The sequence below is a fragment of the Verrucomicrobiota bacterium genome, from assembly GCA_037139415.1.
Classification (GTDB): Bacteria; Verrucomicrobiota; Verrucomicrobiia; order Limisphaerales; family Fontisphaeraceae; genus JBAXGN01.
Genome location: JBAXGN010000035.1, coordinates 1 through 48,498 on the forward strand (window position 1 = coordinate 1; position 48,498 = coordinate 48,498).

Annotated in this window: 44 protein-coding genes; 16 read left to right on the plus strand and 28 right to left on the minus strand. The window is 56.1% G+C overall.

From position 1 onward, the window contains the following. Together WCO56_08215 and WCO56_08220 are read right to left on the minus strand one after the other, a co-directional pair. Positions 1–373: choice-of-anchor tandem repeat GloVer-containing protein (locus WCO56_08215; GenBank protein ID MEI7729543.1), on the minus strand; the 373-nt coding region annotated here is incomplete at its 3' end. A gap of 522 nt (positions 374–895) precedes the next feature. After that, complete coding sequence (locus tag WCO56_08220; GenBank protein ID MEI7729544.1) at positions 896–1,969, minus strand: TIGR04053 family radical SAM/SPASM domain-containing protein; 1,074 nt, start codon at positions 1,967–1,969, stop codon at positions 896–898. A gap of 219 nt (positions 1,970–2,188) precedes the next feature. Between WCO56_08220 and WCO56_08225 the strand changes: the two genes are divergently transcribed. Next, positions 2,189–3,877 carry a hypothetical protein gene (locus WCO56_08225; GenBank protein ID MEI7729545.1) on the plus strand — a complete coding sequence of 563 codons (1,689 nt, stop codon included), beginning with the start codon at positions 2,189–2,191 and terminating at the stop codon, positions 3,875–3,877. Positions 3,878–4,117: 240 nt separating this feature from the next. On the opposite strand, the gene WCO56_08230 is transcribed toward WCO56_08225, so the two are convergent. Then, on the minus strand, positions 4,118–4,537 hold the full coding sequence (locus WCO56_08230) for a hypothetical protein (protein ID MEI7729546.1): 420 nt from the start codon (positions 4,535–4,537) through the stop codon (positions 4,118–4,120). Between the two features lie 223 nt (positions 4,538–4,760). Here WCO56_08230 and WCO56_08235 point away from each other — a divergent pair, with 223 nt between their 5' ends. Further along, positions 4,761–5,330, plus strand: a complete 570-nt coding sequence (locus WCO56_08235) for a HEAT repeat domain-containing protein (protein MEI7729547.1) — start codon at positions 4,761–4,763, stop codon at positions 5,328–5,330. Positions 5,331–5,624: 294 nt separating this feature from the next. On the opposite strand, the gene WCO56_08240 is transcribed toward WCO56_08235, so the two are convergent. After that, positions 5,625–5,789: a hypothetical protein gene (locus tag WCO56_08240; protein MEI7729548.1), complete on the minus strand. Its 165-nt coding sequence runs from the start codon at positions 5,787–5,789 to the stop codon at positions 5,625–5,627. Positions 5,790–5,944: 155 nt separating this feature from the next. Then, a complete protein-coding gene (locus tag WCO56_08245; protein ID MEI7729549.1) occupies positions 5,945–6,385 on the minus strand; it encodes a hypothetical protein in 441 nt (146 codons plus the stop codon). A 186-nt stretch (positions 6,386–6,571) separates the two neighbouring features. On the opposite strand from WCO56_08245, the gene WCO56_08250 reads away from it, so the two are divergent. Beyond that, on the plus strand, positions 6,572–7,951 hold the full coding sequence (locus tag WCO56_08250) for a PQQ-binding-like beta-propeller repeat protein (protein MEI7729550.1): 1,380 nt from the start codon (positions 6,572–6,574) through the stop codon (positions 7,949–7,951). Between the two features lie 30 nt (positions 7,952–7,981). On the opposite strand, the gene WCO56_08255 is transcribed toward WCO56_08250, so the two are convergent. From WCO56_08255 to WCO56_08270, 4 genes are all read right to left on the minus strand, one after another. After that, a complete protein-coding gene (locus WCO56_08255) occupies positions 7,982–8,599 on the minus strand; it encodes an FAD-dependent oxidoreductase (GenBank protein MEI7729551.1) in 618 nt (205 codons plus the stop codon). Beyond that, a complete protein-coding gene (locus WCO56_08260; protein ID MEI7729552.1) occupies positions 8,596–8,733 on the minus strand; it encodes a hypothetical protein in 138 nt (45 codons plus the stop codon). Before WCO56_08260 ends, WCO56_08255 begins: the two co-directional genes overlap by 4 nt. 343 nt (positions 8,734–9,076) lie before the next feature. Further along, positions 9,077–9,781 carry a DUF1080 domain-containing protein gene (locus tag WCO56_08265; GenBank protein MEI7729553.1) on the minus strand — a complete coding sequence of 235 codons (705 nt, stop codon included), beginning with the start codon at positions 9,779–9,781 and terminating at the stop codon, positions 9,077–9,079. Positions 9,782–9,820: 39 nt separating this feature from the next. Continuing rightward, positions 9,821–11,197 carry a Gfo/Idh/MocA family oxidoreductase gene (locus WCO56_08270; protein ID MEI7729554.1) on the minus strand — a complete coding sequence of 459 codons (1,377 nt, stop codon included), beginning with the start codon at positions 11,195–11,197 and terminating at the stop codon, positions 9,821–9,823. A gap of 433 nt (positions 11,198–11,630) precedes the next feature. On the opposite strand from WCO56_08270, the gene WCO56_08275 reads away from it, so the two are divergent. The 6 genes from WCO56_08275 to WCO56_08300 all read left to right on the plus strand — a co-directional run bounded on the left by WCO56_08275 (position 11,631) and on the right by WCO56_08300 (position 18,483). Further along, positions 11,631–13,109, plus strand: coding sequence for a right-handed parallel beta-helix repeat-containing protein (locus WCO56_08275; GenBank protein MEI7729555.1), 1,479 nt, complete (start codon positions 11,631–11,633; stop codon positions 13,107–13,109). A gap of 124 nt (positions 13,110–13,233) precedes the next feature. Further along, on the plus strand, positions 13,234–13,509 hold the full coding sequence (locus tag WCO56_08280) for a hypothetical protein (protein MEI7729556.1): 276 nt from the start codon (positions 13,234–13,236) through the stop codon (positions 13,507–13,509). Positions 13,510–13,622: 113 nt separating this feature from the next. After that, a complete protein-coding gene (locus WCO56_08285; GenBank protein MEI7729557.1) occupies positions 13,623–13,997 on the plus strand; it encodes a GntR family transcriptional regulator in 375 nt (124 codons plus the stop codon). A gap of 4 nt (positions 13,998–14,001) precedes the next feature. After that, on the plus strand, positions 14,002–14,889 hold the full coding sequence (locus tag WCO56_08290; protein MEI7729558.1) for an ABC transporter ATP-binding protein: 888 nt from the start codon (positions 14,002–14,004) through the stop codon (positions 14,887–14,889). Continuing rightward, positions 14,886–16,238 carry a hypothetical protein gene (locus WCO56_08295; protein MEI7729559.1) on the plus strand — a complete coding sequence of 451 codons (1,353 nt, stop codon included), beginning with the start codon at positions 14,886–14,888 and terminating at the stop codon, positions 16,236–16,238. Before WCO56_08290 ends, WCO56_08295 begins: the two co-directional genes overlap by 4 nt. 727 nt (positions 16,239–16,965) lie before the next feature. Further along, positions 16,966–18,483, plus strand: a complete 1,518-nt coding sequence (locus tag WCO56_08300) for a hypothetical protein (protein ID MEI7729560.1) — start codon at positions 16,966–16,968, stop codon at positions 18,481–18,483. A 76-nt stretch (positions 18,484–18,559) separates the two neighbouring features. Here the strand turns inward: WCO56_08300 and WCO56_08305 are convergent, their stop codons facing one another. From WCO56_08305 to WCO56_08320, 4 genes are all read right to left on the minus strand, one after another. After that, positions 18,560–19,861, minus strand: coding sequence for a sialidase family protein (locus WCO56_08305; GenBank protein MEI7729561.1), 1,302 nt, complete (start codon positions 19,859–19,861; stop codon positions 18,560–18,562). Further along, complete coding sequence (locus tag WCO56_08310; GenBank protein MEI7729562.1) at positions 19,858–20,331, minus strand: hypothetical protein; 474 nt, start codon at positions 20,329–20,331, stop codon at positions 19,858–19,860. Before WCO56_08310 ends, WCO56_08305 begins: the two co-directional genes overlap by 4 nt. Beyond that, the gene (locus tag WCO56_08315; GenBank protein MEI7729563.1) at positions 20,249–21,193 is read right to left on the minus strand and encodes a chondroitinase-B domain-containing protein; all 945 of its coding nucleotides are present in this window, start codon (positions 21,191–21,193) and stop codon (positions 20,249–20,251) included. Before WCO56_08315 ends, WCO56_08310 begins: the two co-directional genes overlap by 83 nt. 196 nt (positions 21,194–21,389) lie before the next feature. Continuing rightward, positions 21,390–21,515: a hypothetical protein gene (locus WCO56_08320; GenBank protein ID MEI7729564.1), complete on the minus strand. Its 126-nt coding sequence runs from the start codon at positions 21,513–21,515 to the stop codon at positions 21,390–21,392. A gap of 205 nt (positions 21,516–21,720) precedes the next feature. Between WCO56_08320 and WCO56_08325 the strand changes: the two genes are divergently transcribed. Continuing rightward, positions 21,721–22,782, plus strand: a complete 1,062-nt coding sequence (locus WCO56_08325) for an IS110 family transposase (GenBank protein MEI7729565.1) — start codon at positions 21,721–21,723, stop codon at positions 22,780–22,782. Here the strand turns inward: WCO56_08325 and WCO56_08330 are convergent. Next, a complete protein-coding gene (locus WCO56_08330; protein ID MEI7729566.1) occupies positions 22,731–23,936 on the minus strand; it encodes a hypothetical protein in 1,206 nt (401 codons plus the stop codon). The two genes, WCO56_08325 and WCO56_08330, sit on opposite strands and share 52 nt — an antisense overlap. A gap of 650 nt (positions 23,937–24,586) precedes the next feature. Between WCO56_08330 and WCO56_08335 the strand changes: the two genes are divergently transcribed. After that, on the plus strand, positions 24,587–24,919 hold the full coding sequence (locus tag WCO56_08335; protein MEI7729567.1) for a hypothetical protein: 333 nt from the start codon (positions 24,587–24,589) through the stop codon (positions 24,917–24,919). Next, a complete protein-coding gene (locus WCO56_08340; protein ID MEI7729568.1) occupies positions 24,916–26,754 on the plus strand; it encodes a hypothetical protein in 1,839 nt (612 codons plus the stop codon). The genes WCO56_08335 and WCO56_08340 overlap by 4 nt, the downstream gene beginning before the upstream one ends. A gap of 112 nt (positions 26,755–26,866) precedes the next feature. Here the strand turns inward: WCO56_08340 and WCO56_08345 are convergent, their stop codons facing one another. From WCO56_08345 to WCO56_08365, 5 genes are all read right to left on the minus strand, one after another. Continuing rightward, positions 26,867–27,754: a hypothetical protein gene (locus WCO56_08345; protein ID MEI7729569.1), complete on the minus strand. Its 888-nt coding sequence runs from the start codon at positions 27,752–27,754 to the stop codon at positions 26,867–26,869. Between the two features lie 182 nt (positions 27,755–27,936). Then, on the minus strand, positions 27,937–29,826 hold the full coding sequence (locus WCO56_08350) for a response regulator (GenBank protein ID MEI7729570.1): 1,890 nt from the start codon (positions 29,824–29,826) through the stop codon (positions 27,937–27,939). A 406-nt stretch (positions 29,827–30,232) separates the two neighbouring features. Beyond that, positions 30,233–31,135: a LytTR family DNA-binding domain-containing protein gene (locus tag WCO56_08355; GenBank protein ID MEI7729571.1), complete on the minus strand. Its 903-nt coding sequence runs from the start codon at positions 31,133–31,135 to the stop codon at positions 30,233–30,235. 506 nt (positions 31,136–31,641) lie between these two features. Next, positions 31,642–32,439 carry a PIG-L family deacetylase gene (locus WCO56_08360; GenBank protein MEI7729572.1) on the minus strand — a complete coding sequence of 266 codons (798 nt, stop codon included), beginning with the start codon at positions 32,437–32,439 and terminating at the stop codon, positions 31,642–31,644. Positions 32,440–32,488: 49 nt separating this feature from the next. Next, entirely contained in the window at positions 32,489–33,652 is a 1,164-nt protein-coding gene (locus WCO56_08365; protein MEI7729573.1) for a glycine cleavage T C-terminal barrel domain-containing protein, read from the minus strand. Between the two features lie 59 nt (positions 33,653–33,711). On the opposite strand from WCO56_08365, the gene WCO56_08370 reads away from it, so the two are divergent. After that, positions 33,712–34,749, plus strand: a complete 1,038-nt coding sequence (locus WCO56_08370) for a PmoA family protein (GenBank protein ID MEI7729574.1) — start codon at positions 33,712–33,714, stop codon at positions 34,747–34,749. A 160-nt stretch (positions 34,750–34,909) separates the two neighbouring features. Here WCO56_08370 and WCO56_08375 read toward each other — a convergent pair whose 3' ends face one another. Next, complete coding sequence (locus WCO56_08375; protein MEI7729575.1) at positions 34,910–35,230, minus strand: RNA-binding protein; 321 nt, start codon at positions 35,228–35,230, stop codon at positions 34,910–34,912. A gap of 244 nt (positions 35,231–35,474) precedes the next feature. On the opposite strand from WCO56_08375, the gene trmB reads away from it, so the two are divergent. Beyond that, positions 35,475–36,083: a tRNA (guanosine(46)-N7)-methyltransferase TrmB gene (gene trmB, locus WCO56_08380; GenBank protein MEI7729576.1), complete on the plus strand. Its 609-nt coding sequence runs from the start codon at positions 35,475–35,477 to the stop codon at positions 36,081–36,083. Positions 36,084–36,086: 3 nt separating this feature from the next. Here the strand turns inward: trmB and WCO56_08385 are convergent, their stop codons facing one another. The 8 genes from WCO56_08385 to WCO56_08420 form a co-directional block, all read right to left on the minus strand. Further along, a complete protein-coding gene (locus WCO56_08385) occupies positions 36,087–37,040 on the minus strand; it encodes a sugar phosphate isomerase/epimerase family protein (GenBank protein ID MEI7729577.1) in 954 nt (317 codons plus the stop codon). 7 nt (positions 37,041–37,047) lie between these two features. Continuing rightward, the gene (gene rseP / locus WCO56_08390) at positions 37,048–38,457 is read right to left on the minus strand and encodes an RIP metalloprotease RseP (GenBank protein ID MEI7729578.1); all 1,410 of its coding nucleotides are present in this window, start codon (positions 38,455–38,457) and stop codon (positions 37,048–37,050) included. Positions 38,458–38,596: 139 nt separating this feature from the next. Then, positions 38,597–38,968, minus strand: coding sequence for a 50S ribosomal protein L19 (gene rplS / locus WCO56_08395; GenBank protein MEI7729579.1), 372 nt, complete (start codon positions 38,966–38,968; stop codon positions 38,597–38,599). Between the two features lie 3 nt (positions 38,969–38,971). After that, positions 38,972–39,718, minus strand: coding sequence for a tRNA (guanosine(37)-N1)-methyltransferase TrmD (gene trmD / locus WCO56_08400; GenBank protein ID MEI7729580.1), 747 nt, complete (start codon positions 39,716–39,718; stop codon positions 38,972–38,974). 31 nt (positions 39,719–39,749) lie between these two features. Further along, the gene (locus WCO56_08405; protein MEI7729581.1) at positions 39,750–40,001 is read right to left on the minus strand and encodes a KH domain-containing protein; all 252 of its coding nucleotides are present in this window, start codon (positions 39,999–40,001) and stop codon (positions 39,750–39,752) included. Positions 40,002–40,021: 20 nt separating this feature from the next. Further along, complete coding sequence (gene rpsP, locus WCO56_08410; protein ID MEI7729582.1) at positions 40,022–40,273, minus strand: 30S ribosomal protein S16; 252 nt, start codon at positions 40,271–40,273, stop codon at positions 40,022–40,024. Positions 40,274–40,438: 165 nt separating this feature from the next. Continuing rightward, positions 40,439–41,590: an aminotransferase class V-fold PLP-dependent enzyme gene (locus WCO56_08415; protein ID MEI7729583.1), complete on the minus strand. Its 1,152-nt coding sequence runs from the start codon at positions 41,588–41,590 to the stop codon at positions 40,439–40,441. A 571-nt stretch (positions 41,591–42,161) separates the two neighbouring features. Then, the gene (locus WCO56_08420; protein MEI7729584.1) at positions 42,162–42,512 is read right to left on the minus strand and encodes a hypothetical protein; all 351 of its coding nucleotides are present in this window, start codon (positions 42,510–42,512) and stop codon (positions 42,162–42,164) included. A gap of 680 nt (positions 42,513–43,192) precedes the next feature. Here WCO56_08420 and WCO56_08425 point away from each other — a divergent pair. Beyond that, on the plus strand, positions 43,193–44,473 hold the full coding sequence (locus tag WCO56_08425) for an ATP-binding protein (GenBank protein ID MEI7729585.1): 1,281 nt from the start codon (positions 43,193–43,195) through the stop codon (positions 44,471–44,473). Positions 44,474–45,097: 624 nt separating this feature from the next. Continuing rightward, on the plus strand, positions 45,098–48,498 hold a 3,401-nt coding region (locus WCO56_08430), incomplete at its 3' end, for an immunoglobulin domain-containing protein (GenBank protein ID MEI7729586.1).

Consider the following 48,498-nt stretch of genomic DNA (forward strand, 5'->3'; position numbering starts at 1 on the left):
CTTTATTCAAAAACCTGCAAAAAATCCGCATTGTTAAGTCCGACAGGCTGCTAGTTGTTCCGTAGAGTGTGCCGCCCGAAAGCGTCAGGCCAGCAACCGGATTCGCTCCGTCAAAAGAGTTCGTAAACCATTTCAATACGGCGTAACCACTTCCATCGGGTTGCATTTTGAATACAGTGCCCTGAACATTGTCTTTGCCGCTGGAAGTTGTGCCATAAAGCGTGCCATCCGGTCCCTGCACAAGCTGTGCATGAGGAAAAAATCCAGTAATGTTGGTTGGCTCGTCGAAGTTCTTGAGGACCGTAAAGGTCTGGGCGTGGGTTTGATTCACCATGAGCATCAACGCCAGCACACTCGAAATCAATAGTGACAAGACTTTGCTTTCTCGTGTTACGAAGCACCCCATTTCCTCCCAGGACGCAAGAGCAGGAAGGGAGCATTGTTTGTGGCCCAATTTCATGTTGTCATGCTGAACTTTCGCCAAGGAATTGTCAAGGATGAGGTGAAGCCCAATTGGGGCGTGGTTTCGACAGAATCACCAGTCTGCAGGGGCGTAGCCGGGTAAGACCATCCGCAGCAGCTTGACAGCAGTTGGCTTGGGTGGCACCTGAAACTTGCTCCCCCCTCAATCGTTACTCACGTTTTTGTAGTCAGGCATGGGATACTCGTTGGCGAACGGTTCGTAGTTCAGCGACCCAAGAGACGGGCACTGGGACAAAGGGTAGCGCGCCCGACTAGTCCAGTGACAACGCACACGCTCAAGTCATCGCAGAAAAATAACTGCCTGAAATTGTTTTTAGCTATAGCATCCACGGTTACTGAACTGGTCACGAAGCGGTCATTTCCGTTGGCATTGCAACTCTGCGTCTTGCCGTCAAACCCGAAATCCAGCATCTCAGCCTGGCTGCGCCGCCGCCGGAGGTTCGTAGGCGCACGCGGGTTCCTCGGCCAGGTAATCACCCGTCACCGCATAGGCTCGGGCTCGGGAACCGCCGCTGCAGGCGTCGCGAAACTCGCACCGGCCGCATTTGCCCTTCAGCAGGTTGAACTGGCGAAGCTCGCGGAACACCGGGTGATTCCGGTAAATCTCGACCACGGATTTATCCCGCACGTTGCCGCATTCCAGCGGCAGGAAACCGCTGGGACACACGTTCCCGGCGTAATCCACGAAGCAGAACCCGTGCCCCGAATTCACCGGCGGCCCCGAGATCATCATCCGGCCGCGCATCCGCCCAGCCTCCGGGTCGGTCGCCGCCCGCTGCGCCATGTACCGGCGCAGATGTTGGCCTTCGGTGACCTTGATCACAAACGGCGCGCGCTTCGATAACTGGTAGATCTTTTCAAACAGGCGCTCAAATTCCGCTGCCGTGCAACCCCGTAACGCCGAACCGCGCCCCGTGGGCACCAGGAAGAACACTTCCCAGAATACCACCCCCAGTTTTTCCACCAGCGCCGCCAGGGCGTCAAAATCATTCACGTTCCACGAGCCGAAAACCGTGTTGGCCTGCAGGTTCACCCCGGCCTCGCGAATCCAACCCGCCGCCTCGATCATCTTGGCATACGTCCCTGGCACTCCGCGAAAGGCGTCGTGCTTGGCGGCCGTTTCCGCATCCACGCTCACCGCCAGTTGATGGACGCCCGCCGCCTTCAGGGACAACACGCGTTCCCGGGTCAGGCGCGGCGTGCAGGCGGGGATGGTGCCGACCGTCAGTTGGCGGGATTTGGCATGGGCCACCAGTTCCTCCAGGTCGTCCCGCTGAAGCGGATCGCCTCCGGTGAACACGATCAGCGGCGTGCCCATGCTGGCGACGTCGTCAATGAGTTTCCGGCCTTCGGCCAGGGTGAGTTCCGCCGGGTCGCGTTGGTCAATCGCTGAGGCGCGGCAATGCTGGCAGGCGAGTTCGCAGGAGCGGGTGATTTCCCAGATCACGAGCAACGGGGCCTGCTGATAATCAATTTTCCAGTTCATTCTAATGCGCAAGGAGAGTGGCAATCCCGCCCGAGCAGGTCAATCCTTTCCTCTCGCCTCCAATCCGGTTGCGCGGCTGCCGACCCACCCGCTGGCCCCAAACTGATAGATTTGGAATACGTCATTCACTGCCACGATGCGCTACTAAATTGTACCGGTGGTTTTCGGCTTGATTAAGTTTTGGTAAAATCGGAGGTACTTGGGCATAATGCGGCTCGCATGACGACCCATCCACATCTCTGGGCCATATTATTGGTTTGGTTTGCCGCGCTGTGGCAGTTCCTGCTGGCACAAGCGCAACGCCACTTGTTTCTTGTCCTGACGTTGGTTTTGGGAGTACCGCCCGCCTTTGCGCAACCTAAGGAACGCTGGGTGTACGCGCCGGCAAATTACCAGGTCAACGAACAGGCTGACCGCATCATCGCCTTGCTGAACCGCGCGAAGGTGGCGGGTTACACGCATTTCCTGATCACGGATTCGAAATTCTCTCGCGTGCCGACCCTGCCACGCCATTACTTTGCCAACGTCTCCCGCGTGCGCGCCGCCGCGAAGGAAGCCGGCATCGAACTGGTGCCTGCGCTCTTCGGAGTTGGCTACTCGAACGATCTGCTCTCCAACGATCCGAATCTGGCCGAGGGTCTGCCCGTGAAGGACGCGCTATTCATCGTCAAAGATTCCTTCGCTCGCTTTATGCCCGATCCGGAAGTGGCCTTGAAGGACACCGCCCTTGCCAACCGCAAGGCGTGGGGTTTCATTGATGACAACCTCGTTTCCGAGCATGGCACCTTGTGCTCCCGCCCCACCGACAAGAACGCCCGCCTGAGTCAGCGGTTGAAAGTGCAGCCGTTCCGGCAATATCACGTCTCGGTGTGGATCAAGAGCAGCGGTTTCAAGGGCGGCCAGGCGGAAATCAAGGCCATCGCGGGTAAGGGTGTGCAGCTCAGCTACACCCTGCTTCACGAAGCGCCCACCCAGGACTGGCGTCAGCATCACATTACCTTCAACTCGCTCGAACATACCGAGGTGCAGCTTTACTTTGGTGTCTGGGGCGGTCATCAGGGGACTTTGTGGTGGCGCGAGCCGCGCCTCGAGGAGTGCGGGCTGGTCAATGTGCTCCGCCGCCCGGGCGCGTCGTTGGTGGTCAAGACCGAGTCTGGACGCGAGCTGAAGGAAGGCGCTGATTTCGACGCCGTCAGCGATCCGAAGCTGGGAACTGTTCCGTACGCCGGCGAATATGAGCCGTGGCACGACGCGCCGTCGCTGCGTGTGCGTGGTTTGGCGGATGGCACCCGGCTGCGCGTTTCCTTCTTCCATCCGCACCTCCTCAACGAAGGTCAGGTCTGCGCCTGCGTGAGCGAGCCGGCATTTACCACGTTGCTCAAGCGCCAGGCGGGCGACGTCCACGGCCTCTGGTCTGCGGCCGGATACATGATGAGCCACGACGAATGGCGCCTGATGAATTGGGACGACGCGTGTCAGTCACGCCATCTTTCACCCGGAAAGATCGCCGCGGACAATGTCCGCGTTTGTACCGACATGTTACGCGCCACCGCGCCTAGTGCCAGGGTGTTCGTCTGGAGCGACATGTTCGATCCATTTCACAACGCGACGCGGAATTACTACCTGGTAAACGGCGATCTGACCGGCTCGTGGGAGGGGCTCGACCGGGACGTGATTGTGGTGAATTGGAATTCGAATAAAGCTGCGGATAGCCTTAAATTTTTCAGCGGCCGCGGCCATCGCCAATTGATCGCGGGCTACTATGATGGCCCGCTCGCACGAACGCGCCAGTGGCTCGACCAAGCCAAGGGCGTTCCCGGCCTTATCGGGGTGATGTACACGACGTGGCACGCGAACTACACCCAACTGGAATCCTTCGCGAAGATGCTCGTTGAAGCCGGGTTTTAATAGTGTTTTTTCGAGGTGCCCGTGGTAGCAGGGAGTTATTGAAGATGCTTAGTGTGCTTGAACCCTTCGGAGCAATGGTCTCACGCTTGGCAATGCCCATGCGCTGCTGCGCCCAGAGCGGTGTGAGGGTGGCCAGCGCCAGGAAGCCCGTGCAGAAACTGATGGCAAGAATTTGCTTTTGGGCACTGTTCATGCCTTCTCTTGTCGTGATGAGGTAAAAGCAATTGCTGATCGGTTCAATCAGTACCACTCGCCTTTCATTTTGGAAAAGTCGATGGCCGACCGGTCTGTGAGGCGTACCGCTTTGCCTTCGCCGTGAGGCGTTTTCCATGACCATCCTGCCGGTTGATACCAGATATGAACGTCAATGACCGCGTCTGCACCAAGTTCCCTTGCTTTGTTGGCCATGCGTTTTAAAACGGCGTCCTTGGGTGAGGAGACCACCATTCCGACGTCAATTTGGCCAAGGCGATCACGCTGAATTGAGTTTTCGAGTGAGGCTTCCGTCACAAATACTTTATTGGTATGCGCGGCATACGTAGTGGGGGATTGATACTTGACATAAACTTTATTGAGAATTCGCATTGGACTGTGGGTGGAACATCCTGTCGCCAGCACCAACACTGCGCTCAAAGTCACCATTATCTTCGTTAATTGCATATGTAGTTCCTTTTGGTTCCGACTGTTATTTATTGTTTTCAATGACTTGGCCGAATTTATTTTTCGGGCCATTTAAACCCTTCCTACAGCACCTGTCGCAATGCTAGTTAAAGAGTCTTGCATGGATGGCAGACTAATGTCTATGCAAGCTCTAGTCAAACAATCAATGACCAACCTTTAAAACCGCGTGACAATTCAAGCCCTTTATGACATGTCCATGGCTATGAAAATAATGCGTGCTCGTGGTTTCTTAAATATCATAACGGTGTTGGTTCTTGGCCTGACTCTGCCCGTGCTGGCCAAGGATCAGACTGAGGAACAGTTGATTCTGGAACTGGCTTCTCCCAACGAAAATAAAATTGTGGACGCTTTGTTCCAGTTGGAGAAGAAATATCCGGCTGGTACCAACGCGATCCCCATCATGAAAAAGTTTCTGGCGGACCCCCGTGCGAAGGTGCGCCGCAAAGCCGCCCGAGTTCTGGGCGCGCTCCATACCGAGGTGAACGCCGAGGATCTCAAGTCCATCGGCGCGCTGTTAAAGGCATCCGATATGCATGAGATTGTCGATGGGTTGAAGGCGTTGCGTGGATTGAAAGCGCAGGCGACCGTGCCGGAGATTACACCGCTCCTGAAACACCCTCATCCGAACGTGGTGCGCGACGCTTGCCGGACCCTTGCTGTGCTGGGCAACAAGGATCTCATTCCCCTGATCGAACCACTGACGAGCCACAAGAATAAGACGATTCAAACCGATGCCCGGGAAACGATTCATGATTTGAACACGAAGCAGTGATCGCCACCCCGGCGATCTGGATGTTCTTGAATTTGGTTTTTAGCCATCGCACCCTCTGCCGCCGGACTGGGCGCGCTGCGGTTAGGGGGGCGTTGTTTTTGGCCCGCGATACCGGGGAAGGTGCCTGCGCTGAATCTGGTTGGGGAGTTAAGGGGGAACGAACCAAGCTGAGCCACGCCGGAACGAAAACCGTTGTCCGCGAAGCGGAACTGCCAGCGCCAACCGGCGTTGGCTCCGGCAACTTTTTAGGCATATTGTCAACCCTATTTTTTCAAGAACGCATCTAGCATAGCTTTATGCGTCCTTAATTCTCTCCTGTGATTTTTGTTTTCCGTAAACTAGCCATTTATCAATGGCTTCTTTCAACGTCTTATCGGCAACCTTGTCTGCTGTCAGGTAGCCTTTCTTCCTGAACTCAGCGACGATCTTGTTATACTTTTTTTGCGTTTTGGCGTCCATATTTGTAAGTTTGTGTGTGTGACCAATATGCCTAACCGTATTATTGAACGAACTTTTCGTTCGTTGTTCTCGGTGGCCAGTTGGTTTTCATTTGCCGCCCATCATCAAAAAGGCCCCGCCGGTCAATTGCAAAACCGGTGTGATCGCGCAGCTCATCATCGGCTCAATCCGTTTGTTGGGCTCTTTGGCCTCTTGAATTCAGTCATGCGTGACCACATCCTGTCGATCCAGTCCGAAAGCATGGGGAAACGCGGTCCCTTCTGGCTGGTAAAATACTGAATGTCGGGCCATGAAAGACACCGCGCCATGACAAACATCCACGGAATGCCAGTAGCCATAATGGCTGCCAGCATGACCGGAATGATCGGGAGCACCATCATCAGAACAACGAGGCGATCCATGATGCCCTCGGGCCTCGCATTCATGTCGAGCTTTAGTCCGTGCTCAAGAAACCAAATGTAACCCATCCCTGCGAAGTAGATCGCTGGCAGCACCACAAGGAAGAAAGTTCCCAGTACAGTTACCTGTGTTCGTAATCGTGGTTTGTACTCGCCAATAGGTTTGGGCTCAACAGTATTATCGAACGCCCTTTTCATTCGTGGTTTTCGGCTGCCAGTTTTTTGTCATGGTGCTGACAATCTCCAGAAAGGCACCGGTGGTCAACGCGAAAAAGTCGTTGCTGGAAAACCTTTCAGCCAGGGATGATGGTTTGGCCTGGCGGGGGGAAGGGTTTCTCTTTTCGCAAGGTTGACAGCGGCGGGTGGGCACGGCATCTTGACGCCATGATTCATCACAACATTATGCTCGCTGCCTGCCGCCAAACGGTGGCTGGCCTTCATTATACGCTGTCTTATACGCTGTCTGGGGCACGCTGCGTGGCCGCGGGGTTGACGCTCGCCATCGGGTTGCTTTCCGCCCGTGCGGATTGGCCGCAGTTCCGCGGGCCAACGAACGACGGCCACGTCTCCGCCCCCGGCGCCAAGCCGATCGGTCTGCCCTTGCAGTGGAGCGAGACGGAAAACCTCAAGTGGAAGACGCCCATCACCGAGTTCGGCTGGTCCACGCCGGCCATCCTCAATGGCCAGATATGGATCACCATGGCGACGCTTCAGGGTAATGATTTCTTTGTGCTCCGACTTGACCCCGAAACAGGCAAGATTTGTTTTACGGAGAAACTGTTTCACTGCGATAACCCGGAGCCGCTGAGCAACGCGACCGGTGTGAATTGTTATGCCACTCCCTCGGTCACTCTGGAGCCAGGCCGCGCTTATGTGCATTTTGGCACCTTCGGCACGGCGTGCTTGGACACCAAAACCGACCAAGTCATCTGGAAACGATCTGACGTGAACTGCCGCCACTACCGCGGGCCCTCTTCCTCGCCGGTGTTGTTTGGGAACCTGGTGATCCTGACGTTGGACGGCGTGGATGTGCAGTACGTCACCGCACTCGACAAGCAGACGGGCAAGACCGTCTGGAAGACCGATCGTTCCTTCCGCTGGGACGACCAAAGCGACCCCACCGCCTCCACAATGATCCGTGACGGAGATCGGCACAAGGCGCACAGCACACCGCTGATTGTCAATGTCAACGGCCAATACCAGATGCTGAGCACCGCCGCGCGGTCAGCCTACGCGTACGATCCCCAAACCGGAAAAGAGCTTTGGCGCATCCATCACGATTGCTGGTCCGCCGCCCCCATGCCGGTGTATGGCGAGGGATTGGCCTTTCTCATCACCGGCTCGGGCAAGACCCAATTGCTGGGCGTCCGCGTGAACGGCCAGGGGGATGTGACCGACACGCACGTGACGTGGCACTTCGATACGAGCGTTGCGCGCACGGCGTCACCTATTCTGGTGGACGGGCTGCTCTACATGGTTGCGGATGACGGCGTAATCATCTGCCTCGAAGCCGCCACCGGAACCCAAGTCTGGAGGCAACGGCTCCCCGGCAAATACGCGGCCTCGCCCATTTGCGGCGATGGACGGCTTTATTTCTGCAGCCAGCAGGGCGTGACCACGGTGGTGAAGCCCGGTCGGACGTTTGAATCGCTGGCCACCAACACGCTGGCGGGCAGCTTCATGGCCTCGCCCGCAGTGTCGGGCAAAGCGCTTTACTTGCGCACCAAAACCCACCTTTACCGGGTGGAATCCGCCGGTAAATAGCCATCACATCCCTGGTTTCCAGCCTTCACCCTAATTCTTGTTGGGTTTGGCGGCGCGCTTCTCAGCCAGGAAAACCAGGATGCCGTCGCGACGCAGAATTTCCTGCTTCAGTTCGGCAATGGGCACCCGGCGCACTTCGACTTGGCGGCGAATGGCCAGCTCGGCGGCGATGCCCGCCGCTTCTCCCAAAGCCATAAAGGTCGGCTCCACGCGAATGCTCTGGTAGCCAACATGACTGGCCGAGCAGGCCACCGGTACGAGCAACCCATTAATCTGCTTGGGCACCATGATTCGGTAGGGAAGCTGGAGCGCCGGATGGTTGACGTAAAAGTAACCCTCCCGCACTCCCGGATGCGCCGGATCGAACTTATGCACCGCATGCGAATCCCAGGCAAAGACGGCCACCGCTACCGCGTCAGGTTTGGCTGGCGGCAGACCCGTGGCGGGATCGGGATCAGCATCCCGCTGGGTGAAGTTGTATTCACCCACGATGCGCCGACCCTGGCGGACGTACAGGTAATGGGGACGGTTGCGATGATCCATGAATTCGTCTTTGCAGAAACCGTACTGCGCGGTCTCTTGACGGAGTGATTCCGGGACTTCTGCGTCGGTTTGCAGGAACCAGAGCAGACCCTCATGGTAACCTATGCCCCTGAACGTGCTGCCGCCACCGCAGCGGCGATGCCGCCTGGCGTGGCGCCCAACACCACATCCGTTTTCAACTCCTTCGCGGCGACCGGCGCTGCGGCCAGTCCCATCAAGATAATCCCTCGTGCGAACATATAGTGTACCCGGAGCATAATTCAAGCGAACGGCCCAGCGGAAGAATTTTTACTGTTTATCTTCACCAGTGCGCAACATCGGCAGACTGAATTGATAGGAATTTGGTTTTTTGGCACATTGGATGCCTTCACTTGTCGCGTAGCGGCTTATTGGGGACCTGTGCCACATTTGATGCGGGTAACTCACAATTCAAAAAAGGGTATGGTTTGGTATGGAACACTTGGGTGCCTGCCCGATCAGGCCAAGTGTGTAGGTGCCACCGGCTGGGCATAGGGGAATGGCTTTGAGATAAGCGTGCTTGCCAAAGGCCAGGAGCCTGAACCTGTGTCGTGCAGGCAACGGTTACAAGGGGCGAATCCACACGTTGCGGAAGCGTACGGGATTGCCGTGATCCTGGAGGTAGAGCGGCCCTTTCTCCGCGTAACCTTTGAGCGGTGCCGACGTCGTGGGTTGTTCCCCGACGGGGATATGATCCTGAATCAGCACCCCATTGTGCAGGACGGTGAATGAGCCGGGTTGCACTTGGCCATCCTCCAGTTTTTTGGGCGCGTGAAAGATAATGTCATAAGTCTGCCACTCGCCGGGCTTGCGGCAGACATTGACCAAGGGCGCGTTATGCCCGTAAAACGCACCGCACTGGCCATTCGGATACGTCTTGTTTTCGTAACAGTCGAGCACCTGAATTTCATACCGTCCCATTAGATAAACGCCGCTGTTGCCGCGCCCCTGCCCATTGCCTTTCACCACGGACGGCGACGCCCACTCCACGTGCAACTGGCAGTTGGTGAATTCCTCCTTGGAGAAAATGCCGCCTCCCGTCGTGGTTTCCATCACGCCATTTTCGAGCTTCCATTTGGGCTCGGGGCTGCGCTCGCCGCGAAACTTGGATAGGTCTTTGCCGTCAAACAGCACCACGGCATCCGACGGCGGACCGCCCACGGGGCCGGGGTCCACCACCGGCGGTTCCTGGTCTTTCTTGGGCACGTCTGCCGCCGTGAGGCTGAGGAATCCCGCGAGCAGCAGGCCAGTCAAGGTCATGAGTTTCATGGTTCGGGTTGTTGAGGTGGCTGTTTTCATAATGAACTTTTACAGGCTCCAACCCTTGCGATAAGGGGGATTCACGTAATCATTGGCCGCTTGAAGGTTGGTGATGCGCGCCTTGTTGTCGTTCCACTCGATCGTCTGGCCGGGGAAACGAAGCGCGATGGCCCCAAGCAGCGCCGCCTGGGTGAGCGGACCGCCGTAGCCGAAATTGGACCCGGCCTGGCGGCCTGTGCGAATGGCTTCGATCCAATCCCAGGCGTGGTTTTTGACCCGCAGTATTTTCTCCGCCGGCGCGTTCTTGCCGGCGTGTTGTTCCATGAGTTTTTCCGGCACAAGCCGGCAGCCGCCGCCGCCATGCGAGCCGTGCACAATCATCCCCTTGTCGCCAAAAAGAATGGCCCCCGTGCCCGGCACTTTGTCGTCAGCCGCGAATTCCTGCGGTTTGGGAATCCGGTGGTCGCCATCGTGCCAGACCAATTTGACGGGGCCGCGTTCCTTGCGAGCGGGAAACCCGAAGGTGATCTTCGTCCCGGGAGGATAAGTCAGACCCTGTTTCTCCACCTCATACCCGGACACTTCGGCCAGCACCGTCGAAGGTGCGTCCAGGTCCAGCGCCCAGAATGTCGGATCGATCACATGGCAAAACCAGTCGCCGATAGTCCCGGTGCCGAACGGCAGCCAGCCGCGCCAGTTCCAGGGAATCCAAAACGGCGTGTAGGGCCGGAACGGCACGGGGCCGAGCCAAAGATCGTAGTCGAGCCCCGCCGGCACCTCGTAGGTTTTGTCGAGCTTGTCGAGGTTCCGAACCTGGCAATACACATCTTTAAAGGCGTCGCAGCCCGCATGCACGGTGTGTACCTTGCCGATGGCATCCGCCCAAACCCACTCGCAGAGTCTGCGGATGGACCCGCTGGAATGACCCTGGTTGCCAAGCTGGGTGACCACCTTGTATTGGGTGGCGGCCGCCATCAGGGTGCGAACCTCATGGATGCTGTGGGCCAGCGGTTTTTCGCAATACACATGTTTGCCGCGCTTCATGGCCTCCATGGCGATGACGGCGTGGGTGTGGTCCGGCGTGCCGATGACCACCGCGTCAATCTCCTTGTCCATCTGGTCGAGCATGACGCGAAAATCCTTGAACCGTTTGGCCTTTGGATATTGGGCGAATTTCTTTGCGGCGTAGTTATCGTCCACATCGCAAAGTGCCACCAGGTTTTGGCCTTCCCCGGCGACGGCATCCAGATCTCTGCCGCCCTGGCTGCCAATACCGATTCCCGCCACGTTCAGCTTTTCATTGGGGGAGAGGCTGGGCGCCCCTTGCAATAAATTGCCCGGCATAAGATTGAATATCGTTACGCCCGCGCCTGCGCCGTAGAGGAATCGCCGCCGGCTGATCCTGGAGAAGTTTGACTGGTTCATATGATGAATAATTTTTGAGTATTTTGCCCCAGGAAAATTCAGGGTAAAGCTTTTTATTTTCGGTAATTGTTGTCGCAGGAATTTGTTCTGGGCATTTTTGATGCCTTCATTTGTCGCATTGCGGTAAATGACCGGACAAGACGGTTGACGGCCTCGTGAATCACGGGCGGTTGATTGTTGGACCCGGGACCGGGAAACGAACGGCGCAGCCATGGATATGAGCGGGCCAGTGTAAGCGCAGAATGAGTCAAAAAGAATACTTTTGATCGCGGAATATTTTTGCATGTTGACAATGAACCTTTAATGAATGCTCCCTTTTTTAGTCGCCCCCTTTGCTGTCAGAACGCCGATTACTATTGGTGTTTCGAGTTTAAAACGAGCTTGCTGGATTTGCCTCTTGGCCCCCTGCGCCTTCTATGTTACTTAGCGGGTTATGAAATTTGTTTTCCTTGGCTGGTTATTTCTGTTTAGCGGGGTTACTTCGCAAAGCGAAGTTTATCATGTGAATAGTTTTGGCGGGGATGATGCCCACGCCGGTACGAGCCCGGAACTAGCCTGGAAGAGCCTGGAACGGGTCAATACCCAGATTTTCAAACCGGGCGACCAATTACTCTTCAAGACTGGTACCCGCTATTCGGGACAACTGAAACCGCAAGGCTCTGGAGCCGTGATCCACGGTAAGCCCGTTTGTATTGCCATTGATCAATATGGGAATGGCCCATTGCCGCGCATTGATGGGGACGGTAAAGCAAAGGACACGTTCCTGTTGCGCAATGTAGAATATTGGGAGGTGCAAAACCTGGAGGTGACCAACCTGGGGACGAACCGCGCGCCCTGGCGTACGGGTGTGAATGTGGTGTCGGATGGCTTCGGGGTGATGCATCACATTTACCTGCGAAAGTTGTTCGTCCATGATGTGAATGGAGATTTGCGGAAGCCGCACGAAGGTTGCGGTATTTTCTTCGAATCGCGTGGTGAAAAACAATCACGTTTCGAGAATTTGATCATCGAGGACTGCCATCTGCTGCGCACGGACCGAAACGGAATCTGCCAGCGCACGATTAATGGGAGTCGCAGCACTGGAGTAGTCATCCGCCGCAATCTATTGGAGGATGTCGGCGGGGACGGAATCAAACCCTGGGGATGCGATAAGCCCCTTGTGGAGTATAACGTGGTCAAAGGCGGGCGCATGCGCTGCGAAGATGCCGCTGCGGGCATATGGCCTTGGGATTGTGATGATGCGTTGATCCAATTCAATGAGGTGTCCGGCTTCAAGGGCACCAAGGACGGCCAGGGATTTGATTCCGATTATCGCTGCCGACGCTCCGTCTTCCAGTACAACTACAGCCACGATAATGAGGGAGGGTTTTTCCTGATTTGCTCGCCTGGCAATTCGTATTGTGAAGACACAATCATTCGCTACAACGTCAGCCAGAACGACGGAATTAATTCCGCGCGCGTGTTCCAGTTCGGCGGCGGCGTCAAAAACACTCTGGTCCACAACAACACCATTTATATTGGGCCGCGCCAGAGCTTGCCGTTATTCTCCTTTAATGAATGGGACCGGGGCAACGCAGAAAACACCCGGGTGATTAATAACATCTTTTATGTGGAGGGCCAGGTGACCTACCGCTGGGATAGAAGCCGGAACAATGTTTTTTCCAATAATGTCTATTACGGCAACCACATTGGCCGACCAACTGACGCGAAAGGTTCCACCAATCGCCCGCCCTTGCTGAAGCCGGGTGGAGCTGCCTTTGGTCTGGCCAGCACAAAAGCTTATCAGCTCCAGTCTTGTCCGGCCTGGCTGATAGGATCAGGCATCCCATTGGCAGGCGGGCGAGATTATTTCGGCAAATCCCTGCCAGCATCCGGACCGCTGACCATCGGGGTGCATGAGTTTAAATATTGATAATTGATAGATTTGCTTTGTGGAACATTTGATGCTGTCACTTGTCGCGTTGCGGTAATCACTATCCCGAATTCCTGCTCAGCTTCTCCTCCGAGCAGGTGGGTAAAGACTGGAACGACATCCAATGCCGGTTCCATGGCATGGAAGGCACGATGAACACCCATTTTTCGGCGAGGTGCGTGTCTATTGCGACAATGCCTACAACGGCGCGTTGCGAAACATCGCCACGTTCTACAATCAGTTCACTGGCAGCCATCACGTCAACCGGACCGTCGCACCCAGCGTGCGCAGCAACCTCTTGACCATCCTGGGGCGCACCGCCACCTGCCGGAATGCTGAAGTCACCTGGGCGGAGTTACGCAAAGCCAATGAAAAGCTTGAGGTGAGTTTAAAAAATTGAAGAGTTGAACGGAAGTTGGCAGAAATAATTTAACCATCGTTGAAAAACCTGTTGGCAACTGTACTTATGCAGTATATACAGTATGAACAGTGACGAACGCACGTAAATCCTGGATGTTGGGTCCGATCTCGCCCGCCGCAAGCGGGCCGCTTTACCAGCAGATCGTGGACCGCCTCAAGCGCGAGGTGAGCGAGGGCCGCCTCAATCCCGGCGCACCGCTCCCCTCCTTCCGCCAGCTCGCGGAGGACTTGCTCGTCAGCGTGATCACCGTCAAACGCGCTTATGAGGAATTGGAGCGCGAAGGCATCATCTACCGCCGCCAGGGGTTGGGCACGTTCGTCGCCGAGCAGGGCCACAACCGCAGTTGCGAAACCAAGCTTGCCACGGCGAAAGAACTGCTCCGCGAAGGTTTTCGCGAAGCCGCTGAAACCGGATTGGAACGCGCTGAGCTGCTAGACTTGGCCCGCCAAATCCTCAACGAGAAATAAGCCTATGAACCACACCAACGCCATTGAAATCCGGGGACTCGTCAAAAAATATCCCCAGTTCCAACTCGGTCCGCTCAACCTGACCGTGCCGCGCGGCGCGATCTACGGGCTCATCGGCCCGAATGGAGCGGGCAAGACGACGATCATTGATATGATTTTCGGCATGGGCATGAATGACGCCGGGCAAATCCGGGTGCTCGGTCTGGACCATCGCGCCGATGAGGTGTCGCTCAAGCGCCGCGCGGCCTACGTCAGTCCGGACTTGAATTTCCAAGTTTGGGGCAATGTCGGCAAAGCCGTGAGGTTCGTGCGCGGTTTTTATCCTGACTGGGATGAGGCGTATTGCTCAGCGTTGATGACGACCTTTCATCTCACCGACACTGACAAGATTGTCACCTTGTCATTTGGCGCTAAGACCAAGTTGAGCCTCCTGCTCGCTCTCTCCCGCCGCCCGGAAATATTAATTCTCGACGAGCCGACCACCGGCCTCGACGCAGTCTCGAAACAGCAAGTCTTTGGCGAACTGCTCAAAGTTGTGGAAAGCGGCGAGCGCACGGTGTTGATTTCCTCGCACGGCTTAAGTGACATCGAACGCTTTGCCGACCATGTGGGGATGATTAAAAACGGAAAACTTCTCCTGGAAGGCCGGATGGATGCGGTCGTGGACCGCTACCGGTTTGCCGAGTTTTTCAGCAGCAACGGCACAACCTTTCAGAGCCGCGAGGGGCTGAATATTTTGAAGCGGAACGAAAACCGCTGGCACGCGCTGCTCGACCAGCAAAGCAACGCGCAGGAATGGCTGCAATGCCATGGTGCGCAGCACCTCTCGCTGACCCGCGTGACCCTGGAAGATTTGTTTGTGGCGCTGGCCAAGGAAGAGGAGGCCCCATGAAACGTCTGATGCTGGATTACTTTCGCCGTTGGTGGTGGGTATTGGTGATCGGCGCAACGCTTGAACTCGTGATGGGCTGGTTCGCAGCCACGCACACAGAAAATAATAATTTTGACCCGGCCTCGAGTTTTCAATTTCAAATCGCCTTGTTCACCGGGGCGTTCCTGCTCTCATTTGATCTGCAACGCGGCGCTGCCCGCACCGTTGCGGCGTTGCCCTTGACCGCAAGGCAAATTGGCCGGGCCTGGTGGTTGATGACCGTTGGCATTCCCGCCACCGTTTTGATCTCGTTGTTGGGTTTGGGCGCGGGATTATTTCATTGGTTTCATCCGGCCACGGTGTTTCCGGTGAATCGGCTGGGACTAGCGAGCTTGTTCACGCTGTTGAGCCTGGGCAGCCTGTTCACGCTTATCTTCAACACTACGCAGGGAATGCAGGGCAGCAGGCCGCAACGTGCATTCAACCTGGTCGGTGGCGGGCTCGTGGGATTAATGATCGGAGGTGGCTTCATCATTTTTCAGGATATAACGAACAACCCCATCAAATGCGCGCTATTTATCGGAGTTGGCTCGGTTTTAACCGTCGTGGGATGGTTCCGTGCCGGGCAATTCGTGGTGGGCCGCGCCAGTTTTCGAGTTGCGGGGCTGCAAACCAAAGCCCCGCGCGGCCAGCACCGCGCGCCGATCGGCTTTGGTGGAGTGCCATTACTGATCCGCGTCGTCTCTGTGCGCGCCTTTTTAATCGGCCTGGCCATGATCGTAATGATGCCGCTTTTCCTGGTTTTACAAGGCCGCATGACCTCCTGGCGTGAAGTCATTGATATCATGGGAGGCGTCGGCAACTTCTTTCCGTTTTATTTTATCATCCTCTTCCAGATTATCCCCAGCCTGACACAATTGCGCTTTTTACGGACGTTGCCTCTGACCGCAAGCCATCTCGCCGCAGTAATGTTCGCCATAGTCTTGCTACCTCTCATTGCCTTGGGCGTGCTGGTTGCCGGATTCGGCGGGCTAGTCGTAGGTGCTTCTGCCTCACTGGCGGTTTTGAAAAGCTATACCTTCACCCTCGCGCCAGCCTCGCTGTGCATTTTCTTCTTCATCTGGCGGGGCGTGGGCGTTCAGGCTTTCGCTGCGCTGATTCTCACCATGGTAGCGTTTCAATTCGTGCCACTTGGGTTACAGAGCTGCTTTCAAAATCGGGTAATTCCCTTCAGCCTGATGGCTGGAATTGCCGGCGGCTGCATTCTCCTGTCGTTTCTGGGTACGCGCCGATTGCTCACGCATAGCAGCCGCGTTTATCGCGTTCAAGCCATTGGTTTTGGCGGTGCCAACTGGGGTGCGGTCAGGTGATATCTTATCCACGGAAAATCCCTATCAGTTAACGATTTCTCACTACTTATTGATATGGAATTGAATTGCAGAAATGTACGTTTTGCACATTTGATGCCTTCACTCGTCGCGTTGCGGTAAGGAACTGAATCTCGGTGTGCTTAAACGCGAACAGGGGCGCGGCCTGCTTTCCTTGCGCGCGCTGCAAATTCCGGGCAAACAGGTAATGGACATGCGCTGCGTGGCGCTGATGTTGCGTACCTGATGACCTTCGTCATGGGCCGCGCTCCCGATGAAGTCATCCTGCGGGAAAAGCGTGTGGAGTAGCTTGACGGTTAGAAGGATTATCACCAATACACAAATTGGTCATGAATATGCAGCCGTGATGATAACCGAGAAAAAGTGGTCCGGCAGATGAACTGAGGGTAGACAAATAATTGAATGTTAGCCTCCGCCAGCCTGCTTGGCATTTCATTGACCTGGTCCGGTTGAAGTTCGCTTTTCGGTTTTCTTTCGGATCTCGGATTTTGAACTACGGATTTCAGGATTCAGTTCTCCGGCGCAATTAGTGTTCACGCATCTCTCGGGCGGTGCGCCACCATATCCGCGACGCCAGAGTTGGCGGGAATTTCCTTTGGACCTCCATCGGGAAAACCCATACTCTCCATTCATGCATCGAACTGAAAACTCATACTCAAGAATCACGCGGCGTCGAGTCGCGGAAGGCGGTAGCGTCCCCCAAAAGCAAATGCATATCAGCACACCTTTTCTTCGCTTCGCCGCCTTGGCGATTGTCGTTTTGGCCACGCCACTCGCGGCCGCCCGCGCCGATTCCGACCCACCCGTGGTCCGCTCGATCCGCGAGTGGGTAAAAGGCGACGGCACCGCGGATGACGCCGCCGGCGTCGCCAAGGCGTTCGAGGCGTGCAAGAATCGCGCCTTCACCCTCAAAGTGGACTGTCCGGTTCTGATTCACATCGGCCGGGACATCGCGCGCACCGTGTTCGTTGACAATGGGACGCATGTCCGCTTTGCCGACCAAGGACTTTTCATCGTTGATAACCTGCTCATTCCGGCGTTTGTCCTCGCGAACAGTTCGGATATCCACTTTGTCGGGTGGCGCATCCAATATATTGGCGGCCTGCCGATGGACCGAAAGGGCGGCGGCTATCTTGTCAACGGAACCGCTGTGGGTAACGGAGAACCCGCTGGTGCCTTCAACGACCTTATGCTGACGCGCTGGTTGAAGGAACATCGCGGGATCGCTTTCGGTCGAGGCGCGGCAAGGACGGCGATCTGGCACGGCCCATCCAATATGTCGGCGCTCTTCTATCTCATCGGCCTCACCAGCCAGGTGGTGGTCGAGGACATGAAGCTGTTCGTGCCGCCGGATGCCCGCGGGAGCCGGTTCATACCGATGGGGTTCGCCATGGCATCTGGATACAACAATAATTGCGTTCCTCCAGCCCCCGTATCTGACGCGAGCCCAGCGGTGCTCCTGCCCATTTCCATACCCAGGGACCTGACGTTTAAGAATATCGTCCTCGATGGGTATTACATGGGGTTCCAGGGAACGGCGCACGACGCGACTTACACAAATATCACGGGCCTGCGGTACGGCGACCTTGAGGACGATAACGGCGGCACGATCGGCGGCGTTGGAAAATGGTTTGCTCCGCCGCATCTCTTCTACCTCAATGGCGGAAGCAAGGCCAATCCGCTCGAAGAGCGCACCAACAATAAGAACGTCACGATCACCAGCGTTCGCGATGTCGGCCCGCGCATCGGCAAAGCTCGCGATACGGACCCCGAACACCGGAGCGGGTACGCCTGTTCACTCAAGATCGGCGGGATCGATATGCGCGTCACCGACTACCAGTCAAACCGGCCGGACGGCTTGGTGGACGTGCTCTCCTGCCGCAACATGACGCTCAGCCAGGTCACCGGGGTTTACGACTCGGGCTTTCTCTACGACCTCTATCCCGGCGTTCGTTTCCCGTCCGGCGACTACTACCAGAACCTGACGCTGCGCGATGTCACGCTGACGGATCTCGCGGCTCACCCCTATGCGAAGGCGCCCGCGAAGGACAAACGTCCGCTGCCCTTCACTGGCGCGCGCGGACAGAACAACCGCAACATCCTCTTCGAAAACGTGGTGGTAAACGTCAAAAGCTGGACCCGCCCTGAAACGCAGCCAGAGTTCGGCGGAACCGGCCACCGCACGCAGGTGACGTTCAATGTCGGCAAGTCTGCGGGGGCCAACTAGAACATTTCCCCATCAAAACTTTTCGATGCTACGGTTGCACCACCCGCGTCCGCGACGGCTTTGCCCCCCTGGTTCCTCATTTCCCAGCCTGGAGTCTCGCCGTGCGGAGGCGGTCCGTGTGCAGGGTGCGGGTGATGCGGTAGATGCCGGTCTTGCCCGTGGCGAAGAGACCGGCATAAACGAAGACGTGCTGCACGCCGTTGGCCTCGTCCATGACGGCGCCTCCCGGATGCGCGGCATCAATTTCCCACTCCTGACGGCCCGTCGTCAGTTGCAGTAGGGTGCTTTCAAAGCGCCAGGCGGTGCTGTTTCCTGCGCGCAGGTCCTCCTTCGAGATGGACCACAGATTCACCGTGTTGCCTTGGCTTTGGTCCGTTTCCTGCGCTTCTGCCCCTCCGAAGCGGTTGTTGACGACCGCCTCGTAGCGTTTCGTCACTGGGTTGTAGTCCACGTTGGCGGTATCGGGCCAGCGGAAGGACGAGATATTGCTGATTTCTTGATGGGTGAAGGGAAACCAACCGGTGCGAGAAACCAGCATGCAGGGACGCTGGGGCGTGTGGAGTTGCCCCGCAAAGCGGAAGGGGAGCGGGTGGTTGCGGGAGAGAAAGATCAGCAGCCCATCGTGATAGAAGGCGGTCGGTTCCAACGGGTGGATCTCATTGGTTCCGGGCACTTCCTCATGCCGCCAAGTGACGCCCTCGTCGTTCGAGTAGAACACATCGACCTCGGGTTTCCGTTCGCGCCCAACCGGAATCATCAGTCCCTTCTGGGGATGCACGACCATGCGTGGCCCAAAATTGCCCCCCACGGTGGTGCCGGTCTGCTTCTGAGTCAGCGCCCCGGGGATCAACTCCCAGGTGAGCCCTTCGTCGGCCGACCGGTAGAGGCCGTATGCCGTGGCAAAAAACACCTTGTTGCTGAGAACCCCGAAGCAGTTCCCGAACTTCAGCACCAGGGGCGTTTGGTTTATTCCGAACTGGCGCATGTCGGCCGGGGCCGACCAGGTTGTGCCTCCATCGGTCGAGCGGACCATGACGGCCTCGCTGCTGTCAGCGTCGTGCATCGGCCCTGAGCCATGATGCTTCAACGTCTGGTGATAAGCGCAAATCAGCGTTTTGCCGATTTTGATTCCGACCGGCCAGCCGAGATGGTGATTCGCCCCCTTGAGAAATCGGCCTTCGGGCAGCGCCAGCGGCCGGATGGACTGGACGCCCGCTGCCTCCAACTCCAGCAGGCGCCGCTGTTCTTCCGGGTGAATGATCAAGGTCTCCCGCACCGGCGGCTGATCCATCCAGGCAGCATCAACCGCCCCGCGCACGGCTCCAAGGCTACCCGTGAGCATGACGGCAACGGCGACAGCGAGTTTTCGTGGGTTCATGGACTCCCCTTCCCCCGCATCCACAGCGGACCGACCTCGGCGGAGGTCAACGGTTTGATTTTGGATAATTCGGCTTCCTCGGACCAGCCTGCGGGCAGCGGCTTTTCAATGAATCCGGATTGGGAGGGTTCGTAGCCGTTGGTACCGCCCAAAAGGATGTTGCCGGAGAAAATACTCGGCGCGCGGCTCAGGCGGGGCACGCCGGGATCTGAGTCGCTGTGTTCAAGCATTCCTGTCACCGAATGACCGCCTTGCGCACGAACAAAACGGTTCCCTGTGATGGTGCAGCATTCCGGCAGCAGAATCGTCTGCTTCTTCGGCCACCCCACCTTGTAGCGGGTCCCAAAATCGAGGTCCGGCCCCTTTACCCCCACGAGCAGGTTGCTTTCAATGATGACCCGTTTGACCTGCGCATAAAACGGGATCGGGCCATTCGTCGTGCCCGGTTTGCCCAGGGCGGTCGGTAACACGAAGGGTTCGTGCTTCCCGGTGAGGTCTCGTTCCATGTACTCCCCGCAGGCGACCATGAGGCCCTCGGCGCAATCGGCGACGACGTTGCGGCGGATGACGTGACCTTCCCCCACGAGGCGGATCGCGCAGGTTGATGACGCCCCGGCTTTCAAGGATGGTGTTGCGGACGATACGGTTGCGGCTGGATTTGATCACCAGCAATTGGTCCTCCCCATTGGCGTGATCGAACAGGTTGCCCTCGATGGTGAAGAAGGAGCCATCCTCATCGGTCTCATCGGGGCCAAAGATGTTGAAGATGGGATTGAGTTGCCGCAGGACGGGTGAAAAGTCAATGTCCTTGAAGAGACAGGCGCACACCGTGTTCGAGCGCCCCCGGTACCCATCGTTGTGAACGACGGTGCCTGCGTTGTTCTTCCCCGTGAAATAGCAGTTGGTGACCAGGTTCTCGGGTCCTTGGAACCAGAGCCAACGACTTTCCGTAGTCGGCTTCCCCGGCTTGAGGCCCACGAAGGCGCAGTTCTGGAGAACTCCGTTATGGGAGCGCAAGGTCACCACGCTGTTCTTCTCATGGGGTCCCGAGAACACGAAGCCGTCGAGCGTCACGTACGGCGCCGTCAGGTGTACGCCGCATTCGCCGGTAAAGCGCACCTTGCCGGGCGTTTGGGCGCGAAGGACCACCGCGTTCTTCGCGTCGCCCCCCCGCTTGACGTAGATGACGACGTCTTTCCAAGTGCCGTCTTTGAGCACGAAGACATCGCCGGGTTGGGCGTCATCGAGTTTGGAAAGCTCCTTGGGGGTTTCGATGAGGGTGTTCCCGACGGTGGAACGCGCAGCCGCTTCAAGGAGTAGGGCGCCTGACATGAATGCGGCCACGGCAAATGGAAACAGGCACACCCGCGCAGCCCGCCGGAAAGCAAGGCGAGTGGACGCGTGGTTCAGGGTGCGTGAGACAGGTGGGTTGGGAAACATGGAGGTGCCTCGGATTGATCGATTTGCTTTTTGGCACATCTGATGCCTTCCCTTGTCGCGTTGCGGTAATTACCAAACGTCGTTAGGGCTAGCGGGTGCTCCCTCCGCTTTGTTGGTTGATCGCGGTGTTCAGCACCACGTTCCGCAGCCAATCCTTTACGGCGGGGTATTCGCTCTCGGGGAAGGCATGGCCGATCGCTTTCATTTCGTGCATGACAAATTTCACCCCCGCGTCCTTGTTGGTTTGCGTAATCCCCTGGATTCTCTCCGGGCTATTGCTTTTCGTGCCGTAGGCCGCCAGTACGGGGTGATAGTCATATAAACGTTTGTTTAACGGTGACGTCCATTAGGGTTCGTTGTCGAAGGAAAGCGCCGAGCATTTTCCCCGTGTGACCCGGAAACCGAACCGAATACGAACCATGAAAAATAAAGACAAAAAGACCAAACCGCTTGGAATAAAAGACCTCTATGCCGCCGTGGATTTGCACGGTGACAATGGATATTACTGCGTGATCAATGACCGGGACGAATGCGTCTTTGAGCAACGTCTGCCCAATGATCTACCCAAGGTGCTCAAAGCCCTGGAACCCTATCGGGAACGCCTGGCCAAAGGGATCGCCGTCGAGTCCACCTTCAACTGGTACTGGCTGGTGGACGGACTGCAGGCGCACCAGTACACCGTGCAGTTGGTGAACACCACCCAGGTGCAGACCTATAGCGGGCTCAAATCCGCCGATGATCAAAGTGACGCCTTTTGGCTGGCGCATTTGCAACGCCTGGGGATCCTGCCCACGGGGTATATTTACCCGCTGGCCCAACGTGGCGCGCGCGATCTGCTGCGGCGCCGGATGCTGCTGGTGCAACAACGCACCGCCCAGCTGTTGAGTTTCAAATGCCTGATTGAGCGGCAAACGGGCCGGATGATTTCCGGCAACCAAGTCAAGGCGCTGGAACCGGAGGAGGTGGGCCAATGGGTGGCGGGCGTCGAAGTGGAACTGATGGGGCAAACCAGTTTGCGGATGATTGAGTTTATCGGGACGCAGATTCGCAGCCTGGAAAAAGCGGCGCAGGCCAAAATTAAACTGCTGCCCGACTACGACCGGCTGAAACAAATTCCGGGGATTGGCGAAATCTTGAATCTGGTGATCATGCTGGAGACCGGGCCAATCACCCGCTTTGCCGGGGCGGGCCAATACGTGTCCTATTGCCGGGGGGCGAAATCCGAGAAACTCTCCAACGGCCGCAAGAAGGGGGAGAACAACCGCAAATGCGGCAACAAGTATCTGGCGTGGGCGTGGATGGAGGCGGCGAATTTCGCGCTCCGTTACAGCCCGGAAATCAAGCAGTGGTACCAACGAAAACTGGCGCGGTGCGGCAAAGTCGTGGTGGCCCGCAAAGCGTTGGCAGCCAAGCTGGCCAAAGCGGCGTACTACATGCTCAAAAACCAGGAGGCGTTTAAACTGGAAAAACTCTTGGGCTGAATTTTGGGTTGCGGCTGGAAACCAGCTAAGGGGTTGGTAACCAAACCAGTGGTTTGATTGGAAACCGGCCGCAACCTGTCCTTTAAAAACGGCGCGAACGAGGCCGGCATAATTTTACCGTGTTGCCCAGTCCAGGAGTCCCTATCAGGGTGAACGCTCGGCGGCGGCAACGCGGCCAGCGAGTCACGCGTTTGAATGAACCTAATGAACCTGGACTGGTACGAACGATTTTCTGGCCTTGCGCAAGCGAGGTGGGGGCGGCTCGGGTTGGCGGGGCAGGGAGCGGCGCTAGATCCAGATGAATGACCGACAAGACGGTTGACGGCCCCGGGAGTTACGGGCGGTTGATCGTTGGAACCAGGACCGAGAAACGAACGGCGTAACCATGGATATGAACGGGCCAGTGCAAGCGCAGAGTGAGTCAAAAAAGAAAACTTTTGATCGCGGAAGAATTTTGCTTGTTGACAATAAACCTTTAATGAATGCCCCTTAAGCAGTGCGAGCAGGTCTGGCTTCAGTAATTGCGCACCGCTTTCCACAAAAATGAAAGCCGAGAATCGCTTCAGCACTTCCCCATCAGACTGCACGATCATCCGGGCCGTGGCATACGACCCATTGGAAAATCCGCCCAGCACACTGTGGGTCGGTTCAGTATTCGGCACGAACTGGCCCAACTTGTCGAGCATCTGCTTGTGTAGCGACCACATATATCTGCAATCGGCATCGGTTAGGCCCAGCGTCGTCGGGGCGTTGCCTTCGGCTTTGTATTTGAACAGCGGCAGGTCCACGCAGATGAAATCCCTGTCCGCGACCAGCTTCCGGGCGGTATCGGGATTGTTGCCGTTGCCGCCGCTGCCGCCTTTGAGAAAGATCAACAGCGGAAATCTTGCCCTGGCATTGTAGTTGGTGGGCAGGAAGACCGTCATGGAAGGCCTTGCGGTGTTCTTGGAGTCAAGCAGGCGGGCCATGGTAGGCGGCATTTCCGGAAATTCTACCGTGAAGCTTTTGCCGGGTGCCACCTGCGGAGCACGCGGTTGAGCCATTGCCGCCACGGCACCCGAAGCCACCAGGAGGGCGGTGAGTAAAAAAACGGCAACTTTATTCATGTTCATCTTGTTTCTATTGTTTATAAGCGGGTGGCAAATAAAATTCAATCTGGTAAAATTGGAAAAACAGTTCCTGGTTTGTGGTTCCTATAGCATTTTCATAAACTGCGTAGCCGCACGACGTCAGTCGGCGCTGATATTTCAAAGGCAAATACTGTGCGAAATATTGATTTTCTCGGCTACGTCATTATTTAAATCGCGCTAGCGTATCGAGTGGCGGGGGTGGCGGAAGGACGGAACAACAACTAAAACTGACCGTTGCCGGTCGGCGTGTTGAAAAAGCAAAGTCTTATCAATTTCTGCACCGTCTCACCCCGTAGGAAACGGGGTGCCAGACGGATGGGCTTTTCCGGTGCGGGCACGGAGCGCGCCAATATGGGCTTAAGGGCCAGGCCCGCTGGTGTATTTACGCGCTTTGGCCTTAAAATTGGCCGCCCACCGCTTCGCGGACTCCGGGTGCCACCGACGTCCCCAGTTTTCAATCCCAACCGCCGCCATTTCGCTCGCCAAAACTGCCGTCTCCCGCTCCCCAAAAAATTACGTGCGGTTTGGGGGTAACTTATCCAATTGACTTTCAACCAGGTAGTTCATATAAGAGCCTCATTCAGTTGGTGCAGGTAAAGTAATGCTTGGCCTGAGTCTGAATGTGCCCGTGGGTGGGAATAAAAAGTGTGCGTGGCAGGATGGTCACTTGAAGAATGAAATATCGCTGTTCCAACGGTCATCTGTTTCACAGCTTTGAAATACCGCAGAAGTGTCCCAAACACGGCTGCGACAGCCGCAGTATTCGCCCGGATGGCACCGATCCTCTGCGGTCGCCGACTCCGAAGCCGGTGGCGGAAGGCAACGCTTGGACACGGATGCTCGCGGGGGCGTTGATCATTTTAACCCTGACGGGCGCGGGGTTCGGTTATCTGCTTAAAAACCAATCGCGCAAAAACACCCAGTTGGAGCGGGAGTTGAAAGCCGCCCAACAAGAGTGTCTGCCCTTGGAAATCCAGTTAAACGCCCGCAAAGGCAATCCCTCATGAAATACCGGTGCTCCAATGGACACGTTACCGAGGCGGATGCCATGCCGTCCGAGTGTCCCATTTGCGGGAGTAGCGTGTTGCAGGAAACCGGAGGCACCACGCGTCGTTCGGTTTCCGAATGGGATAAAGGCACGCTGATACTCTTTGGGGGCGTGCTCGCCATGCTGGGGATCACCCTTTGCCTCGCCTTGGCCTGGTTTTTAGCGCTGCGCCAGACGGGTCGCCTCCAGGCAAAAATAGAAGCTGCCAGAGCCGCCAAAACGGTGTTGGAAAGTCGGCTTAAGTCGCCATTACCACCCGCCGTGATTAAACCGGTGGACCCCACCCCTGCCACGGACTCGGAGGCGGAACTGCGGGTGGCGTGGAACGATGCGCGCAGGGATTTTAATCGCGAGATTGAAAGTCTGGGCGACCAACAAAAACTTTTGGAAAAATATTGCGCTTCCGAGTTTAAAGCGTTGACGGCGGCAGCGGAGAGCGAGGCCGTCAGGTTTGATTTTAAACGGGGACGTGTGCCGTATGACACCTTGCGGGATAATCTCAAACGCATGGTGGCAGACGCCGACAATAATGCCGAGATCAAGCATAACGAATATTTGGGCGCCAAGCTTAGCTATGAGCGGCTGCTGCAAACCATGGATACCGCGGTGCTGGTAAAATACGCCAAATTCCAATGGGAGACGTTGCAGTCCAGCAAACCACCGCTGGAAGATCCGCTGAACTGGGAAGCTGGCCGGGACTTCTATTTGCGCCAGTACACGATCTTGAGCCAGACGTACGAAAGCGTCAAGGGCATGGTCGGGTGGGATGAAAAAGTCCGCCAGGCCAAAGCAGCTTGGCAGAGTGAAAAAGACTCACTGGACCCAAACCTGATGGGCCAGCAGGTGGCGGAGGAATTGCGCCAGCTCATGAATTCAGTTGCCCGGGCGCCCAATGCGCTCAACGAGCAGACGGTGCAATTCTACGAACAAGCGCTGGCCTCACTATTGGCCCTTGAGCGAAAAGCCGCCAAACTGGCGTATGCCGCCGTGCGCCAAGAAACGAATCTTCCATTGCTCGAACGCCACCTGCCTGGTGAATGGCTGGCCTTGCAGCAAAAAGCGGCGGCGAGCGAGGCGGAGCCCGATGCCAAAAAGGGGAGGAACGGTTATTGGGCCTGTGGTCAGGAATTGAAAACCCTGCGCAACCGGGCGGCGGATCGGGCCAGACTGGCTGAGGAAAAGATTCATCAGGATGAAATCGCCCGGCAAGCCGCAGAGCTGGCACGGCGGGCTGAACTTGCCCGGCAAGAGCAACTGGCGAAAGCGGAGGAGCAGAAAAAGGAAATGGCCAGGAAAGCACAGGCTGAATTTTTAGCCCGAAAAAAAACATGGGATGATCTGATCGCAACCAGGGAACCTGGCCTGCTGGAAAAACATGTCGGCCGGGAATGGGATGCGTTAGTGCAGGGGGTTCAACAACACAGTGCTGGCCCGGACTGGCACCAGAACATCCGCCATCTGGAAAATGCCACTGGACAGTACGCTTCCCTGGTGCAAGCAGCGCAGAAATTGAAACGCTTGGACAATCCGGAGTACAAGGGGATCAAGAACTTCATCGAGCAGGAAACCAGAAGAATTCGATCCAATGTGAACCAAGGTAAAAAATATTCAAACAGCGACGCGGACGCTACCCTTAAGATACTTGACGACTACCGGCGGAAAAATGCGGCCACCTTCAATGAATTCCAGAATGAGCTGGCGCAACCGTTTGATGCCCTCAGGAATTTGGTGGATCAGAATCGGATCCTTGGGAATGCCGTCCCGCCCGGTCGCAAAAGACCGGATTTTCAATAATCGATTAAGCGCCATTGGTTGGGAGAACTGTTGCAAGTAATCCGGTGGAAACAAAAAAGGCAACTTCCGGGGAAGTTGCCTTGATGATCGTTCTGTTTAACCGGGATAAAGACTAGAACTCAAAGGTGATTCCAGCGCGGGCAAACAAACCATAACGGGCTTCATTCGCGTAGGTATTATAGGTGTTGCCAGTGCGGGTGAAGGTCGTTTTCCACACATAAAAGTCACGTGTATATTGGTAGCCACCCTCGGCAAAAATGGTCATGCCGTTCCGCAGGACCAAATCGGAATATACCGTTCCCCGGCCAGCCAGCGTTCCCAGGAATTTGTTAAACGTATTGTCGTAAAGTGAGGATTGGGTATTGGCAATGCCAACGCCGCCCAAGATGTCCAAACGGTTCCCCATGCGGAAGACGATTCCATCACCAATTTGAAACCACTTCAGATTATAACCAACCCCTAAATTGATTTGATAGTTATTCGCCTTTTCAGAATAGAAGGTGTCTGCCTTGTCATATTTGTCATATGTAAACCCTACGGCTGTGGTCAGGTTGCCAATGGGGTCGCCGCTGCTGCTTTTCCACCGCAAAAATTTTGGTGGCGACCACCGATATGTCAAAGCCAGTTCATCCACGGTGGTTTTCAGTTGCGAGGTTGCCTCGGTTCCCGTCATTTTACCGTGGCGATAGGAAAAATCCAAAACGCTATTTTCCCAGCTCGGCAGTTTAATACCCACGGTCCCGCCGTACAGATCGCCCTGGCGCTTGCTGCTGAACAGGTCATACACCCCGCCGCCGCGCGGGAGGTAGCTGGACTCCTTGGACGAAAAACTGAAATAATCTCCTGAAATCTTCACGCGCCATGCTGAAGAAGCCAGGGGCGGCAACGCGGCCGGAGCGGTTGGCGCCGGCAGACTGGGTGCATCAGCGGCCCCTGCCATGCCAGCAAACAAGCACACCGAATTAATCACCAATAACGGTTTCAAATAGTTTGTCTTCATACGTTACTTTTTTTTAAGGTTTTTAATTTTGCCATTGTTTTAGGACACAACTGGCACACTAACCATACGCAGGCACTAAATGCAATAAAAAATGACAATTAAATCATGCGCAAGCGCACATGGGACCGCAGTCGTTGTCGTGAGCGCCGACCAGCAATCCAAAGCGCCAGGGACCGCCTCTGCTATGTCCGCTCGATTTCACAATTCTTTTCCAAGCTGCACCGGAGTGCTTTCTTCAAGCGGGGCGCCAGCCGGATGCTGGCGATAATGGGTTCTTTATCCCCCTTGATGGTAATCTCAATTTGCCGGTTCTTTTTCCGTACGATTCGCTCCACCTGATGGATGTTAATGATGGCTCCGCGATGCACCCGCACGAAGTCGGGATACGGCAACTCCATTTCCCAAGCTGCCAGGGATTTTCGGATCATGGCGGTTTTACTTCCTGTCAGCACCGCAAACGAATATTCGCCGTAAGCCTTGACCATGTTGATTTGCTGCACCGGCACCATGTGCGTCCCGTCATTCATGGGCAACGGCACCTTTTGCACCTGGTATGACATTTTGGGGGTTACCGTCGGCTGATGGTTGGCCAGACTGAAAAACTTCGCCAGCGCGTGATCAAACTGCTGCCGGCGCACTGGCTTCAAAAGGTAATCCAACGGGCCATATTCAATCGCCTTGGCCGCGTATTCATCATAGGCCGAGGAGAAAATTATGGCGGTGCCACGCGGCATCCGCGATACCAATTCAAAGCCGAGCCCATCAGGCAATTGCACATCCAAGAACACCAGCTCAAAGCGGTTCTGCTCCAGCCAACGAATGGCCTCGGCCAGGCTGCCCACTTCCACCGGTTCACCCAAGACCGGGTAATGCGCGATCAGGCGCACCAGCGCCGCACGCGCCGCTGCATCATCATCCACAACCAGCACGCGTCTGGACGGCACCACAGCCGTGCCGCTTTTGTCGTCTGCCGACTCACTCATTACCAGCGCGGTCGTTTCGCGAGCCGACTTGGCCGACGACTCTGACGGCGCTGGTGCCCAATCCACCCAAAACTCGCTGCCAACCCCGAGTTTGCTGTTTACGTGGATTTTCCCGCCATTTTTCTCCACCAACATCCTGGCCATCGCCAGCCCCAAACCGTGTCCCGTTATCCCTGCCGAATTATTCGCCCGAAAAAATGGATCAAAGATGTGCGGCAGTTCCTCAACGGATATTCCCCGACCTTGATCGCGCACCAACAACCGGACCTGCGTTCCGACCAGGGTCACCTCGACCTCCACCGGTTGCTTATCCGACGAATACTTCAAGGCATTTGACAAAAGATTGATGAAGGCACTCCGCACTTGAACCGGGTCAGCGAGGATGACGCATTCCGGCACTTCCGCCTTCAGTTTAACGCGTTTTTTCTCGGGCAATTCCTCCACGACTCTGCCGCACAACTGGCTAAGATCCAGCCGGACCGGCTGAAATGGCAGTTTTTGAAACCGGGTTTTGGCAAATACCATAATGTCCCGGATTTGTTGGTCCATGCTCTCCACAGCGCCAATCACCGCTTTGGCATCACCCGCAGAGGCAGCGGTATGATCAGAAAACTCTGCATAGCTCATCACCACCGCCAGCGGGTTGCGTAGATCGTGCATCAAACCGGCGAGGGTTTGCAGCACCTGTTCCTCCCGGTGCTCATTCCGGTGTTGATCCTGTTTGCGTTTGGTGAGTCGCGCCTCAATGGTACTCAATAACGCCACCTTCTCCACCGGCTTGATTAAGTAGTCGTCGGCGCCAATGTTCATGCCTTTCCGCACTTCCTCCGGCTCCGCCAAACCGGTCAAAAAGACGACCGGAATCGCCGCCAGTTGCTCTTCATTCCGCATCGCTTTCAGCACGCCGTAACCGTCTAACTTTGGAATCATAATATCGCAAAGGACCAAGTCCGGCAAATGGTTGCGCGCCAAGCGCAGTCCTTGTTCGCCATCCGCCGCAGTCACGACCTCGTATCCTTCCAAGCGCAAGCGTTTGCTCAGCGCCAGGCGCATGTTATCCTCGTCTTCGATTAGAAGAATTTTATTCATATCACGCCATGTGGCTTTTGCTAAAATCGGCACTACTCATGTCTAATCTCAGTTCAACCGGTGCTTTTATACCACCAAGCCCGGCAAAAACCAGCCCTTTTTGCACGCATTCCCATGCGGCCACGCTGCGTTATTCACACCCCAACTGGCAGTTCAAAATTGCCAGGCTGGCCAGCGTTGCATTTTTCGCAGCGAACGCCGCCGAGGGAAAAATTTGCGACGCAGAAGCGAGCGGTTTTACCCGTAGGCATCACGTTAGCAAAGGTTGGAAGCGAGGTCGTTTTTGAATGATCCACTTGAAGGAAACCCAGCCACGAGTGCGCTCCATCATACGCCGGGAATGAGCGTGGCGCGCGCCTCATCTTTGACAGAAATGTGTGTTTATTGCTCCGTCGCGCTTTGGCGCTCAGGCTGCGTGCGCCGGGATGGCGGCACCAGCCTTCATGGCTTTCTTGAACTGGGGCGCGAGGCGAATGCTGGTGATGATCGGTTGGCGGTCCCCATTGGCGATGATTTGGATTTGTCGGTTCTTGAGCCGCAGAATTTGGTCCACCTGGTGAATGTTGATGATTACCCCGCGATGCACGCGCACAAAATCCGGATACGGCAACTCTTCTTCCCAGTCCCGTAACGTTTTTTGTACGGCCAACGCATTACCGTCCAATTGGACCACCAGCGAGCCGTTTCCACGGGCTCTGACCACGCTAATTTGATGCAATGGCACAGCCTGGACATTATCATGGGCGGGCAAAGCCACCCTGTGTTCCAGGCAGACCGGCCTGGGCGAGACCTTAAACGCTGCGGGGGGCCGCTGACGAAACTTCTCCATTACCCGCTCAAATTGCAGTCGCCGCACCGGTTTGGGCAGGTATTCCAGCGGTGCATATTCCGCAGCTTTGGCGGCATACTCCTCATAGGCGGAAAAAAAGACGAGCGCTGTCCCCGGCGGCAGACTTGGCACCAATTCAAATCCAGAACCATCCGGCAACAGGACATCCAAAATCACCAGATCAAAATGAACGCGTTCCAAACATTGAACCGCCTCCGCCAGACTGCTTGCCTCCACCGGTTCATGCTTTCCCAATGAATAGGCGATCATGTGCCGGATCGCCATCCGCGCCATGGGTTCGTCATCCACGATCAGTACGCGTACGGACCTTGCCGACGGCGGATGGAGGTTTCCCCCCGACAGAGCGCTTGGATGCGTGACCGCCTGGGTTACGTCCGCAACGGCACTCTCCGAACCGATGAGTGGGGCGGGTCCATTCCCTTCAAAATTTTCATCTTTACCTGAAAACGTGCTGCTCATGTCATTACTTCATTTCCGCTGGCTGAACGCCCAACCACCAGTCAGAGCGTCCAGCCCGGATTCCAAACCAGCAGCGCAGCAAGCCAACCTCGTGGTCTTGCTTCCTTCGCCGCGTTGTTTGATTCGGATTCATTTTATATGCGCTGCAAACAGAATGTATTATTCCGCCGGGAGTATCGTGCCACCCGCCCCGGGAACAAAACATTAGTCAATGGGCGTTACCAGTTTAGCTGTGAACGTTCTGTCACCTGCGCGCCTGTGGCAGCCACAGCTAACTCAGAACTTGGCGCGCCCGTTCAGCCTGCCACTCCTCCCGCCCCCCAAGTGATTCCCGGCAGCGTGACCGTTTCCTCCGCCTCCTCAACCACCGGCGAACATGCACCGAGCGTCCATCCGCAGCCAGCGGGTCACGCCTTGGCCGCAGGTTGGCCCAAGACGGTCTTGATTTCCCAGCCGGCGAGTATCATTTGGGTATCGTCGCCAGGGAAAACTCTTTTTAACCACCCTTACGCATCCCGCATCAGGCGTTCCCACTTGGGATTCACCAGATAGTTTTTGCCCAGTGCCGCCTGCAGCGGGTTGGCGGTTTCTCCGCAGTAGCCCAAGTGCAAATGTTTCCAAAAGCCTTCGGCATATTTAAATTTCTGTGAGCGTCGTCCAGCCGTCAGCGCATCGGCTTCCATGAAACGGGTGAACGCGTCCATGCCCTGCGTGGCTTGCAACCAGGTGACCTGGCTTTGGTGCGCGTTCAGCGCGGCGCGTTTAGTCTCCATCACCGATGCGATATTCACATAGCACTGAGGAATCATGGGGCGGCAAAGCTGATCGCACATACCATGTGGCAGGCAATGGTAGAGGGTAACGTCGCCATCATAAGCGGCGCGGGACGGCACGGTGCGCAGATTCGGGATACCGCGTGCGAACGCGGCGGAGACCGCCAACCGGCAGGCATTCGTATGGTCTTCCATGTAATCCTGCGGCGGATGCGTGAAGAGGATGCCGGGCTTGACCTCGCGTATCACCGCCGTCAGCCGTTTCAAGGTCTTGAGGTCGTAACCAATTTCAATGTCATCCACCAGACTCGGGTGCCAGTGCGCCCCCAGTATTTTGGCGGCGGCCTGCGCCTCGGTACGGCGTACCCGGCGCGTTTCCGCCGCCGAATACTCAATGCTGCCGAGCGAACCACTGGCAATGTTCATGCAGTGAATCTCCCACCCGGCCTGTTGGAGCAACCGCAAGGTCCCGGCGATCCGAAATTCAATGTCATCGGGATGAGCCACGATGGCAAACGCAACCTGATTCATGGTGGCAGCATAGCAACCTGGCCCCGTTCATGGAAATGGAAAAGTGCGGTTACTGCGCGCGGAAAGGCAGCGGACAAAGCATGGCCGAACTGCGCTGTTCGCCGCTCACTAGCACCAATTCCGTGCCGGGTTTCTGGCATTCTTTGCGCACGTAACCCAGCGCGAGGTTGGCCTGCAACGACGGGGACCGCACCGCGCTCGTAACATAACCCACCGTGCGATCACCCAAAAACAATTTGTCCCCCTTCATGGGCAGCGCGGCTAAATCATTCGCCAGCCGCAAGCCGCGCAATGACTTGGCCACCTGACCGTAGCTGCGAATACGGGCAATCACCTCCTGCCCGGTATAACACCCCTTGCTGTAACTGATGGCACGGGCCTCAATACCGGCCTCCGGCGCCAGGTTGGTTTCATCCATATCCACGTCGTACCGCGGCAGCCCGGCCTCGATGCGCGCAGTTTCCAGCGCCTGCCAGCCGCACATCATCCCGCCCGCCCGGCTGGCCACCGCCAGCAAGCGGGTGGCCACCACCGCCAAGACCTGTCCCGGCACAAACAGATCAAATCCATCTGAACCAGTGCGGGGCAAATTCACAATGCACACTTCACCCCACACTGGATGATTCACCATGCAGGAGGCCAGCGACTGCGCGGGCGGAGTGAATTGCAATTCCCGGCCCAATTCCGCCAAAACCGTCCCGGCACACGGCCCTTGCAGGCTGAGCAATCCATAATGCGGAGCCACATCCACGATCTGTACGTCATCCGCAATGATAAATTTTTCGAGGCGCGGAAGGGTAGTACTCATGAAACCGGGCTCAAAATCCAGCAATAATTCCCCGGCCAGCGCGTGAATGTACAAGTCTCCCTGTACCTTTCCCTTATGGTTGACGATGGCGGCATAACAACCCTGCCCCGGCTGAAGGTCTTTGACGTTATTGGTGACCTGTCCGTTTAAGAAGCGCTGGCGGTCATTGCCGGTGAGGCAAAGGCGGCTGCGGAAACTCAGGTCCAGCAAGGCCACACCCTGGCGCAACGCGGCATGTTCCAGTGTGGGTTCACCGTAGTGATCCACCACCTGCTGGCCGTTTACCACCCCAAACCGCGCGCTCAAGTTCCGGTGAAACTCCGATAATGACAATGGCACCATCTCAGCAGCATAGCGCAAAATTGGATAAAAACAAAGACAAGCAGCCGACGCCACGTTTGCCATGGTTCATTTTTGCGTGGTTTTTTGTTTGACCAAAGCCAGGAACCGTCGAGAATTAGCCCATGAAGCATCATGATTTTCGGGCTGCAACTGTGTGTTTGCTGGGCGTGGCACTGTCACTGCTGGCCGCTGAACCGGGTGGCGACGGCGTGAAGGTCACCCAGAAAAACGACCGCGTGACCGTGGAAATTAACGGCGACCTGTTTACCGAATTCTGGTTCCAGGGCAACCAGCATCCCGCCAAAATCAAAAAGAAAGGGAGCGATGAGGAAGTCACCCAGCCAACCCGCAAAGTCTATTACTGGCCCATCACCGGCCCCAATGGGGCCATCATGACCCGGGCGTGGCCCATCGTGCCGGACTCCAAAAACGAGGAACACGACCATCCGCATCATCGCGGCTTCTGGTTCGCCCACGGCTTGGTGAATGGGGTGGATTTTTGGGCGGAAGACGCCAAGGCCGGGCGAATTGTGCATGACCGTTTCATCGAAGTAAAATCCGGCAAGGACGAGGGCATTATCAAATCCGCCTGCAAATGGGTGGCGCCGGACAATAAAGTAGTCTGTACCGATGAACGGGTTTTGCGCGTTTATAACCGGCCCAAGAACGAACGCCTCTTTGATTTTGAAATCACGTTGCAGGCCCCCAACGACCGCGACACCGTGTTAGGCGATACCAAAGAAGGGACGCTGGCGATGCGCATTGCCGAATCCATGCGCCTTTCGTTGGGCAAAAACAAGCCGGGCAAGGGGCGAATCGTGCAAAATACCGGCACGGAAGGCGATAAAACCTGGGGTAAACCCGCTGAGTGGTGCGACTACAGCGGCCCGGTGGAAGGCAACACCGTGGGGATCGCCATTTTTGATCATCCGAAAAATCCGGTGCATCCGACTTGGTGGCACGTCCGCGATTACGGACTATTTGCCGCGAACCCATTCGGCGTGCATGATTTTGAGAAGAAGCCGCCGGGCACCGGCAACCTGACCATTCCGGCGGGCAAATCCATCACGTTCAAATATCGCCTCTACCTGCACGAAGGGGATGAGCGACAGGGCAAAGTGGCCGAGCGCTATGAGGCGTACGTGAAAGCGGTGAAATAACCGCAACCTGGCAAATCAAAAGCATCCGTATTCGCGGGCATTCATAGCAACTCTGCTTAAATTAAGTAGGAGAAACAGCATCCGTCTCCATCGCACGAAATGAAAGCGGCACGCCACGCGTGCCATTTGCGCTAAAAAACAGGGGGCGTTGGGCGGCCGCTCAGGCCTGCCGGCGATCCTCCCGGCGATCACCCCGGAATCCGCCACCCGCTGGCTGCGGGGAGCGCTCCTCGCGCGGACGGGCGATATTCACGGTCATTTCCTGGCCTTGGAATTCCTTGCTGTGGAGTTGTTCCACCGCCTTTTTGGCGTCTTCCGCCGAGGCAAATTCCACGAAGGCAAAGCCGCGGGATTTGCCATTGAATTTATCCACCATCAGGTTGACCGAAGTCAACGGGCCCACCTTGGAAAAGAGTTCCCTCAGGTCGTTTTCACCCGTTTGGAAGGCAAGGTTCCCCACGAATAATCTGGACTCATTCATAATGCTGTTGCATCCGCCGCAAAGCAACGTGGGAAGAAATTACTGCAATTGCGCAGGAACTTATGTCGCGCCAACCGGCCTTACCGACATCTGTCGTGCTGACACCGACCACGGTTGTTCTTTGTGCTGATGCCCTTACTTTTTACCAAAACACTGGCCGTCGTCAATCAGAGAAAATGCCTGGTTTGAACGAAATTCCTGGTCGCCTTTTTACTCCCCGTCTGATAGCCTGAGAAAAATGGATATGATCGAGAGAAAAATTGGGGCGGTCACGCTGATTTATCCGGTGGCTTCCCTGGTGGAACCGGTGCCGTTTCATACCTTATTTTCCGCTGCCCAGCCGTTGGAGGTAGAATTGGGCAGTGGGGACGGCTCGTTCCTGGCCCAGTACGCCGGCCGGCAGCCTGCCCGAAATTTCATTGGGGTGGAGCGCCTGCTGGGCCGCTTGCGCAAGTTGGACCGCAAAGGACTGCGCGCCGGGTTGACCAACCTGCGCGTCCTGCGAATTGAGGCCAGTTATTTTGTGGAGTACTTGCTGCCGAGTGAATCCGTGAGCGCCTTGCACATCTACTTTCCCGACCCATGGCCAAAGCGTAAGCATCACAAAAACCGCTTGATCAACGAACGCTTCACCCGGTTGGCGCACCGGGTGCTGGCGCCGGGCGGGGTAATTTATCTCCGCACGGATAACGTGGAGTATTTCGAGTGGATGCTGGCGGCCTTCGCCGGCAGCCCGCAATTTCAAGCGGTGGAGACCCCGGTGGAATTGCGCGGCCTCGTCACGGATTTTGAACGGGAGTTCAACGCGCAAGGCATTCCCACGCGCCATGCGGCGTATCAAAAGCAGGGATAAAAATCACGACAACCCGGCGGCAGCCACGGCGGCTTTCATTTTGGACAGCCCGGTTTTGGCGGCTTCCAGCGCCGGGAGTTTGTAATATTCCTGATTGAACAATTCGAGGGACAACATCACGTCGCAATGGTTGTCCGCCAGATTGGTGAGCAACTGTTTGAGTGGGGCTACGCCATCGCCTGGCCAGATGCGGTCGGAATCTTTGATGGTTTCTCGCGGCGGGTTGGCCGGGTAATCATTCAGGTGGAAGATCGGCGTCGCGTTGCGGCCCAGCAGCCGGAGGACGGCGGGATCTGAGCCGCCCTTGTACAGATGGTACACATCCGCCAGGATGCAGGCATCGGGATGTGCGGTTTTGGCCGCCACATAAATAGCCTCGGGCAACCGGTTCAAGTTGGCAGAGGAGCCCCAAATCTCGAGCATGGGTCGGATCCCAAACTCGTGGCCCAGTTCGAGGATCGCCCGGTAGCGTTCGGCGGCCTGGTTCAGGTCCAAGACATAACCGGCTTTGGTGGCGCCCGCCGGCGGTGCGGCGATGTTCTTCCCGCCCAATTGCGACACCCAATCCATCTCGCGCTTCAAGGTTTCGACTCCCTTGGCACGCGCGTCGTCCTCATTGACGATCCAAGCGGCAAAGCCGATCGCGCTGATGATCTGCACGCCGGAATCCTGGCCCACCTGGCGCAACTCCTTCAGGGACCCACCCGTCTCCAAAAACTTGCTGATGTCGTTCGTCCACGGTTCAAATCCGGTGAAGCCAGCCTTGGCAGCGGTCAGTACTTGTTCACGCAAGGCCAGTTTTTGGCCGCGAATGGTGCCAGCATTGAGGGAGAACCCAAACCGAAATGCTTTGTCGGACCGCTCGGCAGCCGGGATCGCCAATGGAGCGGTGGTGGCAGCGACACCGGCGGCAGCGCTGGTCCCCAGAAATTGTCGGCGTGAAACCAAGTTGCTCATGCAACGCTTACCTGCCCGATTGGGAGGCTTTCGGGGCAAACTGTAGCGGGCCGCGCGCTTTCTCGTGTTTGCCAGCCATGCCGGTGATATCGTAGAAGGTCAAATAAAGCATGTAGCTGATGATGACCAGCGCGCAGCCGGTTTGGACATGCTGAAGAATGCGCACGCTAACCGTCTTGCGACGAATGCCCTCGATAATGGCCAGCACAATGTGGCCGCCATCGAGCACCGGGATGGGCAGCAGGTTCAACAAGGCGAGGTTGACATTGAAAATCACGCTGAACCAGATGGCCAACTGCCACCCATAATCACTTTGGAACAGCATGTAGTAAATGCGCATGATGCCCACCGGGCCGCTCAGGTGCTGCGGTTTGACATCGGACTTGGCGGAGAACAATGCCGTAAACGTGTTCACCATGGAATTAAAACTGTCGCGAATCTGCTCCAGTGGCCCCGGGTTATCCAGATAAAGCTGCACGTCCCAGCCCAAACCCAAACGCGGTTTGGTTTCACCGGGAGGCGAAATGGGCAATTCGGGTTTGACCGTTTTGGTCAGCATCTGAACCCCGCGTTTGAGTTCAATGGTGATTGGGGCGAAGCCGGACCGCTCGGCCGCATCCAGCACCGCCGAGGGGCTGAAAACCGGCAGGCCATTGATTTTTTGAACGATATCATTCGTCTGGATGCCCGCGAGCATGGCCGGACTGTTGGAGGCGACATAAGCCACGATACAGGTTTGGGCGGGTTCGATCTGGATTTCCCGCAGGCCCTTGCGTTCCCAGAACTTGGTCGCCTCCTTCTTTGGGGTGGCCTCGAAGGTTTTGGTCTGGCCGTCGCGCAACACGGTCAACGTGATTTTTTCCTCTTCACTGCTGATAATACGCCATTTGATGCTGTCACCGATGCCCGACCAGCGGGTCACAGGATGGTTGTCAATGGCCAGGATCTTGTCGCCCGCTTTTAGCCCCGCCTTTTCCGCCGGGGACTCTTTGGCCACGTACCCGATGGTGGTGGTGCGATCCGACTCGCTCACCGGGCGACCAACGCCCCAGACGATGACCGCAAACGCGAGGGCCAACAGGAAGCTGAACAGGGGACCCGCAAAGGCCACAATGATCTTGTCCAAGGCCGAGATCGGCGGCAGGTTTTCACTGGATTCATTTTTGCCTTCAATCGCCTCCATGGGCGCCATCTGCGGCAGGGAGACAAATCCACCGGCCGGGATCCAGCCGAGGCAATATTTTACGCCGCGAAACTCCTTTTCCCAGATGGGCTTGCCAAACCAGACGCCAAACCGATCCACCGCCAGCCCGCGCCAGCGCGCGGCAAGAAAATGGCCCAACTCATGCACAATGATGAGCAGGTTGAACAACACCAGCACTTCGACAATAATCAATAGGAACTTTAAAATTTCCATTTCACTGCTTCGGTTTAAAAATTCTAATCTGCGCAGCTAAATGTACACGGCCCAAAGTTGCTGGCAACTAATAATGGCGGAAAAATCACAAAAAAAGCGAGGCCGGATTGGCCTCGCTCGGTGATTTTAACCCCGTTTATTACTTGGCCGCAGGTATTGCCGCTACTTTTTCCTTCACCAGCGTGGCACCTTTGCCGATACGGTTGCGCAGGTAGGTGAGCTTGGCACGCCGCACGTCGCCATGGCGTTCCACTTCGATTTTCTCGATGCGCGGTGAGTTGATCGGGAAAACGCGCTCCACCCCTTCGCCGTAGCTGATGCGGCGGACGGTAAAATTTTCGTTGAGTCCGTGTCCGCGGCGGCCAATCACAACCCCTGCAAACACTTGGATGCGCTCTTTGTCGCCTTCCACCACTTTGGTGTGGACGCGGACGGAGTCGCCAACGTTGAACTTGGTGACGTCTTTCTTAATCTGTGCCGATTCAATTTTATCAAGTATTACCTGGTTCATAAATCATGTTTCTTCGTTTGGCGCTTCCGCGCGCGTTTTCTGCTTCTTTTTCCCCGGTGCCTCGCGGTATTGCCCAGCTACCGTCGCCCATAAATCCGGCCGCCGCTCACGCGTGCGGATGACCGCCTGTTCCTGCCGCCAGGCCGCGATTTCCGCATGATGCCCGGAGAGCAACACTTCCGGGACCTTTAGTCCCCTGAATTCCGCCGGACGTGTATAGTGCGGATATTCCAGCAGGGCGTGACTGAACGACTCATCCTGCGAACTCTCATCATCACCCAACACCCCCGGCAACAACCGGGTCACCGCGTCAATGATCACCATGGCCGGCAGCGCCCCGTTGGTTAACACATAATCGCCGATGGATAATTCGTCATCCACCAGCGTCTCGCGCACCCGTTCATCCACGCCTTCGTAACTGCCGCACAGGATCAGGAGATGCTTCTCCAGCGCGAGTTCCCGGGCAATCGCCTGGTTGAACACGCGCCCCGCCGGCGAAGTGAGAATCATTCGCGTCTCCGCATTCGCCAGCGTTTCCACTGCTTCAAAGATCGGTTCGGGCTTTAACAGCATCCCCGGCCCACCGCCAAACGGACGATCATCCACCGTCTTATGGCGGTCATGGGTAAAGTCCCGCAGATTGACCATTCGTAAATCCAGTATCCCTGCCTTGCGCGCCCGTTGGACAATGCTTTCGTCCAGCGGCCCCGTAAACATGCCGGGGAACAGGGTGAGCACGTCAATCTTCATGCTCGGTATGGGCGGCGTTTCCGCCACCCAGTCATCCTTGCGCCGCCGGCTGGTCCTCGACGATGTCCAGCGAGCAACGGATGCCTTTTTTGGCACTGCCCGCCAGGAGGAGCGACCGGATGGCGTGAATCATTGCGCCTTCCTTGCCGATGACCTTGCCGATGTCCCGGTAATTCACCCGCAGCTCATAGACGGTCAGACCGCCTCTGTCCACCGGGGTGACTTTCACCTCGTCCGGGTGGTCCACCAGCCCTTTGACGACGTATTCAAGAAAGGCTTGCATAAACCGTAGCGCGTCAGGAATTAAGCGGCGACCGCTTTGTTGATGCGCCGCATAAAGCTGGCGACGGTGTCGCTCGGCTGGGCGCCCTTGGAAATCCAATGCTTGGCGCGTTCCATGTCGAGTTTCACATTGTCGTCCTTTTTGCGCGGCCAATAGGTTCCCAATTCTTCAATGAATTTACCATCGCGCGGGCTGCGGCCATCCGCCACCACAATGCGATAGATGGGGCTGTTTTTGGCCCCGACGCGCTTCAAACGAATTCGTACTGGCATAATCTATGTATTCTCATGCGGCGTTCGTCCAGACTACCCGGCGAACACCATTTTCACTAACTCTTCAAAAAGAGGGCAAAGCCTAGTTAGCGTCCGCTCCCTTGGCAAGCCCTGTTTTCAATTTTTTTTAGGGTGCCCCCAAAAGCCGTGCCCACCGGTTCAAAATTAAAGCAGTTCCACCACCTTGCGCAGTTCCTCATCGGTGTTGTAATAATGCGGAGATAAGCGGAGGTAGCGTTTGCCGGAACGGTCGGCGCGCAGGGAGGTGACGACATTCTCCTCCAGCAGGCGCGCCTGGACCGCTGGGATATCGGTGTCCGGCCGGGCCAGTGTGAAGATGCCGCCCTGGTTATTTTCCGGCGCGTCCGCGTTTAACACCGTCCAGCCCTTGTCCTGCAACGCGGGGATCAGCCAGGCCCGTTTGCGCAGCAGTTCCCGCGCGATGTTGTCCAGCCCAACCTCCAAGATCAGGGCCAGGGCCGCGCTCAAGCCCGCCAAGCCGACCAGGTTGTTGGTGCCGGCCTCGTAGCGCCGCGCGTCCGGGCGATACGTCAACCGCTCTTGCGTAACAAAATCGGGGCACCGCACATTGTGCCAACCCAGCAGCGTCGGGCGCAACCGATCCTGCACCGCTTTGCGCACGTACAGGATGCCCGCTCCGCTGGGGCCCAGCAGCCACTTATGCGCGTCCGCCGCGAGGAAATCCACATGCTCGACGGTGGTGGGAAACGCCCCGAGCGTTTGGATGCCGTCCACGCAAAATAGGACGTTGCGTGCCCGCAGCCCTTTGCCAATCGCCTCCAAATCCAGGCGCCAGCCGCTCAGGAAATGGCAGGAGGCCAGCGCCACCAACCGGGTTTGTTCATCCACCTGGCCGAGGACATCGAGCGGACGGATTCGGCCCAGGCCCCGCGTATTAAGGAACCGCACCTGCACGCCTTTCTCGGCGAGCGCCATCCATGGGTACACGTTGGACGGATAATCGTCGAAGTACACCACGATATTGTCGCCCTTGCGGAAGGAAAGGCCGTTGGCCACCAGGCTTAGCCCCACCGAGGTGGGGCCCACGAGGGCGATTTCTGCGGCGTCCGCGTGCAATAATTGGGCGGCCCGGTCGCGAATGGTGGTAATGAAATCGTCGAGCAGCCCGGTTTCCTGGTCGTTCGACATGCCATTGAGGGAGACATGGGCCATGGCTTCCGCCACGCGGCGTGGCAGCGGGCAGACCCCGGCGTGGCCAAGGAAAATCCGTTCCCGGGTCACCGGGAAGGCATCGTGCCGCAAGGTCTCATTGGCCAGGAGTTCGGCAATATTCATAGGGGGTTTATGATGGCGGAAACCATGGGGAATTGACAATGCATAATTCTAACAGATTGACGCTGGCAGGGCTGCATCCAGCGCGTTGGTGCGTTACGAATACTACGAGTTGGGCAGGGTCTGTGGTTCCGTACCCCCTCACCTGTTTCCTCTCCCTCGGGGAGAGGATTTCATTATCCGGCTGAGGGAATCGGCTTAAATGGATTCACTTTCTTTCGGGTAATTCCGCGGCCATGGGAACCCCCGAGCCGCCGCTTCCAGCTTGAACCAAACCGAGCTTGATGCAGCCCTGTGGCGCTGGTTGGTCACGTCAAACGGGACGGCAATCGGCTACGGGAACTGCGAAAACCACTCCAAAAGTAGTCCAAAACTACACCGGTGGGAGCGGTGTAGTTTGAGAATTGTGATAAAATTGTGATAAAATTGTACACGAAAACGACCAGGAAACTTTTGCAGAAATATTTTCGGGCAGAAAAATATATCCGAAGAATTTAGGAGCTTGGAGCAAGGAGTTTGAATACACAGAAAACTGGACCAAAAGTGGACCGTTTCTGTACCAAAAATGAAATTTTCAGGAAGTGGCTTCGACGGACGTCATTTTTATAAGTTGATGTAAAACAGACAGTTGTGAGGATTGGGAGTCAACCGACGCTGGTCCATTTTGCAGGGGGGTGGTGCAGTTTGGTTGCGGGAAGGTGGCCAGAAGCTGGCGCAACGAGTTCTGGCAAAAGGCGAAGCTGTTGGAAAACAGCATCCGATCCAGGTTCATGAACCGTTGGGCGGTCCGGAAGTATTGCGTGATGAGGGATGGTTTGGGGCGCGGGCCAATCCGTTTCGGGGCGATGCGGATGATGGCGCGGATGATGACCGGCTTGATGATTTTGGGGCGGATGATGCGGGAGATGAATTTGTGGGGCCACATAGGAATTTCAGATTTCAAATTTCAGAGACAGGCATGGATGCCCGCGAAATACGCGAATAGACGCGAAAGGGGAGTGAGGAATATGGCATAAATATGGCAGGTAAAAAATGGAACTAAAGAAGATAGGAGTTTGGAGTCAGGAGCTGGAATTTCCAGCACCAGAATTTGAGTTTTCATCGCAATATGTCGTTATCGTTTTTCAGTCATGCGGGTCGCGACACACGGTGTCTGGCGGACTGCAAACGCGCGGTCCGCTATGACCCACACCCGAGAGCGTACCACAGAACTGAGAAAGGTGGTTGCCTCCGGGAGGAGAATAATTTAATCTGGCTATGCAGTTGACGCCAGCAACCACCATCGGTTGTGCTGATGAAGGCGATAACCACACAGGATCTTGGGGTGAAAAGCAGCAACTGGCGTGATCTGAATAGCCAGCAAATTTAAATGTGGAATGCGGAGTGCGGAATGACCGAACCCAAACATGGCAGAACTGATAACTGGTAACTGATGACTGATAACTACCTCTCAGCTTCTATCTCCTTCGCATCATTTTTCTGCCGACATGTTTTTCTGCAAAAGGAGTTGGTTCCCATTTTTTGCCATGCCTGTTTCGCCACCATGATTGCGATGTCGCCATTATTTCCTTGCATGAAGAGAATGAAATAGTATATTGTTTCCGCATGGATAAGGAAACACTGAAATACGTTTTGGCTCAGTCAACCACCCGGCCATGGCCGGTGGCCACCCCGCGGACGCTGGCATTACCTCTTGATTCACGCAAGGTCGTCGCGCTGATTGGCATCCGCCGCAGCGGTAAGACGTATCTCCTATATGAGACGATGCGGCGGCTGGAAGCCCAGGGCGTGGATCGGCGACAGTTGCTCTACCTCAATTTTGAGGACGACCGGCTCCTCCCCATCCAGGTCGGCGAACTCGACCTGATTCTACGGGCGCACGAAGAGTTATATCCCGCGGTGATGGGCCGCAAAAAGTTTCTCTTCTTCGACGAGGTGCAGAGTGTCCCTGCCTGGGAAACCTATGTGCGGCGTCTGCATGACACGGAGGATGTCTGCCTCTTTGTCACCGGTTCCTCCTCGCACCTGCTATCGCGTGAACTGGCCACGGGACTGCGTGGCCGGAGCGTATCCTACGAGGTGTTTCCCCTTTCGTTCGTTGAATTCCTGAAATTTCGCGGCCTGACACACGAGCCGTATTCGCGGTCCTCCGAAAGTCGCATGGCTTCGGCGTTGGAAGAGTACCTTAAGACCGGTGGTCTGCCGGAAGTGGTCCTCGCCGACGAGGCGTTGCGACCACGCATCCTCAAGGAGTACGTGGACCTGGTGTTTTACCGGGATTTGGTGGAGCGCTATAAGGTGGCCAATCCGTTGGTGATGCGCCGTTTGCTTCGGCATTGCCTGGGCCATCCGGCTTCGCTCTTCAACGTCCACAAACTCTACCTGGACTTCCGCTCGCAAGGACTGGCGCTTTCAAAGGACACGCTCTACAACTATGCTGGCTACCTGGAGGAGTCGTTTGTCGTCTTTACACTGCCGGTGGCGGAACGTTCGTTGCGCAAACAGGCGGTGAATCCGAAGAAGCTCCACGCCATTGATTGGGCGCTGGCGTATCCATTTGTCGCCGAACCCAGTATTGACGTTGGGAAAAAACTGGAGACCGCCGTATTCCTTCATTGGCGCCGACGGCGCGAGGACTTGGGCTATCTGGCCGGGGAGCGTGAAGTGGATCTGGTGGTGAACCGCGAGCAGCCCGAGCAACTGATCAACGTGGCCTACTCCACCTCGCAATCGCAAACTTGGGAACGCGAGATTGCCGCATTGGAAGCGGCGGGAACGAGATTTCCACGGGCGGAACGAGTGCTGGTGGCGCATGAGCGTACCACCCGTAAACCACCGGACGGCATCCAGATGAGCGACGCTTGGCGTTATCTGCTCTCGACCTAAAAATTGACGACTGAGGACACGGACCTCAGCGGAGGGCGGAACCTTTGATTTCGGAATGCGGAATGCGGAGTGCGGAATGAATCCAAAATACCCAACATGGCAAAAAAATTGGAACCGAAATTGACTACGGATGACACTGAGGACACGGACCTCAGCGGAGGGCGGAACCTTTGATTTCGGAATGCGGAATGCGGAGTGCGGAATGAATCCAAAATACCCAACATGGCAAAAAAATTGGAACCGAAATTGACTACGGATGACACTGAGGACACGGACCTCAGCGGAGGGCGGAACCTTTGATTTCGGAATGCGGAATGCGGAGTGCGGAATGAATCCAAAATACCCAACATGGCAAAAAAATTGGAACTGAAATTGACCGTTCACTGATAACTGATAACTGCCTCTGACTTTCTCTCTCCTTCATATCATTTTTCTGCAAAATAAATTTGTTCCCAATTTTTATGCCAGATAATATTTTTGCCATGTCCGGTTTCCTATTTTTAGCAAAATCACTCCGCATTCCGCATTCCGAAATCCGAAATCCGCATTTGTTTATCTGCCATGTTCGGCTTCCCCTTTTTCAAGACTTTACATTTCTTCCCTAATCCGGTAGGAACTACTCCCATGCTCAGTCCAAAATTACTTTGCAACCTGCTTGGCGGTCATTGCACGCCAGCGTCCGCTCTTTTCAGCCGGCCCGGTTTTGTCGTATTCCGTAATTCACCATTCGCAATCCGCCATCCCTCGGCTGTCCTGCTACTGCTGTTGTGTTGGTTCCTCAGCCTGGTTCCCGGCAACGCCGGGACGGTGGTGCGGTTCCGTACGGCGCTCGGCGATATTCAAGTGCAGTTGTATGATGCGGATAAGCCCGTGACCGTGCAGAATTTTCTCCGTTACGTGCAAAACGGTTTATATGCGAACATGATCATGCATCGGGTGGTGACGAATTGGGTGGTGCAAGGCGGCGGGTTGATGGTCACCAACCGGGGGACGACCAATCAAACGCTGGCATATATTTCCACTTATCTGCCCATCACCAATGAGTTCAACGTGGGACGCTTCCACAGTAATGTTTATGGCACCCTGGCGATGGCCAAAACTTCGGATCCCAATTCGGCGACCGCGCAGTTCTTTTTCAACCTTGCGGACAATTCAGCGAGCTTGGATGACACCAATAACAGTGGCGGCTTTACCGTATTTGGGCGGGTGGTTTCCGATACCAACATCCTGAACCGTTTCAATCCCGGCCCGGCAAACACGTTTATCAATCAACTGAATCTGGGCGGGATGCTGGCGGAACTGCCGGTGTTGAAACCAGCCACAGCGGCCACGGTAACCGCCGCCGACCTGCTCTACGTGGAAGTGTCCGTGGTGCTTTCGCCCACCTTCATCGTGCAGCCGCAGAGCCTGACCAATCTTGTGGGTGGCACTGTCACGTTTGCCACTTCAACTGGAGGAAACGAGCCGATTTCGCTGCAATGGATTTTTAACGGTCATGCACTATCCGGCTTCACCAATAATTCGCTTATAATTACCAATGCCCAAGCACCGAACGAAGGAAACTATTTTGTGGTGGCCAGCAATGGCTATGGTGTGGCCACCAGTATTGTGGCCACACTCACGCTGACGAATTCACCCACGCGCCCAACCATCCTGCAACAACCACAAAGCCAGGTGTTACGCCCTGGACAACCCGCCCAATTCCAAGTCGTCGCGACTGGCTCCGAGCCGCTGCGTTATCGCTGGACGAAAGATGGCATAACAGTGCCGGGTGCGAGTAACGCGGTTTACACGGTGAACACTGTCTCTACCACAGATACCGGTAACTACCAGGTCATCCTTACCAACATCTCTGGCAGTGTGACCAGTGAGGTGGCGGTTTTAACGGTAGATGGCGTACTGCCAATTTCGGCGATAACGTCTCCGCTCACTGAAAGCATGGTGACAAACAGTCTTGTGGTGGTTGTCGGCACTGCTTGGGATAATCATTCTATTGCTGCCGTGCATTATCAGTTAAACGATGGGCCATGGCTCGTTGCTGTTGGTACGACCAACTGGCAAGCAGCTATCACGTTAAATCTAGGTACCAATTATGTTCTCGCTTTTTCCCTGGATGCGGCAGGGAACGCCTCGAAAACAAATGCTATTTCTATTCTCAGAGTGTTGGCCGATACATTGACGGTGCAGACTACGGGGTTGGGACGTGTTTCTCCTGACCTGAATAATCAGTCCCTTGGGGTAGGGATGCGCTTTGAAGTCACGGCCGTGCCAAGCCAAGGTTACATGCTCTCGAATTGGATGGAACAGGTGGGCGGCGGCGCGGCTACGGTGGTCGCGACGACGGCCAACTACACCTTTGTGATGAAATCCAACCTGGTGCTGACGGCGAATTTTGCGCCCACCGCCAAGCCTGTTATTGTACAACAGCCGACAAGTATGGCGGTGCAACCAGGTCAGTCCGTTCAGTTTCAAGTGCAGGCAACAGGGTCTGCGCCACTGCGTTATCGCTGGACGAAAGATGGCATAACAGTGCCGGGTGCGAGTAACGCGGTTTACACGGTGAACACTGTCTCTACCACAGATACCGGTAACTACCAGGTCATCCTTACCAACATCTCTGGCAGTGTGACCAGTGAGGTGGCGGTTTTAACGGTAGATGGCGTACTGCCAATTTCGGCGATAACGTCTCCGCTCACTGAAAGCATGGTGACAAACAGTCTTGTGGTGGTTGTCGGCACTGCTTGGGATAATCATTCTATTGCTGCCGTGCATTATCAGTTAAACGATGGGCCATGGCTCGTTGCTGTTGGTACGACCAACTGGCAAGCAGCTATCACGTTAAATCTAGGTACCAATTATGTTCTCGCTTTTTCCCTGGATGCGGCAGGGAACGCCTCGAAAACAAATGCTATTTCTATTCTCAGAGTGTTGGCCGATACATTGACGGTGCAGACTACGGGGTTGGGACGTGTTTCTCCTGACCTGAATAATCAGTCCCTTGGGGTAGGGATGCGCTTTGAAGTCACGGCCGTGCCAAGCCAAGGTTACATGCTCTCGAATTGGATGGAACAGGTGGGCGGCGGCGCGGCTACGGTGGTCGCGACGACGGCCAACTACACCTTTGTGATGAAATCCAACCTGGTGCTGACGGCGAATTTTGCGCCCACCGCCAAGCCTGTTATTGTACAACAGCCGACAAGTATGGCGGTGCAACCAGGTCAGTCCGTTCAGTTTCAAGTGCAGGCAACAGGGTCTGCGCCGCTGCGTTATCGCTGGACGAAAGATGGCATAACGGTGCCGGGTGCGAGTAACGCGGTTTATACCATCAATAATGTCAGTGCCATCCATGCCGGGAAATATCAAGTCATCGTTGCCAATACCTTGGGCAGCGTGACCAGCACCCCACCGGCAATACTGACGGTGGATGGGGCAAAACCCAGCCTGACGATCAGCAAACCAATGCCCAATGCCCGCGTGGGGAGCAGCATACAGGTCACTGGTCGTATTACCGATGCTGGTGGTCCGTTGGCCGTTGTTTATTATCAACTCAACGATGGACAGTGGCAAACGGCCAATGGCACCACCAATTGGCAGGCGAGTGTGAATGACCTGCTTCCCAGCACCAACACCATCAAACTCTACGCGGTTGATATGGCGGGGAATTTTTCACTCACCAACCTTTTGAAGGTAAATTACGTGGTGAACACGCTGCGGGTGGGGTATGGCGGCAATGGGTATGGCAAGGTGACGCCCTCCACCAATACCATGCAGGACGCGGGCAAGAACTATCCGTTGACGGCCACGCCATTGACGGGGAGCATCTTCTCGAACTGGATGTGCGGCGACATGGTGCTGACCAATAAGCCGGTATTGCAGTTCACCCTGCGCTCGAATACGACGCTGGTGGCCAACTTTATGGCCAACACGTTCCTGGCGCGCAAGGGGGATTACTACGGGCTGTTCTGTCCCAGCAATGACGTTTCGCTGGCGGACTGGACCAATAGCGGAGCGGTGAAGTTGACGGT

Excerpts from the sequence above, each read along its gene's own strand:
- WCO56_08315 (MEI7729563.1), bottom strand. The coding sequence starts at position 21,193 with ATGTCAGGCGCCCTACTCCTTGAAGCGGCTGCGCGTTCCACCGTCGGG.
- WCO56_08245 (MEI7729549.1), bottom strand. The coding sequence starts at position 6,385 with ATGAAAAGGGCGTTCGATAATACTGTTGAGCCCAAACCTATTGGCGAG.
- rplS (MEI7729579.1), bottom strand. The coding sequence starts at position 38,968 with ATGAACCAGGTAATACTTGATAAAATTGAATCGGCACAGATTAAGAAA.
- WCO56_08270 (MEI7729554.1), bottom strand. The coding sequence starts at position 11,197 with ATGAACCAGTCAAACTTCTCCAGGATCAGCCGGCGGCGATTCCTCTAC.
- WCO56_08325 (MEI7729565.1), top strand. The coding sequence starts at position 21,721 with ATGAAAAATAAAGACAAAAAGACCAAACCGCTTGGAATAAAAGACCTC.
- trmD (MEI7729580.1), bottom strand. The coding sequence starts at position 39,718 with ATGAAGATTGACGTGCTCACCCTGTTCCCCGGCATGTTTACGGGGCCG.
- WCO56_08305 (MEI7729561.1), bottom strand. The coding sequence starts at position 19,861 with ATGAACCCACGAAAACTCGCTGTCGCCGTTGCCGTCATGCTCACGGGT.
- WCO56_08225 (MEI7729545.1), top strand. The coding sequence starts at position 2,189 with ATGACGACCCATCCACATCTCTGGGCCATATTATTGGTTTGGTTTGCC.
- WCO56_08415 (MEI7729583.1), bottom strand. The coding sequence starts at position 41,590 with ATGAATATTGCCGAACTCCTGGCCAATGAGACCTTGCGGCACGATGCC.
- WCO56_08275 (MEI7729555.1), top strand. The coding sequence starts at position 11,631 with ATGAAATTTGTTTTCCTTGGCTGGTTATTTCTGTTTAGCGGGGTTACT.
- WCO56_08265 (MEI7729553.1), bottom strand. The coding sequence starts at position 9,781 with ATGAAACTCATGACCTTGACTGGCCTGCTGCTCGCGGGATTCCTCAGC.
- WCO56_08290 (MEI7729558.1), top strand. The coding sequence starts at position 14,002 with ATGAACCACACCAACGCCATTGAAATCCGGGGACTCGTCAAAAAATAT.
- WCO56_08250 (MEI7729550.1), top strand. The coding sequence starts at position 6,572 with ATGATTCATCACAACATTATGCTCGCTGCCTGCCGCCAAACGGTGGCT.
- WCO56_08340 (MEI7729568.1), top strand. The coding sequence starts at position 24,916 with ATGAAATACCGGTGCTCCAATGGACACGTTACCGAGGCGGATGCCATG.
- WCO56_08345 (MEI7729569.1), bottom strand. The coding sequence starts at position 27,754 with ATGAAGACAAACTATTTGAAACCGTTATTGGTGATTAATTCGGTGTGC.
- WCO56_08285 (MEI7729557.1), top strand. The coding sequence starts at position 13,623 with ATGTTGGGTCCGATCTCGCCCGCCGCAAGCGGGCCGCTTTACCAGCAG.
- WCO56_08360 (MEI7729572.1), bottom strand. The coding sequence starts at position 32,439 with ATGAATCAGGTTGCGTTTGCCATCGTGGCTCATCCCGATGACATTGAA.
- WCO56_08405 (MEI7729581.1), bottom strand. The coding sequence starts at position 40,001 with ATGCAAGCCTTTCTTGAATACGTCGTCAAAGGGCTGGTGGACCACCCG.
- WCO56_08295 (MEI7729559.1), top strand. The coding sequence starts at position 14,886 with ATGAAACGTCTGATGCTGGATTACTTTCGCCGTTGGTGGTGGGTATTG.
- WCO56_08335 (MEI7729567.1), top strand. The coding sequence starts at position 24,587 with ATGAAATATCGCTGTTCCAACGGTCATCTGTTTCACAGCTTTGAAATA.
- rseP (MEI7729578.1), bottom strand. The coding sequence starts at position 38,457 with ATGGAAATTTTAAAGTTCCTATTGATTATTGTCGAAGTGCTGGTGTTG.
- WCO56_08425 (MEI7729585.1), top strand. The coding sequence starts at position 43,193 with ATGGATAAGGAAACACTGAAATACGTTTTGGCTCAGTCAACCACCCGG.
- WCO56_08420 (MEI7729584.1), bottom strand. The coding sequence starts at position 42,512 with ATGTGGCCCCACAAATTCATCTCCCGCATCATCCGCCCCAAAATCATC.
- WCO56_08280 (MEI7729556.1), top strand. The coding sequence starts at position 13,234 with ATGCCGGTTCCATGGCATGGAAGGCACGATGAACACCCATTTTTCGGC.
- WCO56_08355 (MEI7729571.1), bottom strand. The coding sequence starts at position 31,135 with ATGAGCAGCACGTTTTCAGGTAAAGATGAAAATTTTGAAGGGAATGGA.
- WCO56_08365 (MEI7729573.1), bottom strand. The coding sequence starts at position 33,652 with ATGGCAAACGTGGCGTCGGCTGCTTGTCTTTGTTTTTATCCAATTTTG.
- WCO56_08240 (MEI7729548.1), bottom strand. The coding sequence starts at position 5,789 with ATGGACGCCAAAACGCAAAAAAAGTATAACAAGATCGTCGCTGAGTTC.
- WCO56_08230 (MEI7729546.1), bottom strand. The coding sequence starts at position 4,537 with ATGCAATTAACGAAGATAATGGTGACTTTGAGCGCAGTGTTGGTGCTG.
- WCO56_08350 (MEI7729570.1), bottom strand. The coding sequence starts at position 29,826 with ATGAATAAAATTCTTCTAATCGAAGACGAGGATAACATGCGCCTGGCG.
- WCO56_08260 (MEI7729552.1), bottom strand. The coding sequence starts at position 8,733 with ATGTTCGCACGAGGGATTATCTTGATGGGACTGGCCGCAGCGCCGGTC.
- WCO56_08300 (MEI7729560.1), top strand. The coding sequence starts at position 16,966 with ATGCATATCAGCACACCTTTTCTTCGCTTCGCCGCCTTGGCGATTGTC.
- WCO56_08220 (MEI7729544.1), bottom strand. The coding sequence starts at position 1,969 with ATGAACTGGAAAATTGATTATCAGCAGGCCCCGTTGCTCGTGATCTGG.
- WCO56_08235 (MEI7729547.1), top strand. The coding sequence starts at position 4,761 with ATGAAAATAATGCGTGCTCGTGGTTTCTTAAATATCATAACGGTGTTG.
- trmB (MEI7729576.1), top strand. The coding sequence starts at position 35,475 with ATGATCGAGAGAAAAATTGGGGCGGTCACGCTGATTTATCCGGTGGCT.
- WCO56_08385 (MEI7729577.1), bottom strand. The coding sequence starts at position 37,040 with ATGAGCAACTTGGTTTCACGCCGACAATTTCTGGGGACCAGCGCTGCC.
- WCO56_08320 (MEI7729564.1), bottom strand. The coding sequence starts at position 21,515 with ATGCACGAAATGAAAGCGATCGGCCATGCCTTCCCCGAGAGCGAATAC.
- WCO56_08375 (MEI7729575.1), bottom strand. The coding sequence starts at position 35,230 with ATGAATGAGTCCAGATTATTCGTGGGGAACCTTGCCTTCCAAACGGGT.
- WCO56_08370 (MEI7729574.1), top strand. The coding sequence starts at position 33,712 with ATGAAGCATCATGATTTTCGGGCTGCAACTGTGTGTTTGCTGGGCGTG.
- rpsP (MEI7729582.1), bottom strand. The coding sequence starts at position 40,273 with ATGCCAGTACGAATTCGTTTGAAGCGCGTCGGGGCCAAAAACAGCCCC.